This window comes from Kineococcus rhizosphaerae (assembly GCF_003002055.1).
GTDB classification, from domain to species: Bacteria; Actinomycetota; Actinomycetes; order Actinomycetales; family Kineococcaceae; genus Kineococcus; species Kineococcus rhizosphaerae.
This window is the reverse complement of record NZ_PVZF01000006.1, coordinates 113,315-170,683: the sequence shown is the minus strand read 5'-3', so window position 1 is coordinate 170,683 and position 57,369 is coordinate 113,315. Positions and strand designations below refer to the sequence as shown.

The 57,369-nt window shown below is 74.0% G+C and carries 53 protein-coding genes (2 of these 53 only partly in view); 39 read left to right on the top strand and 14 right to left on the bottom strand.

Annotation, left to right across the window (positions count from 1 at the left end):
* The 3 genes from CLV37_RS13310 to CLV37_RS13300 all read left to right on the top strand — a co-directional run.
* Positions 1–1,910 carry the 3' portion of a 2Fe-2S iron-sulfur cluster-binding protein gene (locus CLV37_RS13310; protein ID WP_106211081.1) on the top strand. The gene continues 952 nt to the left of window position 1, outside the view, so 1,910 of the gene's 2,862 nt are visible here — the last part of the coding sequence; its start codon lies off the left edge, out of view; it ends in the stop codon at positions 1,908–1,910.
* Positions 1,903–2,478, top strand: coding sequence for a sarcosine oxidase subunit gamma (locus tag CLV37_RS13305; protein WP_106211079.1), 576 nt, complete (start codon positions 1,903–1,905; stop codon positions 2,476–2,478). Before CLV37_RS13310 ends, CLV37_RS13305 begins: the two co-directional genes overlap by 8 nt.
* 93 nt (positions 2,479–2,571) lie before the next feature.
* Entirely contained in the window at positions 2,572–4,506 is a 1,935-nt protein-coding gene (locus CLV37_RS13300; protein WP_170127247.1) for a chorismate-binding protein, read from the top strand.
* A 162-nt stretch (positions 4,507–4,668) separates the two neighbouring features.
* On the opposite strand, the gene CLV37_RS13295 is transcribed toward CLV37_RS13300, so the two are convergent.
* Positions 4,669–5,703, bottom strand: a complete 1,035-nt coding sequence (locus CLV37_RS13295) for a LacI family DNA-binding transcriptional regulator (RefSeq protein WP_106211077.1) — start codon at positions 5,701–5,703, stop codon at positions 4,669–4,671.
* 230 nt (positions 5,704–5,933) lie between these two features.
* Between CLV37_RS13295 and CLV37_RS13290 the strand changes: the two genes are divergently transcribed.
* The 5 genes from CLV37_RS13290 (at position 5,934) to CLV37_RS13270 (ending at position 11,549) form a co-directional block, all read left to right on the top strand.
* On the top strand, positions 5,934–7,001 hold the full coding sequence (locus CLV37_RS13290; RefSeq protein ID WP_106211075.1) for a Gfo/Idh/MocA family protein: 1,068 nt from the start codon (positions 5,934–5,936) through the stop codon (positions 6,999–7,001).
* Positions 6,998–8,185, top strand: a complete 1,188-nt coding sequence (locus CLV37_RS13285) for a Gfo/Idh/MocA family protein (RefSeq protein ID WP_106211073.1) — start codon at positions 6,998–7,000, stop codon at positions 8,183–8,185. Before CLV37_RS13290 ends, CLV37_RS13285 begins: the two co-directional genes overlap by 4 nt.
* 89 nt (positions 8,186–8,274) lie before the next feature.
* Positions 8,275–9,240 (top strand): carbohydrate ABC transporter permease, encoded by a 966-nt coding sequence (locus CLV37_RS13280; protein WP_106211071.1) that lies wholly within the window; start codon positions 8,275–8,277, stop codon positions 9,238–9,240.
* Positions 9,233–10,138 carry a carbohydrate ABC transporter permease gene (locus tag CLV37_RS13275; RefSeq protein WP_106211069.1) on the top strand — a complete coding sequence of 302 codons (906 nt, stop codon included), beginning with the start codon at positions 9,233–9,235 and terminating at the stop codon, positions 10,136–10,138. The genes CLV37_RS13280 and CLV37_RS13275 overlap by 8 nt, the downstream gene beginning before the upstream one ends.
* Positions 10,139–10,205: 67 nt before the next feature.
* A complete protein-coding gene (locus CLV37_RS13270; protein ID WP_106211067.1) occupies positions 10,206–11,549 on the top strand; it encodes an ABC transporter substrate-binding protein in 1,344 nt (447 codons plus the stop codon).
* 103 nt (positions 11,550–11,652) lie between these two features.
* On the opposite strand, the gene CLV37_RS13265 is transcribed toward CLV37_RS13270, so the two are convergent.
* The gene (locus tag CLV37_RS13265) at positions 11,653–12,615 is read right to left on the bottom strand and encodes a carbohydrate kinase family protein (RefSeq protein WP_170127246.1); all 963 of its coding nucleotides are present in this window, start codon (positions 12,613–12,615) and stop codon (positions 11,653–11,655) included.
* 117 nt (positions 12,616–12,732) lie between these two features.
* On the opposite strand from CLV37_RS13265, the gene CLV37_RS13260 reads away from it, so the two are divergent.
* Genes CLV37_RS13260 through CLV37_RS13245 form a run of 4 tightly spaced genes read left to right on the top strand, consistent with a single transcriptional unit; the run spans position 12,733 to position 21,148 of the window.
* The gene (locus CLV37_RS13260) at positions 12,733–14,094 is read left to right on the top strand and encodes a 6-phospho-beta-glucosidase (protein WP_106211063.1); all 1,362 of its coding nucleotides are present in this window, start codon (positions 12,733–12,735) and stop codon (positions 14,092–14,094) included.
* Between the two features lie 48 nt (positions 14,095–14,142).
* A complete protein-coding gene (locus CLV37_RS13255) occupies positions 14,143–17,229 on the top strand; it encodes an alpha-mannosidase (protein WP_106211061.1) in 3,087 nt (1,028 codons plus the stop codon).
* Complete coding sequence (locus tag CLV37_RS13250) at positions 17,226–20,129, top strand: glycoside hydrolase family 2 TIM barrel-domain containing protein (protein WP_106211059.1); 2,904 nt, start codon at positions 17,226–17,228, stop codon at positions 20,127–20,129. The genes CLV37_RS13255 and CLV37_RS13250 overlap by 4 nt, the downstream gene beginning before the upstream one ends.
* Positions 20,126–21,148, top strand: coding sequence for an alkaline phosphatase family protein (locus CLV37_RS13245; protein WP_106211057.1), 1,023 nt, complete (start codon positions 20,126–20,128; stop codon positions 21,146–21,148). Before CLV37_RS13250 ends, CLV37_RS13245 begins: the two co-directional genes overlap by 4 nt.
* A 43-nt stretch (positions 21,149–21,191) precedes the next feature.
* On the opposite strand, the gene CLV37_RS13240 is transcribed toward CLV37_RS13245, so the two are convergent.
* A complete protein-coding gene (locus CLV37_RS13240; RefSeq protein ID WP_211298620.1) occupies positions 21,192–21,968 on the bottom strand; it encodes a DeoR/GlpR family DNA-binding transcription regulator in 777 nt (258 codons plus the stop codon).
* Positions 21,969–22,089: 121 nt separating this feature from the next.
* Between CLV37_RS13240 and CLV37_RS13235 the strand changes: the two genes are divergently transcribed.
* The 12 genes from CLV37_RS13235 to CLV37_RS13180 all read left to right on the top strand — a co-directional run bounded on the left by CLV37_RS13235 (position 22,090) and on the right by CLV37_RS13180 (position 36,142).
* Positions 22,090–23,367: a type 2 periplasmic-binding domain-containing protein gene (locus tag CLV37_RS13235; RefSeq protein WP_106211053.1), complete on the top strand. Its 1,278-nt coding sequence runs from the start codon at positions 22,090–22,092 to the stop codon at positions 23,365–23,367.
* On the top strand, positions 23,364–24,335 hold the full coding sequence (locus CLV37_RS13230; RefSeq protein ID WP_106211051.1) for a carbohydrate ABC transporter permease: 972 nt from the start codon (positions 23,364–23,366) through the stop codon (positions 24,333–24,335). The genes CLV37_RS13235 and CLV37_RS13230 overlap by 4 nt, the downstream gene beginning before the upstream one ends.
* 5 nt (positions 24,336–24,340) lie before the next feature.
* Positions 24,341–25,228 (top strand): carbohydrate ABC transporter permease, encoded by an 888-nt coding sequence (locus CLV37_RS13225; RefSeq protein WP_106211387.1) that lies wholly within the window; start codon positions 24,341–24,343, stop codon positions 25,226–25,228.
* A complete protein-coding gene (locus tag CLV37_RS13220) occupies positions 25,228–26,394 on the top strand; it encodes a GNAT family N-acetyltransferase (RefSeq protein ID WP_106211049.1) in 1,167 nt (388 codons plus the stop codon). The genes CLV37_RS13225 and CLV37_RS13220 overlap by 1 nt, the downstream gene beginning before the upstream one ends.
* A gap of 25 nt (positions 26,395–26,419) precedes the next feature.
* Positions 26,420–27,493, top strand: coding sequence for a Gfo/Idh/MocA family protein (locus tag CLV37_RS13215; RefSeq protein ID WP_106211047.1), 1,074 nt, complete (start codon positions 26,420–26,422; stop codon positions 27,491–27,493).
* Positions 27,490–28,431, top strand: a complete 942-nt coding sequence (locus CLV37_RS13210) for a TIM barrel protein (RefSeq protein WP_106211045.1) — start codon at positions 27,490–27,492, stop codon at positions 28,429–28,431. The genes CLV37_RS13215 and CLV37_RS13210 overlap by 4 nt, the downstream gene beginning before the upstream one ends.
* 188 nt (positions 28,432–28,619) lie before the next feature.
* The gene (locus tag CLV37_RS13205) at positions 28,620–30,758 is read left to right on the top strand and encodes a PP2C family protein-serine/threonine phosphatase (protein ID WP_106211043.1); all 2,139 of its coding nucleotides are present in this window, start codon (positions 28,620–28,622) and stop codon (positions 30,756–30,758) included.
* Between the two features lie 53 nt (positions 30,759–30,811).
* Positions 30,812–31,201, top strand: a complete 390-nt coding sequence (locus CLV37_RS13200; protein ID WP_106211041.1) for an ATP-binding protein — start codon at positions 30,812–30,814, stop codon at positions 31,199–31,201.
* A gap of 162 nt (positions 31,202–31,363) precedes the next feature.
* Positions 31,364–32,713, top strand: a complete 1,350-nt coding sequence (locus CLV37_RS13195) for an ABC transporter substrate-binding protein (protein WP_106211039.1) — start codon at positions 31,364–31,366, stop codon at positions 32,711–32,713.
* On the top strand, positions 32,710–33,579 hold the full coding sequence (locus tag CLV37_RS13190; protein WP_211298619.1) for a carbohydrate ABC transporter permease: 870 nt from the start codon (positions 32,710–32,712) through the stop codon (positions 33,577–33,579). The genes CLV37_RS13195 and CLV37_RS13190 overlap by 4 nt, the downstream gene beginning before the upstream one ends.
* Entirely contained in the window at positions 33,576–34,466 is an 891-nt protein-coding gene (locus CLV37_RS13185) for a carbohydrate ABC transporter permease (RefSeq protein WP_211298618.1), read from the top strand. Before CLV37_RS13190 ends, CLV37_RS13185 begins: the two co-directional genes overlap by 4 nt.
* A gap of 185 nt (positions 34,467–34,651) precedes the next feature.
* Complete coding sequence (locus CLV37_RS13180; protein ID WP_106211034.1) at positions 34,652–36,142, top strand: GGDEF domain-containing protein; 1,491 nt, start codon at positions 34,652–34,654, stop codon at positions 36,140–36,142.
* A gap of 32 nt (positions 36,143–36,174) precedes the next feature.
* Here the strand turns inward: CLV37_RS13180 and CLV37_RS13175 are convergent, their stop codons facing one another.
* The gene (locus CLV37_RS13175) at positions 36,175–36,723 is read right to left on the bottom strand and encodes a GNAT family N-acetyltransferase (protein WP_106211032.1); all 549 of its coding nucleotides are present in this window, start codon (positions 36,721–36,723) and stop codon (positions 36,175–36,177) included.
* Complete coding sequence (locus CLV37_RS13170) at positions 36,720–37,610, bottom strand: helix-turn-helix transcriptional regulator (RefSeq protein WP_106211030.1); 891 nt, start codon at positions 37,608–37,610, stop codon at positions 36,720–36,722. Before CLV37_RS13170 ends, CLV37_RS13175 begins: the two co-directional genes overlap by 4 nt.
* Positions 37,611–37,759: 149 nt before the next feature.
* Between CLV37_RS13170 and CLV37_RS13165 the strand changes: the two genes are divergently transcribed.
* The gene (locus CLV37_RS13165; protein WP_106211028.1) at positions 37,760–38,443 is read left to right on the top strand and encodes an SDR family NAD(P)-dependent oxidoreductase; all 684 of its coding nucleotides are present in this window, start codon (positions 37,760–37,762) and stop codon (positions 38,441–38,443) included.
* A gap of 18 nt (positions 38,444–38,461) precedes the next feature.
* On the opposite strand, the gene CLV37_RS13160 is transcribed toward CLV37_RS13165, so the two are convergent.
* Complete coding sequence (locus CLV37_RS13160; protein WP_245885392.1) at positions 38,462–39,694, bottom strand: saccharopine dehydrogenase family protein; 1,233 nt, start codon at positions 39,692–39,694, stop codon at positions 38,462–38,464.
* 143 nt (positions 39,695–39,837) lie between these two features.
* Between CLV37_RS13160 and CLV37_RS13155 the strand changes: the two genes are divergently transcribed.
* The gene (locus CLV37_RS13155; protein WP_425433620.1) at positions 39,838–41,781 is read left to right on the top strand and encodes an adenylyl cyclase; all 1,944 of its coding nucleotides are present in this window, start codon (positions 39,838–39,840) and stop codon (positions 41,779–41,781) included.
* A gap of 76 nt (positions 41,782–41,857) precedes the next feature.
* On the opposite strand, the gene CLV37_RS13150 is transcribed toward CLV37_RS13155, so the two are convergent.
* A complete protein-coding gene (locus CLV37_RS13150) occupies positions 41,858–42,826 on the bottom strand; it encodes a LacI family DNA-binding transcriptional regulator (RefSeq protein ID WP_106211026.1) in 969 nt (322 codons plus the stop codon).
* A 106-nt stretch (positions 42,827–42,932) separates the two neighbouring features.
* Here CLV37_RS13150 and CLV37_RS13145 point away from each other — a divergent pair, with 106 nt between their 5' ends.
* Positions 42,933–43,397, top strand: coding sequence for a hypothetical protein (locus CLV37_RS13145; protein WP_106211024.1), 465 nt, complete (start codon positions 42,933–42,935; stop codon positions 43,395–43,397).
* 120 nt (positions 43,398–43,517) lie between these two features.
* On the opposite strand, the gene CLV37_RS13140 is transcribed toward CLV37_RS13145, so the two are convergent.
* Together CLV37_RS13140 and CLV37_RS13135 are read right to left on the bottom strand one after the other, a co-directional pair.
* Positions 43,518–44,243: a tyrosine-protein phosphatase gene (locus CLV37_RS13140; RefSeq protein ID WP_170127245.1), complete on the bottom strand. Its 726-nt coding sequence runs from the start codon at positions 44,241–44,243 to the stop codon at positions 43,518–43,520.
* Between the two features lie 370 nt (positions 44,244–44,613).
* Positions 44,614–45,480 (bottom strand): phytanoyl-CoA dioxygenase family protein, encoded by an 867-nt coding sequence (locus CLV37_RS13135; RefSeq protein WP_106211019.1) that lies wholly within the window; start codon positions 45,478–45,480, stop codon positions 44,614–44,616.
* 318 nt (positions 45,481–45,798) lie between these two features.
* Between CLV37_RS13135 and CLV37_RS13130 the strand changes: the two genes are divergently transcribed.
* The gene (locus CLV37_RS13130) at positions 45,799–46,032 is read left to right on the top strand and encodes a hypothetical protein (RefSeq protein WP_106211017.1); all 234 of its coding nucleotides are present in this window, start codon (positions 45,799–45,801) and stop codon (positions 46,030–46,032) included.
* 148 nt (positions 46,033–46,180) lie between these two features.
* Here CLV37_RS13130 and CLV37_RS13125 read toward each other — a convergent pair whose 3' ends face one another.
* A complete protein-coding gene (locus CLV37_RS13125) occupies positions 46,181–46,582 on the bottom strand; it encodes a hypothetical protein (protein WP_106211015.1) in 402 nt (133 codons plus the stop codon).
* Positions 46,583–46,629: 47 nt separating this feature from the next.
* Positions 46,630–47,427: an MIP/aquaporin family protein gene (locus CLV37_RS13120; protein ID WP_106211013.1), complete on the bottom strand. Its 798-nt coding sequence runs from the start codon at positions 47,425–47,427 to the stop codon at positions 46,630–46,632.
* A gap of 383 nt (positions 47,428–47,810) precedes the next feature.
* Between CLV37_RS13120 and CLV37_RS13115 the strand changes: the two genes are divergently transcribed.
* The 11 genes from CLV37_RS13115 (at position 47,811) to CLV37_RS28105 (ending at position 54,656) form a co-directional block, all read left to right on the top strand.
* A complete protein-coding gene (locus CLV37_RS13115) occupies positions 47,811–48,314 on the top strand; it encodes an Asp23/Gls24 family envelope stress response protein (RefSeq protein WP_106211011.1) in 504 nt (167 codons plus the stop codon).
* Complete coding sequence (locus CLV37_RS13110; protein WP_211298616.1) at positions 48,311–48,727, top strand: hypothetical protein; 417 nt, start codon at positions 48,311–48,313, stop codon at positions 48,725–48,727. The genes CLV37_RS13115 and CLV37_RS13110 overlap by 4 nt, the downstream gene beginning before the upstream one ends.
* 68 nt (positions 48,728–48,795) lie before the next feature.
* Positions 48,796–48,975: a DUF2273 domain-containing protein gene (locus CLV37_RS13105; RefSeq protein WP_106211009.1), complete on the top strand. Its 180-nt coding sequence runs from the start codon at positions 48,796–48,798 to the stop codon at positions 48,973–48,975.
* Complete coding sequence (locus tag CLV37_RS13100) at positions 48,968–49,441, top strand: Asp23/Gls24 family envelope stress response protein (protein ID WP_106211007.1); 474 nt, start codon at positions 48,968–48,970, stop codon at positions 49,439–49,441. The genes CLV37_RS13105 and CLV37_RS13100 overlap by 8 nt, the downstream gene beginning before the upstream one ends.
* Positions 49,438–50,058, top strand: coding sequence for a DUF6286 domain-containing protein (locus CLV37_RS13095; RefSeq protein WP_106211005.1), 621 nt, complete (start codon positions 49,438–49,440; stop codon positions 50,056–50,058). Before CLV37_RS13100 ends, CLV37_RS13095 begins: the two co-directional genes overlap by 4 nt.
* Positions 50,055–50,630: a hypothetical protein gene (locus CLV37_RS13090; protein ID WP_106211003.1), complete on the top strand. Its 576-nt coding sequence runs from the start codon at positions 50,055–50,057 to the stop codon at positions 50,628–50,630. Before CLV37_RS13095 ends, CLV37_RS13090 begins: the two co-directional genes overlap by 4 nt.
* 72 nt (positions 50,631–50,702) lie before the next feature.
* The gene (locus tag CLV37_RS13085; protein WP_106211001.1) at positions 50,703–50,876 is read left to right on the top strand and encodes a CsbD family protein; all 174 of its coding nucleotides are present in this window, start codon (positions 50,703–50,705) and stop codon (positions 50,874–50,876) included.
* A 116-nt stretch (positions 50,877–50,992) separates the two neighbouring features.
* Complete coding sequence (locus tag CLV37_RS13080; protein ID WP_106210999.1) at positions 50,993–51,391, top strand: RidA family protein; 399 nt, start codon at positions 50,993–50,995, stop codon at positions 51,389–51,391.
* A gap of 120 nt (positions 51,392–51,511) precedes the next feature.
* A complete protein-coding gene (locus CLV37_RS28110; protein WP_211298615.1) occupies positions 51,512–52,543 on the top strand; it encodes a helix-turn-helix transcriptional regulator in 1,032 nt (343 codons plus the stop codon).
* Positions 52,544–52,764: 221 nt separating this feature from the next.
* The gene (locus CLV37_RS13070; RefSeq protein ID WP_106210996.1) at positions 52,765–53,706 is read left to right on the top strand and encodes a peptidase inhibitor family I36 protein; all 942 of its coding nucleotides are present in this window, start codon (positions 52,765–52,767) and stop codon (positions 53,704–53,706) included.
* 134 nt (positions 53,707–53,840) lie between these two features.
* On the top strand, positions 53,841–54,656 hold the full coding sequence (locus CLV37_RS28105) for a CHAP domain-containing protein (protein ID WP_211298614.1): 816 nt from the start codon (positions 53,841–53,843) through the stop codon (positions 54,654–54,656).
* A 45-nt stretch (positions 54,657–54,701) separates the two neighbouring features.
* On the opposite strand, the gene CLV37_RS13060 is transcribed toward CLV37_RS28105, so the two are convergent.
* The 3 genes in view from CLV37_RS13060 to CLV37_RS13050 are tightly spaced (at most 9 nt apart) and all read right to left on the bottom strand, a layout consistent with a single transcriptional unit that may run on beyond the window.
* Positions 54,702–55,718: a polysaccharide deacetylase family protein gene (locus CLV37_RS13060; RefSeq protein WP_106210994.1), complete on the bottom strand. Its 1,017-nt coding sequence runs from the start codon at positions 55,716–55,718 to the stop codon at positions 54,702–54,704.
* Between the two features lie 9 nt (positions 55,719–55,727).
* Positions 55,728–57,314, bottom strand: coding sequence for a histidine kinase N-terminal 7TM domain-containing diguanylate cyclase (locus tag CLV37_RS13055; RefSeq protein WP_170127244.1), 1,587 nt, complete (start codon positions 57,312–57,314; stop codon positions 55,728–55,730).
* A protein-coding gene (locus CLV37_RS13050) for a putative bifunctional diguanylate cyclase/phosphodiesterase (RefSeq protein ID WP_106210990.1) crosses the window boundary here: on the bottom strand, positions 57,311–57,369 show its end. Its footprint extends 1,723 nt past the window's final position; 59 of the gene's 1,782 nt are visible here — the last part of the coding sequence; the start codon falls outside the window, past its right edge; it ends in the stop codon at positions 57,311–57,313. Before CLV37_RS13050 ends, CLV37_RS13055 begins: the two co-directional genes overlap by 4 nt.

Here is a 57,369-nt window from a genome sequence, read left to right as displayed (position 1 = left end):
AGTGCGAGCGCCGCGGCGTCGAGGTGCTCGCCGGGGCCATCGTCACCGGGACGCGGGGAACGCCGGGGACGGGGCGCGTCAGCGCGGCGGTCCTGGACGACGAGCGCGTCCTGGCCTGCGACGCGCTGCTCGTGTCCGGGGGCTGGAACCCGGCCGTCCACCTGTTCAGCCAGGCCGGCGGGAAGCTGCGCTTCGACGACGTGCTCGGGGCGTTCGTCCCGGCCGGTCCCGTCGAGGGCCTGACCGTCACGGGGGCCGCGGCCGGGGTCCTGGACCTCGAGGGGTGCCTGGACCACGGTGCGGGCGACGGCCGCGACGTCGTGGAGGAGCTCGGGTTCAGCGCCCCGGAGATCGCGCTGCCCGCGACCGCGCCCGCCGCTGCGGGCACCGACCCGGTCGTCCTGTGGCGGGTCCCGCAGCGCGACGGCAGCGACCCGTCGGTGCAGTTCGTCGACCTGCAGCGCGACGCCACCGTCGCCGACATCGCCCGCGCCGTCGGGGCCGGACTGCGGTCCGCGCAGCACGTCAAGCGGTACACGACGATCGGGACCGCGCACGACCAGGGCAAGACCTCCGGCGTCGTCGCGGCCGGCATTACCGCCGAACTGTCCGGCGTCCCGGTCCGCGACGTCGGGGTCACCACGTTCCGCCCGCCCTACACGCCCGTCGCGTTCGCGGCGCTGGCCGGCCGCGACCGCGGGCGCCGGTTCGACCCCGAACGGTTCACCGCCCTGCACGACTGGCACGAGGCCCACGGCGCGGTCTGGGAGGACGTCGGGCAGTGGAAGCGCCCGCGGTACTACCCGCGACCGGGGGAGGACATGGAGGCGGCCGTGCTGCGCGAGTGCGCAGCCGCACGTTCCCGCGTGGGGGTCCTCGACGGGTCCACCCTGGGCAAGATCGACGTCCAGGGCCCGGACGCGGGGGAGTTCCTCGACCGGCTGTACACCAACGTCATGAGCTCGCTGAAGGTCGGCCGCGTCCGCTACGGGGTGATGTGCTCGCCCGACGGCACGGTCCTCGACGACGGCACCGTCCTGCGGACGGGGGAGCACCGCTTCACCGTCATGACGACGACCGGCGGCGCGGCGAAGGTCCTGGACTGGATGGAGGAGTGGCTGCAGACCGAGTGGCCCGGTCTGCGCGTCCACCTCACCTCCACCACCGAGCAGTGGGCCGCGTTCCCCGTCGTGGGGCCGCGTTCGCGCGACGTCGTCGGTGCGGTGTTCGGCGGCCCCGGTGGTGTCGACGTGAGCAGCGACGCGTTCGGGTTCATGACCTGGCAGGACACCGAACTCGACGGGGTCCCCGTCCGGCTGGCCCGGATCAGCTTCTCGGGCGAACTCGCCTGGGAGGTCCACGTGAACTCCTGGTTCGCCGCCGACGTCTGGCAGCGGCTGATCGCGGCCGGTCGGGAGCACGGGATCACCCCGTACGGCACCGAGACGATGCACGTCCTGCGCGCCGAGAAGGGTTACCCGATCATCGGGCAGGACACCGACGGCACCGTCACCCCGCAGGACCTGGGCATGTCGTGGGTCGTGTCGGGGAAGAAGGCCGACTTCGTCGGCAAGCGATCCTTCGCCCGCGCCGACAACCAGCGCCCCGACCGCAAGCAGCTCGTCGGGTTGCTGCCCGTCGACCGCGCGACGGTGCTGCCGGAGGGCTCGCAGGTCATCGACTTCCGCGCCGACGGTCAGCTGCCCCCGCCGCCGGTGCCGATGCTCGGCCACGTGACGTCCAGCTACCGCAGCGCGTTCCTCGAGCGTCCCTTCGCCCTGGCCCTGGTCCAGGGCGGGGAACAGCGGCACGGCCAGAGGCTGCACGTCCCCGTCGGGGACCGGCTCGTGGCCGTGGAGATCACCGGTCCCGTCCTCGTCGACCCCGAAGGAGCCCGCCGCGATGGCTGACGCACTGGTGAGCGCCCACCCCCTGGAGCGGTGGCGGGCGGCGTTCGCGGAACTGCCCACCGGGGTCGAGCTCGGGTCGGCCCCCCTGCACGCGGCGGCCGACCTGCGCACGGGGCCGGAAGGGTTCGCCGCCGTCGCCGGGTTCCTGGGCGCGCAGCTGCCCCCGGCCGGCCGGTGGGTCCCCGCCCTCGACGGCCGGGTCGTCTGGCTCGGCCCGGACGAGTGGCTCGTCACGAGCCCCTCGCGCACGCCGTGGGGCCTGGAGGCCGAACTGGCCGAGGTCGTGGCCCCGCACGGCGGGGCCGCCGTCGACGTCTCCGCGAACCGGGTCGAGATCCGTGTGGGGGGCGCGCACGCGCGGGAACTGCTGTCCGGCGGGTGCCCGGTGGACCTGCACCCCCGCGCGTTCGGCGCCGGAGCCGCCGTCGCGACGACGCTGGCCCACTGCGGCGTCGTGCTGCTGGGGCTGGGGGAGGACGGGATCGCCGTCCTCGTGCGGTCGTCGTTCGCCCGGCACCTGGCCGACTGGTTGCTGGACGCGGCCCTGGAGTTCGTCCCGGTGCCCTGAGCTCGCGGGCCGGTGGCGACCCCGCCCGCGCCCCCGCCCGCGGCACGGCATCCTGGTGACCCCGGACCCGTCGCCGCGAAGGAGGGAGCCCGCGTGCGCTGGCTCGTCGTGGACAACCACGACTCCTACACCCACAACCTCGTCCAGCTGCTCGCCGTCGCCACGGGCACCGACCCCGAGGTCGTCAGCGACGACGACGTGGCGCCGGGTGAGCTCGACCTGGGCGGGTACGCGGGCATCGTCGTCTCACCCGGTCCCGGCCACCCCGCCGAGGCCCGCGACTTCGCGCTGTCGGCCGACGTGCTGGCCCGCGCGCAGGTCCCCGTCCTCGGCGTCTGCCTCGGCATGCAGGGCATGGCGCTCGCGGCCGGCGCCGTCGTCGACGCCGCCCCCGTCCCCCGGCACGGGTTCGTCGACCGGGTCCGGCACACCGGCACCTCCGTCCTGGCGGGCCTGCCGCAGGGGTTCGCCGCGACGCGCTACCACTCCTTCCGGGTCGCCGAGCCGCTGCCGGACGACCTCGAACCGCTGGCCTGGGCCGGGGACGGCGTCCTCATGGCGCTGCGGCACCGGCACCGCCCCCAGGTGGGGGTGCAGTTCCACCCCGAGTCGATCGCCAGCACGACGGGGGCGCGGATCGTCGAGAACTTCGTCCGGTGGTGCCGCCGGGCCCAGCACCCCCGGCGGTACCGGCTGCACGCCCGCCGGCTGGACGGGGTGCGCGAGGGCGACCGGGTCCTCGCCGCGACGTTCGGGGCGACCTCGGGCCAGGACGTCTTCTGGCTGGACTCCGCCGCGCGCGGCGCCGGGTCGGGCCGGTTCTCCTTCCTCGGTCCGCTCGCGGGGCACCGGGTGTCGTCGCTGGCGGGGTTGGCCGCCGAACTCGCCGCGCTGGGCGTCGACGGGGCCGAGCAGGTGCCCTTCGAGTTCCACGGCGGTTTCGTGGGCTGGGCCGGGTACGAGGCGCGCGACGAGTGCGGTTTCCCGACCGCGCGCGACGACGGCACCCCGGCCGCGCACTGGGTCTTCGTCGACCGCTTCGTCGCCCTCGACCACGGGGAGGGCAGCACCTGGGTCGTGGCCCTGGGCGGGCCGGAAGAACCCGCCTGGGTCGCGCGGACCGTCGCCGCGCTCGCGGACCCGCCCGCGCTCGCCGACCCCCCGCCCCCGGGTGACCTGCCCGTCACGCTCGACACCGCACCGGCGGACTACCGGCGCGACGTCCTCGCCGCGCAGGAGCAGTTGCGGGCGGGGCAGAGCTACGAGATCTGCCTCACGACGCAGGCCCGCGTCCCGGTCGACGACGGTGCGGGCGGCGACGCGTTCACGGTGCACCGGCGGCTGCGCGCGGCGAACCCGGCGCCCTACGCCGCCTTCCTGCGCACGGCCGGGACCGAGGTCGTCAGCAGTTCGCCCGAACGCTTCCTGCACGTGGACGGCGCGGGGGCAGTGGAGACGCGCCCGATCAAGGGGACGGCCCCCGTGGACACCGATCCCGCGGCGCTGCAGGCGGACCCGAAGACGCGCGCGGAGAACCTCATGGTCGTCGACCTGCTGCGCAACGACCTCGGGCGCGTGTGCGTGCCGGGCTCGGTCACCGTCCCGCACCTCATGAGCGTGGAGACCCTGCCGACGGTCCACCAGCTCGTGACGACCGTGCGGGGCCGGCTCCGGCCGGGCACCTCCGCCGTGGACTGCCTGCGCGCGTGCTTCCCGCCGGGGTCGATGACGGGAGCGCCCAAGCTGCGCACCACGGAGATCGTCGACGCGCTGGAGCAGCGGCCCCGCGGGGTCTACTCCGGGACGATCGGCTGGTTCTCCGTCTCCGGCGCCGCGGACCTGTCCGTCGTCATCCGCACCGCGGTGCGCGTCGGGGACGAGTGGCGGGTCGGGGCGGGGGGAGCGGTCGTGCTGGACTCCGACCCCGACGCCGAGGTCGCCGAGGTGCTGCTGAAGCTGCGGGCGCCGCTGGCGGCCCTGACCAGCCGCCGCCTCGACCCTCGACAGGTGTCGACCGGGCGGTGGTAGCGTGCGCGCACGGTCAGCGGTCGCGGTCCGTTCCCCGACGTCGAGGAGACAGGCAGCACCGACCCGCACCACCGTTTCGCACACCCGCCGCGAGGTGAGGTCCCCGCCCGTCCGGACGCAGTCGTCCCGGTCCGTGCGGAGGACAGGTCCCGCGGGGTGGCGTCACCGCGGGGCGGGCAGGGGTTTCAGCCGCGCGCGCCGGGTGGGAGCGGGCCCGATCGACTCCCGGGGCAGGAACGTGTGCAGGGACCGCGCGTCGGGTGCCGGCGGTTCCAGCCCGCGGGCCAGGGCCACGAGCCGCTCCATGGCCTCACGTCCCTGGCGTTCGACGTCGATCACGACGGTCGACAGGGTGGGCGTGCAGAACCGCCCGAAGTCGTGGCCGTCCCAGCCGAAGACGCTCACGTCGCGCGGGACCCGCCAGCCGCGCTGGGTCAGGGCCCGCATGGCTCCGACGGCGACGTGGTCGTTGGCGGCGACGACGGCCGTGACGGGGGTGTCCCGGGGCAGCGCCGCGACGGCGTCGAACCCCGACTGCCCGTGCCAGTCGCCCTCGGCGACGGTGCCCCGCACGCCGAGGTCGGCCGTCGTCTTCAGGAACGTCTCCAGGCGGTTGCGGGCCGAGGCCCACCCCGGCGGGCCGCTGACGTGCAGGAAGTGCTCGTGGCCCAGCTCGGCCAGGGTCCGCACGATCTGCACCCCCGCGGCGCTGTCGGCCAGGGCGCCGGTGCCGCGCAGCTCGTCGTCGTAGTTCGCGATGGTGACGACCGGCGTGGCGGAGGGGGAGACCTCCGGCCCCGGTGCGTGGGTGCCCAGGGAGAGGACGCCTTCGTACTCGCCGCACTCGGCGAGCTCGCGCACGCGCTCGGCGCGTTCGGCCGCGGAGCCTTCCAAGCCGGTGAGGTCGATCGCGTACCCCGCCGCGTGGCCCACGGTCACGGCCTCGGAGACCAGCCGCAGGGGCAGCACGTTCAGCTTCACGGCCGGGACGAGGAACGCGAGCCGTCCGCTGCGGCGGGTGCGCATGGACCGGGCCACGAGGTTGGGCCGGTAGTTCAGCTCCGCGATGGCCGCCTCCACCTTGGCCGTGGTGGCCGGTTTGAGGCCGCCGTTGTGGCGCAGGTAGCGCGACACGGTCTGGTGCGAGACGCCGGCCAGGGTGGCCACCTCGTAGATGGTCGCGCGCTTCTGCGCCATGCGGTGCCCTCCCCGGACTGGTCGGGTCTCATCGTTGACACCCGAAGTGATCGATAACTAAGGTACCCGAGTCAACGAAGATTATCGATCACTTTCCGACCTCCCCCCACCGCTCCCCGTGCCCGTCACCCGCACGAGCGCAAGAGCGTTGACCGTCGGGAAGGGTTGTGCAACAGTTCGGAAAGCGCATTCCAGACAACGACGACGGAGTGGACGATGGAGCGCACGCGATGAGCACCGACCAGGACACCTCGGCCCCGCCCGTGCGGTTCGCCGCCGTGGGTCTCGACCACGCCCACGCGTTCGGGCAGATCGCCGGACTGCTCGGGCAGGGCTGCGAACTGGTCGGGCTGGCCAGCGACGACCGCGACGCCGCGGTGGCCAGGGCCGTCGCGCAGCGCTGGCCCGACGTCGCGTGGGCCGAGCACCCCGACGACCTCCTGACCGACCCGACGATCGACCTGGTCGTCACCGCCGCCGTGCCCGACCGGCGCGGCCCGATCGCCGTCCAGGCCCTGCGCCACGGCAAGGACGTCGTCGCCGACAAGCCCGGGTGCATCAGCCTCGAGCAGCTCGAGGACGTCGAGAAGGCCGTCGCGGAGTCGGGGCGGTTCTGGTCGGTCACCTTCTCCGAGCGCTTCGAGGTCCGCAGCGCCGTCAAGGCCGGGGAGATCGTGCAGTCCGGCCGGATCGGGCGCGTCGTGCAGACCATCGGGCTCGGGCCGCACCGCGAGGGCGACCGGGCCCACCTGGCCGGCGGCGAGGGCCGTCCGGACTGGTTCTACGACCGCGGCCGCACCGGCGGGATCCTCACCGACATCGCCAGCCACCAGATCGACCAGTTCCTCTTCTACACCGGTTCGACGACGGCCGACGTCGTCTCCAGCGCCGTCGCGAACTACACCCACCCCGACTCCCCGCGCATGCAGGACTTCGGTGACCTGACGCTGGTGTCCGACCGCGCCCACGGGTACGTGCGCGTCGACTGGTACACCCCCAAGGGGCTGCCGACCTGGGGCGACGGGCGCACGACGATCCTCGGCACCGAAGGGTTCATCGAGCTGCGCAAGTACGTCGACCTCGCCGGCCGCGAGGGCGGCGACCACCTGTTCGTCGTCGACGACAGCACCACCGAACGCGTCGACTGCTCCGACGTGGAGCTCCCGTACTACCCGGCGCTCGTCCACGACGTGCGCCACCGCACCGAGACCGCCTGCCCGCAGAGCCACACCTTCGAGGTGATGCGCCTGGCGATCACCGCCCAGCAGAACGCCACGAAGAGAGGTTTCGCCGCGTGAGCACCTCCGACAGCACTCCCGGCACGGAACAGGAACTGCGGGTCGGCATCGTCGGCTGCGGGGGCATCGCCCGCTCGCACGGGCGGGCCTACGCCGGCAACCCGCGGGCGCGGATCGTCGCCGCCCACGACGTGGACCCCGCGGCCACGAAGAAGTTCGCCGAGGAGTTCGACACCGCCGCGGCCGACAGCCTCGCCGACCTCGCCGCCCATGGCGTGCAGCTCGCCTCCGTCTGCACGCCCCCGGGCAGCCACACCGCGACCACGGTCGCCCTGCTCGAACTCGGCATCTCGGTGCTGCTGGAGAAGCCGCCGGCCGTCACCCTCGCCGAGCTCGACGTCATCGCCGAGGCCGAGGCCGCCAGCACCGGGTCGGTGTACGTCGTCTTCCAGCACCGGCACGGGTCCGGCGCCAAGCGCGCCCACCGGCTGCTCGCCGAGGGCGCGCTCGGCGCCCCGCAGATCGCGGTCTGCGAAACCCTCTGGTACCGGCCCGAGAGCTACTTCGACCCGGCGTGGCGCGGGAACTGGGCGGGGGAGGGCGGGGGCCCGACCCTCGGCCACGCCATCCACCAGATCGACCTGATGCTGCACCTGCTGGGCAACTGGTCCACCGTCGACGCCAAGGCCTCGCGGATCGCGCGCCCGGTCGAGTTCGAGGACGTCGCCACGGCGTCGGTCGCCCTCGAGAGCGGTGCCGTCGCCTCCGTGGTCACGAGCCTGCTCTCCCCGCGCGAGGTCAGCCGGATCCGCGTCGACACCACCGGCGGGACCCTGGAGGTCAACCACCTCTACGGCTACTCCGACGCCGACTGGTCCTGGTTCCCGCTGCCCGACGCCGGGACGCTGGCGGCCAACGGGGTCGACCCGGGCACCGCCCGGGGGGACTCGACGGCCGCGGGCACTGGCCTCGACGTGTGGCAGGCCTCGGCGGGGACCGACCTGCCGTCCAACCACGCCGCGCAGATCGACGAACTCGTCGACGACCTCCTCGCCGGGCGCCGGCACGCCACGACGCTGACCAGCACCCGGCCGACGATGGAGTTCGTCACCGGGCTCTACGCCTCCGCCCTGGAGGGGACGACGATCGCCCGCGGCGACCTCACCCCGGACAGCGCCTTCTACTGTCGGCTCGACGGCGGTCACCCGGCGGACCGGGTCTCGGCCCGGTTCACGCTCTCCTAGCACCCACCCCGCACCCGCACCCCCGCATCGATGACGAACGGAGAGGTGGATCCGATGATCGACCCGCAGCACGACGGGAGGTCGACGCGATGAGCGCCATCGGCGAACTGTCGTCCCTGCGCGCCGACCGGGCCCGGCGGCCGCTGACGCCGGAGGAGAAGGCCGCCCGGCGCCGGGAGAACAACCGCGACAACAAGACCGCCTACCTGTTCCTCACGCCCTGGTTCCTGGGGCTGGCGGTCATCACCATCGGCCCGATGCTGGCCAGCCTGTACCTGTCGTTCACCCAGTACAGCCTGCTCCAGCCGCCGACGTGGATCGGCGTCCAGAACTACCTGGACATGCTCGGCGACGCCCGCCTGCACCACTCGCTCAAGGTGACCTTCATCTACGTCGTGGTGGGTGTCCCGCTCCAGCTGGGCTTCGCGCTGGCGGTGGCGATCGTCTTGGACCGCGGCATGCGGGGCCTGGCGCTGTACCGCTCGATCTTCTACCTGCCCTCCATGCTCGGCGGGTCGGTCGCCATCGCGCTGCTGTGGCGGCAGATCTTCGGCACGCAGGGGCTGGTGAACCAGCTCCTCGGGCTCGTGGGCATCCACTCCACGACGGGGTGGGTGTCGGACCCGCGGTACGCCCTGTGGACGATCATCGTCCTGCACGTCTGGACGTTCGGGTCGCCGATGGTGATCTTCCTGGCCGGGCTGCGTCAGATCCCGGCGATGTACCACGAGGCCGCCGCCGTCGACGGCGCCTCCCGGTGGACGCGGTTCTCGAAGATCACGTTGCCGCTGCTGTCGCCGATCATCTTCTTCAACCTCGTGCTGCAGCTCATCAACGCCTTCCAGTCCTTCACCCAGGCCTTCGTGGTCTCCGGGGGGACCGGCGGGCCCGCGGACTCGACGATGTTCTACTCGCTCTACCTGTACCAGAAGGGTTTCGGGCAGCTGGAGATGGGCTACGCGGCCGCGATGGCGTGGCTGCTCGTGCTCATCGTCGGTGTCCTGACCGCTCTCAACTTCCTCCTGTCGAAGTACTGGGTGTTCTACGATGACTGATCTCCAGGAAAGTGCCCCGGTCACCACCACGCGCGCGTCGGCGAGGTCCGCGGTCGGCGGCCGCTCGGCGTCCTCCAGGGCCCGCTCGGTGGTCAAGCACGCGGTGCTGATCGTCGTCAGCATCGTCATGGTCTACCCGCTGCTGTGGCTGCTGGTCTCCTCGTTCCGGCCCACCAACGTCATCTTCCGCACCCCCGGGCTGTGGATCAACGACCTGGTGACCTCGAACTACACGGGCGGCTGGACGGCGCTGGCCCAACCGTTCGGGCACTACATCGTGAACTCCGCGATCGTCGTCGTCGGTGCGGTGGCGGGGAACCTGTTCGCCTGCTCGCTGGCGGCGTACGCCTTCGCCCGCTGCCGGTTCCGGTTCCGCAACATGTGGTTCGCGATCATGCTCATCACGGTCATGGTCCCGATCCACGTGGTCCTGGTGCCGCAGTACATCCTGTTCAACCACCTGGGGTGGGTGAACACGTTCGTCCCGCTGATCCTGCCCAAGTTCCTGGCGACGGACTCGTTCTTCATCTTCCTCATGGTGCAGTTCATCCGCGGCATCCCGCGTGAACTGGACGAGGCGGCCCGCATCGACGGCTGCGGCCACGGCCGGATCTTCCTGCGGGTGATGCTGCCGCTCATGGGGCCGGCGCTGGCCACCACGGCGATCTTCACCTTCATCTGGACCTGGTCGGACTTCTTCACCCCGCTGATCTACCTCACCGACCCCAACGCCTACACCGTCCCGGTGGCCCTGAAGAGCTTCCTCGACGCGACCAGCGGCAGCAACTGGGGAGCGATGTTCGCGATGTCCATCGTCACGCTCGTCCCGTTGTTCCTGGTCTTCCTCTTCGGCCAGCGCTTCCTCGTCAAGGGGATCGCGACCACCGGCGGCAAGTGACCACCCGCACCACCGCACCGCACCACCACTCCACCCGCGCCCCCTCGACGAGAACGGCCTCGCTGACATGACTGACGCGCCCCGCACCCACCGCTCCTCCTTCCCGCACGGCCTGTCCCGGCGGTCCGTCGTGGCGGCCTTCGCCGCGACCGGTTCCGTCGCGGCCCTCGCCGCCTGCGCCCCCGGCAGCTCGGGGGGCTCGAAGGCCTCCGGCGACAGCGGGGGCACCCTGCGCGTGTCCACCTGGGGCAACGACTCGCGCCTGAAGCTGACCCAGCAGGCGGCGGCCGAGTTCGAGAAGGCCAACCCCGGCATCAAGGTCACGGTCGAGAACTCCGAGTGGACCAACTACTGGGACAAGCTGGCCACCAGCACCGCCGCCAACGACTCGCCCGACGTGATCCAGATGGACGAGGCGTACATCGCGGCCTACGGCACCCGGGGCGCGCTCCTGGACCTGGACACGGTCAAGAGCCAGCTCGACCTGTCCGAGATGGACTCCAAGGTCCTGGACACCGGCAAGGTCGAGGACAAGCTCGTCGGCGCCCCCATCGGCGTCGGCAACTTCTCCGTCGGGGTGAACCCGACGGTCCTGCAGCAGGCCGGCGTCGAGATGCCCGACGACACGAAGTGGACGTGGGAGGAGTTCGCCGCCCTGGCCACCCAGGTCTCCGCCAAGCTCGGCGCCCAGGGCGTCGTCGGGTTCGACGGCTACGGGACGGGCACCGCTGAGGTCGGGGCGTGGGTGCGCCAGTTCAAGCAGGAGATCTTTCCGACGAAGGAGCAGACCGCGGCCGACGAGGCCACGGTGACCAGCTACTTCGAGTACGCCGACGCGCTCGTGGCCTCCGGGGCGACCCCCCAGGCCTCGGTGCAGAGCGAGAACTCCACGGCCGCGCTCGACGCGTCGCTGTTCGCGACGAACAAGGCGGCCTTCCACCTGCAGTTCCACACCCAGATCTCGGCCTTCGCCGCCGCCAGCGGCAACGAGCTGAAGCTGCTGCGCCTGCCCGCGCAGAAGACGGGCGAGTCGCCGCGGATGGTGAACAAGGCCTCCATGTACTGGTCCATCTCGGCCCGGACGAAGCAGAGCGAGAACGCGGCGAAGTTCGTCGACTTCATGCTCACCGACCCCGCCGCCACGAAGATCCTCACGACCGAGCGCGGTGTCCCGGCGATCCCGTCGGTGCAGAAGGACATCGAGCCGGTGCTGAGCCCCCAGTCGAAGATCGTGCTGGCGTTCTCGCAGGCGATCGCGTCCGAGGTCGTCGACCCGCCGCAGGTGACGCCCTCGGGTGCCTCGGCGTGGAACACCGAGTTCACCACGATCGGCACCGACCAGCTGTTCGGCCGGACCAAGCCCGCCGACGCGGCCAAGAACGCTCTGACGACGGCCAAGGGCATGGTGTGACGGCTGCCTGAGCCCAGGGGCCGCCCCACCGCTGGTGGGGCGGCCCCTCGACGTCGGGACGGGGGGCGGTCGGAGGAACCGGCCCGCGCGGCCGGCCCGCCGCTCAGGCGGACAGGTGGTCCTGCACCAGGTGCCAGTCCGCGGCCGGCAGGCTGTCGTGCTCGCGGTGCCACGCCAGGGCCGTGAGGAGTTCGGCGCGGCTGGGTGCCGCCGAGGCGCCGCCGAGGCGCTGCACGGACACCGAGGCCGCGAGCACGGCGAAGGAGACCGCCGTCCGCAACGACCACCCCGCCGTGCGTCCTGCGCAGAACGCCGCGACGAAGCAGTCCCCGGCGCCGGTCGGGTCGACGGCCCGCACCCGCGGTGCCGGCACGTCGCACCGCTCACCCGTGCCTGCGTCGAGCGCGACCGCGCCGTCCGCGCCCCGGGTGACCACGACCACGCCCGTCCGCCGCGCCAGGGCGTCCAGGGCGTGCACGGCGTCCGGGGTGCGCGTGTACGCCCGCGCCTCGTCCTCGTTGGGGACGAAGGCGTCGACGCCGGCGAGCCGGTCCAGCACGGCCGGGTCCCAGGCCCCGGTCTCGTCCCACCCCACGCCCCCGACGACGAACGTCCCCCGGCTGCGCAGGCCCGCCACCCACGGCGGCACCCCCTCGGCGAGCCCCACGTGGCACGCGCCGACCGCCGGCAGCGGCCGGGGCAGCGCGTCGGGCAGCCACGTGGCGCGCTCCTCGTAGGTGACGAAGCTGCGTTCGTCGGCGCTGGTCAGCGCGACGGTCACCGCGGTGCGGGCCCCGGGCACCTCGGCGAGCCAGGTCAGGTCGAGCCCGTCCTCGCGGGCGAGCGCGGAGCGGACCACCGCGCCGAGCTCGTCGGCTCCCGTGGCGCCCACGAGGGCGGTGCGGAACCCCAGCCGGGCCCCGGCGACGGCGCGCGTGGCCGTCCCGCCGGGGGTGAGGGTGAAGCCGTCGGCGAACACCTCGGCCCCCGGGACGGGTGCGCGGACGCCGGACAGGACGAGGTCGCAGAACACGCGCCCGCCGAAGACGAGGTCGAGGTCGGACACGGGCGGACTCCTCGGAGAACAGGTGATCGATCGCGCAGGGGTTCGGGCAACACTCTAGTCAAGGATGCGCGTTCGGTCATAGTCTGCCTGCGTGAACGAGCAGCGAGGGGTGGGCGCGTGAAGCTGGCGATCCTCGGGGGTGGCGGTTTCCGCACCCCCTTCGTGTGGCAGGCGCTGTTGCGCGACCAGGGCGAGCCGCGGATCACCGCGGTGACCCTCCAGGACGCCGACGCGTCCCGCCTCGCCGGCATGCGGGCCGTGCTCGAGCAGCTCGCCGAGGGGTTCCCCGAACCCCCTGCCCTGCAGACCACCACGAACCTCGACGTCGCGCTCGAGGGCAGCGACTTCGTGTTCTCGGCCGTCCGCGTCGGCGGCCTCGCCGGCCGCTGCGCCGACGAGCGCGTCGCCCTCGACCTGGGCGTCCTCGGCCAGGAGACGACCGGCCCCGGCGGGCTCGCGTACGCGCTGCGCACCGTGCCGTTCATGGTCGACGTCGCCGAGCGGGTCGCGCGCCTGGCTCCCGACGCGTACGTCCTGAACTTCACCAACCCCGCGGGCATCATCACCGAGGCCATGCAGGGCGTGCTGGGCGACAAGGTCCTCGGCATCTGCGACACCCCCTCCGGGCTCGGGCGCCGCGTCGCGACGCTGCTCGGGCACGACCCCGACCACGCCCGTCTCGACTACGTCGGGCTCAACCACCTCGGCTGGCTGCGCCGCGTCGAGGTCCACGGCCGCGACGTCCTGCCCGACCTGCTCGGTGACGACGGGCTGCTGGCCCACCTCGAGGAGCAGCACGTCTTCGGCGCCCCCTGGCTCAAGGCGCTCGGCGCGATCCCCAACGAGTACCTCTACTACTGGTACCGCAACGCCGAAGCCGTCGCCCGCATCCGCGAGTCCTCCCTGACCCGCGGGGAGTTCCTGCTCAAGACGCAGGGCGACTTCTTCGACCAGCTGCCCCGGGCCGGCTCGCGCGCCGCGCAGCTGTGGCGCGAGACGGTCCTGGACCGCAGCGCCAGCTACATGGCCGAGGCCAAGGGCGGCGAACAGGGTGCGCCGGAGAACCCCGAGCCGCCGGAGACCGACCCCTCCCAGCAGGGCTACGCCGGGGTGGCGCTCGCCGTCATGGCCGCCATCAGCCGCGACGAGCCGTCGACGGCGATCCTCAACGTCCGCAACGGCGCGACGATCGCCGGGCTGCCCTCCGACGCGGTCGTCGAGGTCCCCGTGGCCGTCGACGGGTCCGGGGTCCGCCCGTTCGCGACGCCCGCACCGGACCTGCACCAGCTCGGGCTCATGCAGCAGGTGAAGGCCGTCGAGCGGCACGTCATCGCCGCGGCCCTGCACGGCGACGAGACCGAGGCGCTCCTGGCCTTCGCGACGCACCCGCTGGTGCGTTCCGTCGACGTCGCCGAGAAGCTGCTCGCCGGGTACGTCGAGAAGATCCCCGAGGTCGCCGCCGTCTTCGGCCGGTCCTGACCCCAGCCCGCCCCCCCGAACGCAGAACCCCCTCGACGAGGAGTCCCCGTGCACGACGACCGTTCCCTGGTCGAAGGTCGCGTCCAGCGCGTCCTGAACCACCGCATCCGCCCCGCGGTCCACCCGCAGCGCGTCCCCATGACCCTGTCGGCGTGGCTCGTCCCGGACGAACCGGTCCCCGCGCGCGACGCCGTCGCCGCGCTGGCGGAGGGCCGGTTCGGCGAGTTCTCCGTCGGCACCACGTGGGGCCGGCCCTGGTCCACGACGTGGGTGCGCGCCCGGGCGCAGGTCCCGGCCGAGTGGGCGGGCAAGCGCGTCGAGGCGCAGTTCGACCTCGGGTTCGTCGGCGACTGGCCGGGCAACCAGGCCGAGGCCCTCGTGCACACCCTCGACGGGGTACCGGTCAAGGGTGTCGCACCGGACAACAAGATCGTGCCCGTCGTCCGCGACGCGCAGGGCGGGGAGACCGTCGACTGGCTGCTGGAGATGGCGGCCAACCCCGACGTCATGGCCGACGACATGCGGCCGACCCCGTTGGGCGACAAGTCGACCGCAGGTGAAGCGCACCTCTACACCATGAAGGTCGCCGACCTCGTGGTCCTCGACGAGGAGGTGTGGATGCTGGCGGTGGACGTGGAGTGCCTCGACGACCTCATGCGGCACCTGCCCGAGTCCGAACCCCGCCGGTACGAGATCGCCCGCGCCCTCGACCGCGCCCTGGACGCCCTCGACCTCGACGACGTCTCCGGCACGGCCACCGCCGCGCGCGCCGAACTCGCCGGCGTCCTCGCCTCCCCGGCCGTCGGCAGCGCGCACACCCTGTCCTCCGTCGGGCACGCCCACATCGACTCGGCGTGGCTGTGGCCGCTGCGCGAGACGCAGCGCAAGACCTCGCGCACCTTCGCCAACGTCACGGCGCTCGCGCAGGAGTACCCCGAGTTCGTCTTCGCCTGCTCCCAGGCGCAGCAGTACGCGTGGGTCAAGGAACGCTCGCCCGAGGTCTACGCCCGCATGCAGGCCGCCGCGAAGGCCGGCCAGTGGGTGCCCGTCGGCGGCATGTGGGTCGAGGCCGACGGCAACCTGCCCGGCGGGGAGGCGCTCGTCCGGCAGTTCGTCACGGGCAAGGCGTTCTTCCGCGAGGAGTTCGGCGTCGACTGCCAGGGTGTCTGGCTGCCGGACTCCTTCGGCTACTCCGGCGCCTACCCGCAGATCGCGCGGCTGGCCGGGATGGACTGGTTCCTCACCCAGAAGATCTCCTGGAACCAGACCAACAAGTTCCCGCACCACACGTTCCGCTGGGAGGGCATCGACGGGTCGCAGATCTTCACGCACTTCCCGCCCGTCGACACCTACAACGCGATCTTCTCCGCTGAGGAGCTGACGCACGCCGTCGCGAACTACTCCGAGAAGGGCCGCGGCACCCGCTCGCTCGCCCCGTTCGGGCACGGCGACGGCGGGGGCGGACCCACCCGCGAGATGCTCGAGCGGGCCCGCCGGTTCGCCGACCTGGAGGGGGCGCCGAAGGTCGTCGTCCAGGACCCGAACCGGTTCTTCGCCGACGCCCGGGCGGAGTACCCCGCCCCGCCGGTGTGGGCCGGTGAGCTGTACCTGGAACTGCACCGCGCGACGTACACGAGCCAGGCGCGCACCAAGGCCGGCAACCGCCGCAGCGAGCACCTGCTGCGCGAGGCCGAGCTGTGGGCGACGACCGCCGCCTTGAACGTCCCGTCGTACGCCTACCCGCACGCCGAGCTCGACCGGCTGTGGAAGGTCGTGCTGCTGCACCAGTTCCACGACATCCTGCCCGGCTCCTCGATCGCGTGGGTGCACCGCGAGGCCGAGCAGACGTACGGCCGGGTCCGCGCCGACCTCGAGGCGCTCGTCACCGAGGCCGTGCACGCGCTCGGCAGCGGGTCGCGCGTCCTGCTCAACACCGCCCCGCACGAGCGCACCGAGGTCGTGGGCGACCAGCTCGTCCGCGTGCCGGCGTCCGGTGCCGTCGTCCTGGCCGACGCGGCGCGGGAGGACCCGACGCCCGTGACGCTCACCCGCGCCGACGGGATGCTCGTCCTCGCCAACGGCGTGCTCACGGTCGTCGTCGACGCCGACGGGCTGCTGGCCTCCGTCGTCGACGAGGTGAACGACCGCGAGGTCCTCGCCCCCGGCGCCCGCGGCAACCTGCTGCAGCTGCACAGCGACTTCCCGAACTCCTGGGACGCCTGGGACGTCGACCTGCACTACCGCAACCGCGTCGTGGACCTCGTGGCGGCCGACGAGGTCACCGCGGTCGAGGAGGGGCCGCTGCGGGCCCGCGTCCGCGTCGTGCGCTCGTTCCGGGCGTCCCGGATCGTCCAGGAGTACGTGCTCGCCGCCGGGTCGGACCGCCTCGACGTGCGCACCGAGATCGACTGGCACGAGCAGGAGAAGTTCCTCAAGGCCGCGTTCGGCCTCGACCTGCACGCCGCCGTCAGCTCCTCGGAGATCCAGTTCGGCCACGTGCAGCGCGCGACGCACACGAACACGAGCTGGGACCACGCCCGCTTCGAGACGGCGATGCACCGCTGGGTGCACGTCGCCGAACCCGGCTACGGCGTCGCGGTGGCCAACGACTCCACCTACGGCCACGACACGACCCGCGCCGCGCGCGAGGACGGCGGGTCGACCACGACCGTGCGCCTGTCGCTGGTCCGGGGCCCGAGGATGCCCGACCCGCAGGCCGACCAGGGCCGGCACGTCCTGTCGTACTCCCTCGTGCCCGGCGCGCGGATCGCCGACGCCGTCCGCACCGGCTACGACGTGAACCTGCCGCTGCGCGAGGTCGACGGCCCGGCCGAGCTGCCGCAGGCGCCGGTGACCGTGACCGGTTCCGGCGCGACGCTGGAGGCGGTGAAGCTCGCCCAGGACGGCTCGGGCGACGTCGTCGTCCGGGTCTACGAGGCGTGGGGCGCCCGGGCGAAGGGCGTCCTGCGGACGTCGTTCCCCGTCGCCGAGGCCACCGTCGTCGACCTCCTCGAGGACCCGGCGCGGGAGGGCACCGCGGCGGCGCGGGGCGTCGCCTCGCTGCTCGACGACGGTTCCGTGGGTTTCGCGCTGCGCCCGTTCGAGGTGCTCAGCCTGCGGTTGGCCCGCGCGTGAGGGAGTGGGCGGAACCCGAGCACGTCGGACGGCGCCGCGAACCCGTCGGCACGCTCCGGCGGGCCGTCCCCGACGACGGGGCCACCTGCCTCGACCTGGACGGGGACTGGGAGTTCCAGCTCCGGCCGCACCCCGAGGCCGCGGAGCTGCCGGCCTGGCGGACCGCGCAGGTCCCCGGCTGCTGGACGACCGAACCCTCCCTGTGGGGGGAGGTCGCCGACCCGCCCTGGTACACGAACGACCGGATGCCCTGGCCGGACCTGCCGCCGACGCCGCCCACCGCGCACAACCCCACGGGCGTCCACCGCCGCGACGTCACCGTCCCGGCGGACTGGTCGGGCCGGCGCGTGCTGCTGCACGTGGGCGCCGCCGAGTCCCTGCTGCTCGTGCGCGTCGACGGGCAGCCCGTCGGTTCCAGCACCGACTCCCACCTCGCGGCCGAGTTCGACATCACCCCCTGGGCCCCGCCCGGGTCGACCGTGCGGGTCGAGCTGACCGTCGTGAAGTGGTCCGCGGCCACGTTCGTCGAGGACCAGGACCAGTGGTGGCACGGCGGGATCACCCGCTCGGTCCGCCTGTTCACCCGGCCGGTGCTGCACCTGTCCGACGTGCGGACCGTCGCCGACGCCGGCGGTCGACTGTCCGTCGACGTCCGCGTCGGCTGCGACGCGGGGGAGGGCGCTCAGCGCGGCTACCTGCCGGCGGGCTGGCGCGTCGACGTCCGCCTCGGGCGGACCGCGTTGGCGTTCGACGCCGAGGCGCACGCCCGCGACCTCGCCGACGAGCGCCTCTCGCTGTACCGCGGACGGGTGCGGTTCGGCGGGTGGTTCCCGGGGATCGCGACGTGGACGGCCGAGACGCCCGTGCTCCACGACGTCACCGTCGACCTGCGCGACGCGGACGGCGCGCTGGTGGACTCGCAGGTCCAGCGCGTCGGCTTCCGCACCGTCGAGGTCGTCGGGCCCGACCTGCTCGTCAACGGCCGGCGCATCTTCGTCCGCGGGGTGAACCGGCACGACCGCGACCCCCTGACCGGCCGGGTCGTGACGACCGAGCAGGTGCGGCAGGAACTCCTGACGTTCAAGCGGTTCGGCTTCAACGCCGTGCGCACCTCGCACTACCCGAACGACCCCTCGTTCTACGACCTCACCGACGAGCTGGGGTTCTACGTCGTCGACGAGGCGAACATCGAGTCGCACGCCTGGGCGCACGAGCTGTGCGACGACCCCGCCTACCTGCCCGCGTTCACCCAGCGCGTGGCCCGGATGGTCCGCCGCGACCGCAACCACCCGAGCGTGATCATCTGGTCGCTGGGCAACGAGAGCGACTACGGCGCGAACCACGACGCCGTCGCGGCCTGGGTCCGCCGAGACGACCCCACCCGGCCGGTGCAGTACGAGGGGGCGATCAAGGACGACTGGAACTCCGGGTTCGCGGCCAGCGACATCGTCTGCCCCATGTACGCCTCCCTCGACCAGGTGGTCGAGCACGTCACGCGGAACCCGCCGATCCGGCCCGTCATCCAGTGCGAGTACTCCCACGCCATGGGCAACTCCAACGGGTCGCTGTCGGACTACTGGGCGGCGATCGAGTCGCTGCCCGGCCTGCAGGGCGGGTTCATCTGGGAGTTCGCCGACCACGGCCTCCTGCAGCGGACGGCGGACGGGCTGCCCGCCGGCCGGGCCGGTACCGGCCGGTTCACCGACGGCGTGCCGGACGAGGGGTTCCGCTGGGCCCACGGCGGCGACTTCGGCGACACGCCGCACGACGGCGCCTTCTGCCTCGACGGCGTCGTGCTGCCCGACGGCACCCCGAAACCCGTGATGTTCGAGCACCGCGAACTCGCCTCACCCGTGCGGCTGTCCTTCACCGACGGGGTCCTGCGCGTGCGCAACGCCTACGACTTCTCCGGGTGGGGGCACCTGCGCGGTCGGTGGGTGCTCGAGGCCAGCGACGGCACGTCGTGCTCCGTGCCCGCCCGGCTGCCCGACCTGGGGCCGGGGTGCACCGCGACCGTCGAGGTCCCCGCAGAGCTCGCCGAGGCCGGGGCCGGTGAACGGTGGCTGCAGCTCGTCGTGACCCAGGCCGAGGGCACGGCGTGGAACCCCGCCGGCGCCGAGGTCAGCCGGCCGTGCGTCCGGCTGCCCGACCGCGCGCGGGACGAGGGAACCGGCGGGGAACCGGGCGGGGAACCGGGTGCGGAGTTCCCGGTGGTGCTCACCGGGGACGGCGCCCTCGACCTCCCGGGGCTGGTGCGCCCGGAGCTGACGCTGTGGCGAGACCCCACCGACAACGACGACATCGCCGGCGACGCGGACCGCTGGGTCGCCGCCGGCCTGCGGGACGCCCACCCCGTCGTCGTGCGCGTGGAGGGTTCCACCGTGGTGTCGGTCCTGGGGACCAGCGCCGGGCAGGTCCGGCACACCCAGCGGTTCCGCCGGGACGCCCGCGGGCTGCACTGCGAGGAGACCGTCGAGCTGCCCGAGGGGCTGGACGACCTCCCGCGGATCGGCGTCCGGGTGCCGCTGACGGCCACCGCCGTGAACGCGACGTGGTTCGGGACGGGCCCGTGGGAGACGTACCCGGACCGCTGCACGGCCCCCGTCGGCTGGCACGACCTCCCCGTGCGCGCCCTGGCCGTGCCGTACGTCCGCCCGCAGGAGAACGGCGCCCGGACCCGTGTGCGCGAGCTGAGGGTCAGGACGTCCGAGGGGGAGTCGCGGTTCTCCTTCGACCGGCCGGTGACCGTCACCGTCCACGAGGACGCCGTGGTGCTCGACGTGCGGCACCGCGGCCTGGGGACGGCCTCCTGCGGACCGAACGCGTTGCCGCAGCACCGCACCGGTGCCGGGACCCACACCTGGTCCTGGTCGCTCGCCCCCGGGGTCCGGGTGTCGTGAAGCTCCTGCTCATCGGGCTCGACGGGGTCCGCGTGGACCTGGCGCTGCCGGAGGTCGTGGCCGCCGACGAGGGTTTCGCGGTGCCCGACCACCCGGCGGACCCCCGCTTCGCCGCCGCACCACGGGACGTGCCCCGGGACGCGCCCCGGGAACGCGGGGAGGGGACCACCGGGCGCCTCGCGCCGACGCTGAGCCGGCTGGCCGCCGGGGGACGGGTGGTCCCCGTGTGGATGACGCCCCCGACGGACTCCGGACCCGGCTGGGCGTCGCTGCTGACGGGGACGACCCACGAGGAGAACAACGTCTGGTGGAACGAGTTCGTCGGCCACCGGCTCGCGCGCTGCCCGGACCTGCTGTCCCGTGTGTTCTTCGCCGACCCGCGCGCCCGGACGTTCGCGGCCACGACGTGGCCGGCGCTGGTCGCGGCGACCGGGCCCGGCCCGGTCGTCCACTCCCGTCCCGACCAGCAGGTCGGCGGCCAGCACCAGCTCTTCGCGGCGACCGACTTCAGCGACGGGTGCCGCTCGGCGGACCGCCAGGTGCGGACCCGGGCGGCGTGGGTGCTCAACCACGAGGGGCCCGACGCGGCGTTCGTGCACCTGGAGGGGCCCGACGAGGCGGCGCACCGGCACGGGTCGCAGGGCCCGGAGTACCGGGCCGCGCTGACGGCGGCCGACGAGGACGTGCGGCACCTCGTCAAGGCGGTCGCGGAGCGCTTCGAGCGGCTGGGGGAGGACTGGCTCGTGGCCGTCACGACCGACCACGGCCACAAGCCGGAGGGTGGTCACGGGGAGGACGAGGTGGTCGTCCGGCGGTCCTTCCTCCTGGTGCACCGGATCGGCGGCCCGCTGCCGGCCGGGTTGCGGGAACCGGCGACGCTGCGCAGCCACGAGGTGAGCCCGCTGCTGCTGGCGGCCGTCGGGGTCCGGCCCGGTTCCCTCGTGGCCGACCACCCCGTCGGGCAGGTGCGCGACGTGCCGTCCGCGGGCCCGACCCGGGACCTGCGCCACGAGTGGTGACCAGGAGGGCGACCGTCCGGCGGTGCCCCGGTCCGGCGGTGCCTCAGGGCGCGGGGTGCGCCCCCGTGCGGGCGAGTTCCACCCCGACCCCGGCGTGCTCCAGGACCGAGCTCGTCTCGGCGTCGGGGTGCACGTCGGTGATGAGGTGCCGGTAGGCGCCGACGTCGCACACGGTCGCCGTGCCGCTGCCGGGGAACTTGGAGGCGTCGGCGAGCAGGACGACCTCGTCGGCGGCCGAGATCATGGCCCGCTTCACGGGCACCTCGTCGGCCACGGTGTCCACCGAGTGCCCGCTGCGGCGGATGCCGCTGGTGCCCAGCAGCAGCACGTCGGCGCGCAGCTGGCGCAGGCTCTCCTCGGTCAGGTAGCCCACGAGGGACCGGTGGGCGGGGCGGACCTGGCCGCCGAGCAGCACCAGGTCGACGACCGGGTCCTCGCACAGCTCGGTGTAGACGGCCAGGTTGCGGGTGATGACCGTCAGGGGGCGGCCGTGCAGGTACCGGGCGACCCGGCCGACGGTCGTGCCGATGTCCAGCAGCACCGACTGGCCGTCGCGCAACCGCCCCGCGGCGGCGCGCGCGATCTCCTCCTTGGGGGCGGCCTGGCGGTCGACGAGGTCGGCGTACACGTCGTCGCGCACGTCGACGGGGCGGGCGCCGCCGTGGACGCGTTTGAGCAGACCGGCGTCGTCGAGCTTGACGAGGTCCCGGCGGATCGTGGCCTCGGACAGCCCGAGCCGTTCGACCAGCTCGGAGACCGTCGCCGGCCCCTGGAGGCGGACGACCTCGACGATGGCGTCGCGACGTTCTTTGGCGTGCACGTTCGACAGAATACCTTGCGCGTTCGCGCAGAAAGCAAGTAGCGTTCGCGCAACATCGCCACTCAGAACGGCTCGTTGTGAGCGTTCGGTCACGGCGTCGGATGTCGAGAAGGGTCTCGCCATGAACCTGTCCCGTCGCAACCTCCTCCTCGGCTCGGGGCTGGCCGCTCTGGGGGCCGGCGCGCTGTCCGCCTGCTCCACCAGTGCCGGCGGCTCGGGCGCCGGCGGTTCCTCCAGCGGCCTCGCCCTCTGGTACTGGAACGGCGGCCTGAGCGACAAGGTCGTCGAGGCGTCCAAGACGCAGTTCCCGAAGGACGACATCAAGCCCAACAAGGTGGGGGGCGACTTCAAGCAGAAGCTGCAGACCACCCTCGCCGGCGGGTCGTTCATCCCGCAGGTCACGGGCGTCAAGGGCGAGGACATGCCCTACTTCCGCTCCGTGGCCGACAAGTTCACCGACCTGAACCAGTTCGGGGCCAAGGACGTCGCCTCGAAGCAGCTGGCCTGGAAGTGGGCCGAGGCGCAGACCCAGGACGGCAAGCAGCTCGGGTTCCCCATCGACATCGGCCCGACGGCCATGTTCTACCGCGCCGACATCCTGGCCCAGGCCGGCCTGCCGACGGACCCGGCCGCGGTCGCCGCGGCCACCTCGACGTGGGACGACTTCTACGCCTTCGGCCAGGAGCTGCACGGCAAGGTCCCGGCCAGCTTCCCGGTCCCGCAGCTGGCGAACGTCTTCCAGATCGTCGTCGGCCAGTTGTCCCAGCGCTTCGTGAGCGAGGAGAACGCCTTCGTCGGCGACTCCGACGAGATGAAGCAGGCCTGGGACACCACGGTCAAGGCGCAGACGCTGGGCCTCAACGCCAACGTCGCGCAGAGCCTGGAGGCGTCCACCGCCTCGGGCGTCGTGGCCGTGGACCTCGGCGCCGCCTGGCACGCCCTGGACATCAAGCTCGCCGCCCCGGACACCAGCGGCAAGTGGATGGTGGCGAACAACCCCGTCAAGCCCACGAACTTCGGCGGGTCGTTCCTCACGATCCCGGCGGCGACCGAGGACAAGCAGGCCGCCTACGACGTCATCACGTGGATCCTGGGCACCGACAACCAGGGCCAGGCCTTCACCGACGCGAGCATCTTCCCCGCCGACCCGGCCGCCTGGGAGCTGCCCGCCCTCACCGGCGGCGACGCCTTCTTCGGTGGCCAGAAGACCATCGACGTCTTCGGCCCGGCGGGCAAGCAGGTCCCCTCCCAGTACGTGGCGGCGTCCGACTCGGCCATCCAGGCCGCCTACCTGAACGAGCTGACCAACGTCGAGGCCAACGGCAAGGACCCGGCCCAGGCCTGGGCCGACGCCGTCTCGGCGGCGAAGGACATCGCCGCGCGGCAGGGCGTGAAGTGAGTTCCGCCAGCCTCGACCGGGGGTTCCGGCGCAGCAGGTCCCGTCCGCCGGGCACGACGCCGGCGGCCGGGAACCGGCGCAGCCCCCTGCGCTTCTGGCCGCAGTACGTCGCGGTGAGCCCGTTCTTCCTGATCTTCGCGGCGTTCGGGCTCTTCCCGCTGGGGTTCTCGGCGTGGCTGGCGTTCCACCGCTGGGACGGGGTCAACCCGGTCACCTTCGCCGGTCTGGACCAGTTCCGGTTCCTGCTGGAGGACGCGACGTTCCGCAAGGCCGTCGTCAACACGATCATCATCTGGATCATGGCGACGGTGCCCATGCTCGCGATGAGCCTGGCCATCGCGGCCATGCTGAACGCGGTCAGGCGGTTCCGGACCTTCTACCAGGTCGTCCTCTTCCTGCCCTCCGTGACCTCGATCGTCGCCATCGCCATCTTCTTCAAGGCGATCTTCAACAACCAGGTCGGCGTCGTGAACCAGGTGCTCGAGGGCATCGGCCTGCCGGGCGTCGAGTGGCTCAACGGCTACTGGACGATCAAGATCGTCCTGGCCACCCTCATGACCTGGCAGTGGGTCGGGTACAACGCCATCATCTACTTCGCCGGCCTGCAGGCCATCTCCACCGAGGTCTACGAGGCGGCCAAGCTCGACGGGGCCGGGGCGTTGCGCACCTTCGTGTCGATCACCGTCCCGCTGCTGCGCCCGATCATCCTGTTCACCGTGGTCGTCTCGACGATCGGGGGGATGCAGACCTTCGCCGAGCCGCAGGTCCTCTTCGGCTCCAACGCCTCCATCAACCCGAACAGCGGTGGTCCCGGCCAGGCCGGTCTGACGATGGTCCTGTACTTCTACCAGCAGGCCTTCAACAACAACAACTACGGCTACGGCGCCGCCATCGCCTACGGGGTGTTCGCCGTCATCGCCGTCTTCGCCCTGCTCAACTGGCGCCTCACCGCCCGTTCGGAGAAGTGATCGAGATGGCTGCGCAGAACACCCTCACGGTCCGCGGTCAGGCCGCCGGCGGTACCCCCGCCCGCCGGAACAAGGGGGTCAGGAACTCGGCCAAGTGGGCCCACCTGCCGCTGGTCCTGACGACGCTGCTGCTGATCTTCCCGTTCTACTGGACCGTGGTCATGGCCACGAACACCAACGCCGACTACTACCTCACCCCGCCCAAGGTGGTCCCCGGCACGCACCTGCTGGAGAACATCTCCTCGGTCCTGACGAGCATCAACTTCTTCGGTTCGATGGCCAACACCGCCATCGTCGCCGTCTCGGTCACGGTGCTGGTGCTGTTCCTGGACTCGATGGCGGCGTTCGCCTTCGCGAAGTACGACTTCCCGGCCAAGAAGTTCCTGTTCGGCCTGATGCTGGCGTTCTTCATGGTTCCCGCCCAGCTCTCGACGGTGCCGCAGTACATCACCATGACCCACATCGGGTGGGTCGGGACCCTGCAGGCGCTCATCGTGCCCGCCGCGGCCAACGCCTTCGGCATCTTCTGGATGCGTCAGTACATCTCCACGGCCATCCCGGACGAGATCCTGGACGCCGCCGTCGTCGACGGGTGCGGCTTCTTCCGCCAGTACGTCCTCATCGTCCTGCCGGTCATCCGGCCCGGTCTGGCGTTCCTCGGGATCTACACCTTCGTCGCGGCGTGGAACGACTACGTGTGGCCTCTCATCGTCCTCATCAACCCGGACATGCTGACGCTGCAGGTGGCGCTGTCGCAGCTCAACGCGACCCGGAACACCGACTACGCCGTGGTCATGGCCGGGGCCCTGCTCGCGATCGTGCCGCTCATCGTCGTCTTCCTGCTCTTCTCCAAGCAGTTCGTCGCCGACTCCGTCAAGGGCGCGGTGCGCTGATGACCACGGTCTTGCGGTCCGCCCGCGACGACGAGTCCGACGCCGTCGCGGCGCTCGTCGGGGCGGCGTTCTCCGCCGAACCCCTGCACCGGCCGCAGGTGACCTCCCCCGACCGCGAGGCGGTGGTGCGCCGCGTCGTCGAGGACGGCGCCTCGGGCCGGCTGCTCGCCACGGCCTCGGCGCGCCTGTGCGGGCAGTGGTGGGGCGGGCGCCGGGTGCCCGCCGCGGCGCTGGCCGGGGTGGCCGTCGACCTGACCGCCCGCGGCCGCGGGGTGGGGCTGGCGCTGGTCGCCGGCACCTTCGCCGCGGCCCGCGAGTCCGGGGCCCTGCTCGTCGCGCTCGTCCCCTCGACCCACGCCTTCTACCGGAAGGGGGGGTGCGGGATCGCCGGGCGCCGGTCGGTCTACGCCGTCGGCACGCACGACTTGCGCACGCTGCCCCGCGACCCCTCCCTGACCTACCGGCCGGCGGGGCCCGGCGACGCCGACGCCGTCGCGGGGCTCGTCGCCGCCCGCGGCGCCCGCACCGACGGCGTCCTCGACCACGACGAGCGGACCGGGTCCGCGGTGCCCTACGTCGCCCTGCGCGCGGGGGCCGTCGTCGGCTGGTGCGCCCTGGGCCGGCGCCCCGCGCGGCCCGGGGCCGGCGGGAACTACGCCGTCGTCGTGCACGACCTCGTCGGCGCGGACCCGGCCGCCGAGCTCGGGTTGTGGCGCGACCTGGCCGCCGACGAACCCAGCGCCCGGGAGGTGCACGCCCTCGTGTCCCCGGGTGGCCTGCTGGAGCACCACCTGCCCCGTCAGACCGAGGTCGTCGAGGACGCGACGTGGATGCTGGGGCTGCTCGACGTCCCCGGCGCGCTCGGCGCCCGCGGGTACCCGGCGGGGGTCCGCGGCACCCTGGCGCTGGCCGTGCAGGGCAGCGGGCGCACCGACGTCCTGACCCTCGACGTGGCCGGCGGACGGGCGACGGTCGGCTCCGGGACCGCCCCGGCCGGCGCCGGGACCGTCCGGCTCGGCGCCGCCGACCTGGCCTCCGTCTACGCCGGGCACCTCGACCCGGTCACCGCCCACCACCTGGGGTTCCTCGAGGGGGACGCCGACGCGATCGCGTTGCTGCGCAGCCTGTTCGCCGGACCACCGGCCGTCCTCGACCGTCCCTTCTGACCTGCTCCCTGAGGAGAGAACGACCGTGACCCTGCGCTGGGGAGTCCTCGGGCTCGGCACCATCAGCCGCGCCGTCCACCTGCCGCTCATCGCCCGGCTGCCCGGGCACGCCGTCGCGGCGGTGGCCGACCTCGACCCCGTCCGCAGCGCCGAACTCGCCGCCGCCTACGGGGCCCGGGCGCTCGGACCGGCCGAGCTGCTCGCCGCCGCCGACGTCGACGCCGTCCTGGTCGCCACCCCGGGCCGGCACGCCGCCCACGCCGTGTCGGCCCTGCGCGCCGGCAAGCACGTCCTGGCGGAGAAACCGTTCGCCCTGTCCGCGGCGGAGGTGCAGGAGGCGGCCGCGGTGGCGCGGGAGACGGGGCTGCACCTGCAGGTCGGGTACATGAAGGTGCACGACCGCGCCGTGGAGGCCGTGCGGTCGGCACTGCCCTCGATCGGGCAGGTGCGGCTCGTGCAGATCAGCGTGCGGCACCCCCTCGACGCCCCGCAGGTCGACCACCTGCGCCTGGCCGCGCCCGGGCCGCTGCCCGCTGCGGCCGCGCCGGCGGTCGCCGCCGACGACGCCGCGGAGGAACGCGCCCTGGACGCCTCCCTCGGGGCGCAGACCCCACCGGCGCTGCGGCGCCTGTTCCGGTCCGTGCTGTGCGGGTCGGTCGTCCACGAGCTCGCACTGCTGCGCGGCCTGGGGTTCGGGTCCCCGGAGTTCGACCACGCCGACCTCGTCGCCGCCGGCGACGACGCGCCGCCGACCGTCTTCGCCACCGGGCGCCTGGCCGGCGGCGCCCGGTTCGTCCTGGACTGGGCGTGGACGCCGCAGCGGCCCGACTACACCGAGACCGTCCGCATCACGGGCGCGGCCGGCGAGGTCGTCGTCGACGTCGCCCCGCCGTACCGGCTCGACGCGGTGAGCGCGGTGACGGTCACGAACCCGGACGGCACCCACCGCCCGCCGTCGCCGGCCGACGGCGCCTTCCAGCGCCAGCTCGAGGCGTTCGCGGCGGTGCTCGCGGGCGCTGCACCGCACCCGGAGTCCGGGCCGGCCGGGGCCGAGGCCGACCTGCTGGCCCTGCGCCGGGTCGTGGAGCTGGTCCGATGAGGTGGATCGCGGGGGCACCCGTCAGCTTCGGCGTGTGGGGGCCGCACTCCGGGGCGCCCGACGGCGACGGGAACTCCGTCCTCGGGGCGCTGGCGGGTGCCGGGTACCGGGGCAGCGAACTGGGGGACCCCGGGTTCCTGGGCGACCCGAGCCGCACCGCGGACCTGTTCGCGGCCCACGCGCTGGCCCCGGCCGGGGTCTACGTGGGTCTGCCGCTGGCCCGGGGTCGCCGCGAGGCCCGGGACCGGGAGGGTTTCGAGCTGACCTGCCGGACGCTGCGCGCCGTCGTCGACCGGTGCGCCCTGGAGGCGAGCGCACCCGGGGCCCCGCCGGCGCGCGTCGTGCTGGCCGACGACGGGGCCCCGGGTCTCGACGCCCCGCGCGACCCGGCGGACGTCACCTCCGGTCTGGACCACGCGGCCTGGCTGGAGGCGGTGGACGTGCTCGCTGAGGCCGTCGCGGTCGCCGCCGGGTACGGGCTGCCGACGACGTTCCACCCCCACCTCGGCACCTACGTGGAGTCCGCCTGGGAGGTCGACCGGCTGCTCGACAGCACGCCGCTGACCCTCACCCTCGACACCGGCCACGCGATGCTCGCCGGGACCGACCCGGTGCGGGCCGCGGGCCGGTGGGCCGGGCGCATCGACCACGTCCACCTCAAGGACGTCCGGACCTCGGTGTGCCGCCGGGCCCGCCGGGGGGGCCCGGTGCCGTTGCGGCAGTGGTGGTCCGAGGCGAACGTCCGGTTGGGGGAGGGCGACGTGGACCTCGCCGGCGTCCTGGACGTCCTGCGGCGCGACGGCTACGCGGGCTGGCTGGTGGTGGAGCAGGACGTCGCCCCGCACGGCGGACCGCAGCTGGCCGACTTCACCACCGACCAGGTGCACAACCTGGGGGTCCTGCACGGCCTGCTGGACCGCCGGCCGTCCCCGTCCTGAGGTGGCGACGCTGCGCGGTCTGCGCGGTTGCGACGGCGGGGAGCGCGGCCGTCACGGCCGCGCTGACCGTCTGAACGCCGTTCGAACACCATCTCCCCCGATCACCTAGGCTGCCGGTGGTGTCGAGTCCACGGCGCTGCCGGGCCGAACCCTGTCCGGAGGGGCAGGGCCGGCGGACCGGAGGCACCGTGTCGACGCACTCGGCGATGGACGACGTCAGCTCGATCACGGGTGAGGCCCCCGCGGCCGTCCTGCTCGTGCACCTGTCCGAACGCGCCGTCGTCCACGTCAACCCCGTCGCGCGCCAGCTCGCCCCCGACGCGGTGCTGCCGATGACCGTCGACGAGTGGTCCGACGCGGCCCAGCTGCGCGACCTCGAGGGCGCCGAGCTGTCCGAGACCGAGCACCCGCTGTCCAAGGTCGCCCGCTCCGAACCCGTCGTGGGCCAGGCCGTCTCGGCCGCGCAGGTCAGCGACCTCGGCCGGCAGCGCGAACCGCTGTGGGTGGTGGCGCTGCCGATGGCCGGGGCCCCCATGCTCGACGACCACGCCCTCGTCGTCTTCCTGCCGCTGCGCGACGCCCGCGCCGCCCGCGCCGCGATGGACGCCGCCACCGAGCAAGCCGACCTGCGCGACCGGGCCGTGCTGGCCACCGGGCTGTCCTTCACCGTCGCCGACGCCCGCGACGAGGAGTTCCCCCTCGTGTGGGTGAACCCCGCCTTCACGGCCACCACCGGCTACACGCTGGAGGAGTCCGTCGGGCGCAACTGCCGGTTCCTGCAGGGCCCGGCCAGCGACCCGGCGGTCCGCGAGCGCATGCGCGCGGCCCTGACGGCCGGCGAAGCCCTCACCGTCACGGTGCTGAACTACCGCAAGGACGGGCTCGCGTTCTGGAACCAGGTCTCCATGAGCCCCGTGTTCGGGCCCGAGGGGGACGTCACCCACTACGTCGGGATCCAGACCGACGTCACCGGGCGAGTGGCGGCGGACCGGGCCCGCGACGAGGCCCTGGCCGCCGAGCAGGCCGCCCGCCGGGAGGCCGAGGAGGCCCGGCACCGCGCCGAGGAGCACCGGGCCCGGCTGGACCTGCTCGCCGACGCCACCCACCGCCTGTCGGGGACCCTCGACTCCACCGAGTGCCGCCGGCGCCTCCTCGAGCTCGTCGTCCCGCGGCTGGCCGACTGGGCCGTCGTCCTGACCCCCGGCCCCCGCAGGCAGGTCGCCGCGGCCTCCGCCCTGCACCGCGACCCGGCCCGCGCCCCCCTGCTGGAGGAGTACCTCGACGGCGTGCGCCGCACGACCCTGACCGGCCCGTTGCAGGAGCTGCTGCTCGGCGGCCGGCCGGCCCGCCGGATCGCCGACTACCAGTCGGAGGCGGTGCGGGCCGAACGGAGCAGCTGGACCGCCGAGGACGAGGTCCTCACCCTGTCCGACGACCTCGGCGCCGCGTCGGTGCTCATCGTGCCGCTGCCGGGACGCCACCGCGACAACGACGTCATGGTCCTGGTGCGCGAGCCGGGGTCCACCGGGCACACCGACGACGACCTGGGGATCGCCGTCGACCTGGGCCGCCGGGCCGGGCTGCTGCTCGACAACGCCCGCCTCTACGAGGAGCAGCACCTCATCGCCTCGGCGCTGCAGCGCAGCCTGCTGCCCGACCTCCCGCAGGTCGCGGGCCTGACCGTCGCCGCCCGCTACCACGCCGGGGCGGACGGCAGCGACGTCGGCGGGGACTTCTACGAGCTCATCGACGGCCCCGGGGACGGCGTCGCGCTCGCCATCGGCGACGTCATGGGGCACGACGTCTACGCGGCCGCCGCCATGGGCCACCTCAAGGGGCTGCTGCGGGCGTGCGCGTGGGACGCGACGCTCGACACCCCCGCGGCGGTCCTCAGCCGCGTCGACGAGCTCACCGCGGCCCTGGGGATGTCCACCATGGCGACCGTCGGGTACGCACGGCTCACCCGGGAGGAGACGGGGGACTGGGCGCTGACGCACAGCTCCGCCGGCCACCCGCCGCTGCTGGTGCGCCACCCCGACGGCACGGTGCGGTACCTGGACGACACGGGCGGGATCCCGCTGGGGGTCGCCCCCGAGCTGTCCCGGCGGGACCGTTCCGAACGGCTGCCGGCCGGCAGCACCGTGCTCGCCTACACCGACGGGCTCGTCGAACGCCGGGGCGAGGTCCTCACCACGGGGCTGCAGCGGCTGGCGGACGTCGTGGCCGCCGCCCCCCGCGACGTGCACGCCCTGTGCGACCACCTGCTGGCCGAGCTCGGCGACAGCCAGGACGACATCGCGCTGCTCGCCGTCCACCTCGGCCCGTGAGGGAAGCGCTTCCGGTCGCGGAGCGGGCGGTTCCGGGAGACGGTTCCACCACGATGTGCTCCCAGACCCCGCCCGCCGCGCTCGACGTGGTCATGGACGCCACCGCCAGCCGGCGGGCGCGGCGCTTCCTGGACGCGCACTGGTGCACGGTCCACGCCGCCGGGGTCCGTCCACGGGCCGATCTCGTCGTCACCGAGCTCGTGACGAACGCCGTCCGGCACGGTGCACCGCCCGCACGGCTGTCCCTGGACTGCGCCGCGGACGCGGGGGTGACCATCGAGGTCTCCGACGCCGACCCGCACGCCCCGACGCTGCGGCACGCCGACCCCGACGCCGTGGGCGGGCGGGGCATCGCCCTCGTCGACGTCGTCAGCGCGGACTGGGGCGTCGACGTGCGCGCCGACGGCAAGACGGTCTGGAGCCGGCTCGTCGACGACGCCTGAGCCGTCCCGCGCGCCGCCCTGGCGCAACGTCCCGCCGGACGTTCCGGCGCGCTGCGCCCGGCGAACGTGGCTACGTTGGGCGCACCTTTCCCAGAGGTGCCCGTCCCGCGCGACCTCCAGCAGGTGAAGCCAACGCCTGCACGGACAAACGGAGCTTTCCCCATGGTCCACCCTGACCGGAGCAGTGCCCAGAACACTCACACCACCGTCACGGGGCAGCGGACGTCCCGCCGCCGGTTCCTCGGCGCCGGCGCCGCGGTCGCGACCACCGGGGCCCTCAGCGCCTGCGGCGGCTTCTCCACCGGGGGGTCGAAGGAGGACGGCGGCTCCTCCGACGACGGCTCCCTGACGATGATCACGTGGGCCTCCGACGCCGAGGCCGCGGCGTTCAAGGCCCTGGCCGACGGGTTCAAGGAGCAGACCGGGACGACCGTGAAGCTGCAGGTCGTGCCCTACTCGGAGGTCCTGACGGCCGTCGACACCGGCCTGCGCACCGACACCCCGCCGGACCTGTTCCGCGTCAGCTACACCGACGTCGCGGCCTACCGCGGGCAGAACGTCCTGGCCTCCCTGCCCGACGCCGACACCCTGAAGGCCTCGTTCCTGCCGGCGTTCTGGTCGGCTGTGACCGACGAGCAGGGGACCTTCGGGATCCCGCACCACACCGACACGTCCATGGTCGTCCTGAACACCGCGGCGGTCGCCTCGGCCGGGCTCGGCACCCTGCCGGCCACGCTGGACGCCGCCTGGAGCTGGGAGGACTTCGCCGCCGCCCTCGGCCGGATCAAGCCCTCGCGCGCCGACAGCTACGCCTTCGCGGCCAACTGGCAGAACGCCGGCGCCTACCGCTGGCTGAACTTCGTCGACCAGGCCGGGGGGAGGCTGCTCAGCGACGACCTCACCTCGGTCGCCGCCGACGACCCCGGGGCGCTGAAGGCGCTGACCTACACGCGCGACCTGTTCCGCAAGCAGCTCACCCCGCAGAACGCCTCCGCGCGCGGGCAGGCCGCGAGCGACCTGTTCCTCAACCAGACGGTGGCGACGGCCTTCGCGGGTGACTTCCTGCTCGCCGAGATCGACGGCGGCGGGTTCGAGTACTCCGCCACGTTCCTGCCGCGCGACGTCAACGCCTCCGCGGACCTCGGCGGCAACGCCCTCGTGGCGGTCGAGGCGAGCGAGAAGAAGGAGCAGGCGCTGAAGTTCCTGACCTTCTGCGCGCAGGCCGAGCAGATGGGCACCTTCTGCGCCGCGGCCAGCGTCCTGCCCACCCGCAGCGACGTGGACCCCGCGACGCTGAAGTACCCCGTGCGCCCGGACCTCATGGAGCTGTACGTCGAGCAGGCCAAGGCGATCCGCGAACCCCTCGTCCAGCAGGTCGTCGTGCCGAGCTTCAGCGCCATCAACGCCCAGTTGCGCGACCGGCTCGACGAGGTGTTCCTCGGTGGCGACGACGACGCCGCGGCGCTGAAGCGGATCACCGACGGCGTCGCCTCGGTGCTGAAGCAGTCGTGAGGGTCAGGCGGTGGGCCACCTCCTACGCGATGCTGGCCCCGGCGCTCGCGCTGTTCGGCGTCTTCGTGCTCTACCCCCTCGTCGGCGCCGTGCGGATCTCCCTGACGAACTCCACGGGCATCGGGCAGGCGAAGTTCGTGGGACTGGCGAACTACACCGCGATGGCCTCGGACCCGACCTTCTGGCAGGCCGCCGGGAACACCGCGCTGCTGGCCGTCGTCTCCGTCCCGGTCAGCCTCGGCCTCGGGCTGGGCATCGCCCTGCTGCTGCGCGACCGCATCCCGGGGGGCGGGTTGTTCCGTGCCGTGTTCCTCGCGCCCTACGTGATCTCCGGGGTCGTCGTGGCCATGGCGGGACGGTGGATCTTCGACCAGAACGTCGGGATCGTCGACCGGGTCCTGGCCGGGACGGGCCTGCCGCAACCGGACTGGCAGTCCGACGGGACCGCGGCCGCGGTCTCCGTCGTCCTGGTCCTGCTGTGGGCGCGCACGGGCCTGGCGGTGATCCTCTACCTGTCGGCGCTGCAGGGGATCGACGGTGACGTCCTGGAGGCCGCCGAACTGGACGGCGCCTCGGCGTGGCAGCGCCTGAAGGGCGTCGTCTGGCCGCTGCTGCGGCCCACGACCTTCTTCCTCACGGTGATGCTCGTCATCGAGACCTTCCAGGTGTTCGACATCGTCTGGGTCATGACCAAGGGCGGCCCCGCGGGGTCGACCGAGCTCCTGGTCACCTACGCCTACAACCAGGGCTTCGCCGCCCGGCGCGAGGGGTACGGCTCGGCGATCGGGGTCGTCGTGTTCGTCGTGGTGCTGGCGGCCACCGCCGTGTGGTGGCGGGTCCAGCGGGCCAGCGAGGACGAGCTGTGAGCCGCGTCGAGGGGGCGACCCGCCCGCGGGACCGGCTCGCCGTGCAGCACTCCCGCCGCTCCGCCCGGGGGAGCTCTCGGGGCACCCGCCGGGGGCGGTACGTCGTCCTGGTCGTGCTCAGCCTGCTCTGGTTGTTCCCGCTCTACTGGATGGTCGTCACGGCCGTCTCCCCGCGCGACGACCTGGCCTCCGGGCGCATCGGCCTGCTCCCGACCACGCTGCACGCCGGCGGTTTCACCCGGGCCCTGACGCAGTTCCCGGTGCTGCAGTGGGCGCAGAACTCCTTCGCGATCGCCGTGGTCGCGGTGGCCCTGACGGTCGTGGTGGACGTGACGGCCGGCTACGTGCTGGCCAAGCACCGCTTCCCCGGGCGGTCGGTCGTCTTCCTGCTCATCGTCGCGACCCTCATGATCCCCGTGCAGGTCCTGCTGGTGCCGCAGTTCGACCTCGTGAACTCCCTGGGCTGGATCAACTCCTACTGGGCGGTCATCGTCCCCCGCTCGGCCGAGGCGTTCGGGGTGTTCCTGGCCCGGCAGTACTTCCTCTCGCTGCCCGACGAACTGCTCGAAGCCGCCCAGCTCGACGGGGCCGGGCAGCTGCGCACGCTGTGGTCGGTCGTGCTGCCGTTGTCGCGGCCGTTGATCGCGGTCCTGCTGGTGATGACGTTCATGTACCGCTGGAACGAGTTCGCGTGGCCGCTGGTGGCCCTGCGCGACCCGGCCCTCTACACCCTGCCCGTCGGGTTGTCGTTCCTGCAGAGCCAGTACACGACGGACTACCCGGCGCTCATGGCCGGCGCGCTGGTGTCCGTGCTGCCGGTGCTCGTGCTGTTCGGGATCGCGCAGCGGCAGTTCGTCGCCGGCATCGCCCGCAGCGGGCTGAAGTGAACCCCGCCCGCGCCGAGACGCTGGGCGCGGGGGAACCCCCGGGGTCCGACCTCACCGGTGTCACCCGGACGGGTGTCCGCGTCACGAGGACCGTCTAGAGGACCGTCTGACGGCCGGCGGCCGCGGCGGCCGCCGTTCGGGTGAACCGGGCGACAGTCCGGGGCCGGACGTGGCGATGGGAGAGGATGCCCAGTCCTGGAACGGGGGTCCTCGTCCGCGCGCACCTTACCGTCGGTGTCGCGTTGTCCGTGCTGTGCGTGTGCCTGCCCGCGGGTCCCGTCCACGACGCGCTGTACAGCGTCATCAGCTGCGGGTGCGTGGCGCTCATGGTCGTGGGCGTCCGCCGGCACCGTCCGCGCGCGGTGGCCGGGTGGTGGCTGACGACGTGCGGGGTGGCGGCCTGGGCCGCGGCCGACCTGCTGTGGGCCGTGTACACGTGGGTCCTGCACGTCTCGCCGTTCCCGTCCCCGGCCGACGCGCTGTACCTGACGAGCTACGCGCTCATCGCGTGCGGGTTCTGGCGGTTCGTGCGGGCCCGCCGCGGGCAGGGCGACCCCGAGGGGTTCGTCGACTCGCTGATCTTCACCGTGGGTTTCGTCCTGCTGAGCTGGGTGCTGCTCATGCGGCCGGGGCTGGAGTCGGCGGGGGAGTCGTCGGTCGCGCGGGTGCTGGCGGCCGCCTACCCGCTGGGCGACGTGCTGCTGCTCGCGTTCCTGGTGCGGTTGCTGACTACGAGCGGGGCGCGCACCGCGTCGTTCCGGTGGCTGGTCGCGGGGAACACGCTGCTGCTGGTGGCCGACTGCGCCTACCAGTACGTCGAGATGACGACCGGGTACTCCGGTGGCCTCATCACCCTGCCCTGGTTGCTGGGCTACGTCTGCTTCGCCACCGCGGCGCTGCACCCGTCGATGCGGGCGCTGACCGACGGCGACGGGCGGCAGGCCGGGACCCGGTTCACGCGCCGCAGGCTGGCGGCGCTGACCCTGGCGAGCCTCGTCGCCCCCGGGACGCTGCTGGTCGAACTGGCGCTGGGCCTGCGGCTGGAGGGGTGGGCCGTGGGCGTCTCCTCGGTGGTGCTGTTCGCCCTGGTGGTCCAGCGCATGTCGGGGTTGTTGCGCCGGCTGGACCAGCAGGCGGCGAAGCTGTCGGAACTGGCGCGCACCGATGCGCTGACCGGTCTGCCGAACCGCCGCACGGGCGACGCCGAACTGGCCCGGATGCAGGTCCGGGCGCTCGAGGAGGGGCTGCCGCTGTGCGTGGCGGTCCTGGACCTCGACCGCTTCAAGGCGTTCAACGACACCTACGGCCACCAGGCGGGTGACCAGCTGCTGGTGCAGGCCTCCGCGGCCTGGCGCGAACGTCTCGTCGTGGACCGCGTCGGTGCCGGGGCCGGCCGCTCGGCCATGCTCGGCCGCTGGGGCGGGGAGGAGTTCCTGCTGCTCGTCCTGGGCCGTGACCTGGCGTCGGCGGTCGCGGTGGTGGACTCCCTGCGCGCGGTCACCCCGGCGGGCCAGACGTTCTCGGCCGGCGTGGCCCAGTGGGACGGGACGTCGAGCGCGGCGGAACTGTTCGCCGCCGCCGACACCGCGCTGTACGCGGCGAAGTGCGGCGGGCGGGACGCGGTGGTCGCGGCGCCGGCTCCCGTGCAGGTGCAGCTGCAGGCGCCGACCCGCTGAACCCGGCTCAGGCGGTCACCGCACGTCTGCGGTCACGGGTGTGCGTCGTCCCCCGGCAGCCGACCGCAGACGCAGACGTCGTGCCGGCCCCCCGCCGCGGGCAGCACCGAGCGCAGGGTGCCCTCCAGCGTGAACCCCAGCCGCTCGGCCACGGCCCGGCTGGGCCGGTTCTGCGCCGCGCACCGGATCTCGACCCGCTGCACCCCGCGGTCGCGGACGAGGTGCTCGCGCAGGGTTGCGGCGGCGCGGGTGACGATGCCCCGGCCCTGGTGACCGGCGTCGATCCAGTACCCGAGTCCCGCCCGGGAGAGTTCGGGGTCCAGGCTGGCCCCCAGCGCCCCGACGACCTCGCCGCGCCAGCGCAGCGTGCACGGCAGGGCCTTGCCGTCGACCCACGCCAGCCGGGTGGTGCGCAGCCGTGCGGCGAACTCCTCCAGCGTCAGGTCCGGGCGCGCCAGCTCCTCCCACGGCTGCAGGTGCTCGAGGTCGGCCAGCAGCAGGGCGTGCACCGAGGGCACCAGCCAGGGTTCGGTGAGGACGAGTTCCACGTCCTCGTCGACGGCCAGGACGAAACCCGTCACCGCCGGACCCCGTCCGCCTCCCGCTGGCCCCCGGCGTCCTCGCGCCCACCGGGACGACGTGGGACGGGGGGCAGGCTCGTGGCGGCGAGCAGGCCGAGGGTCTCCTCGTCGCGCGACCCCGCGTCCGGGTGGTGGACCACCAGCATCAGGTCGTCGCTGCCGTTGATGGTCAGGCGTTCCCGGTTGAGGGTCAGGTCGCCGACCTGGGGGTGGTGGAAGCGCACCGGACCCCCGCTCTGCCCGCGCACCTCGTGCCGGGCCCACAGCGTCCGGAACCGGGGGCTGGCCAGCGTCAGCTCACCGGTCAGCTCGATGAACCGGGGGTCGTCGACGTCGGTCCCGACGGCCTGGCGCAGGTTCGCGACGAAGCACTCCGTCACGTCCTCCCAGTCCGGGTACAGCGCCTGCGTCGCGGCGTCCAGGAACAGGTCCCGCAGCTGGTTGCCCCCCACGACGGTGCCCGGTGAGAGCGCCGTCGCCAGGCGGTTCGCGGCGAGGACGTCGAAGTACCGGTCCTCGATGTACGCGGGCTGCACGAGGGAACCCAGGAGCTTCAGCGCCCCCGCCGGAGGGGTCTGCCGCCGCGCCCGGCGCCTGCGCCTGCGCGGCACCTGCGCGACCATTCCCAGCAGGTGCGCGACGTGCTCGTCGTCGAGCTGCAGCACGGCGGCGATCGACTCCAGGACCTGCGGTGAGGGGTGGCGGTCGCGGCCGCGCTCCAGCCGCAGGTAGTAGTCCGCGCTGATGCCGGCGAGCATCGCGACCTCCTCCCGGCGCAGGCCCGGCACGCGCCGCACCCCGGCGTTCGGCAGGCCCACCTGCTCCGTCGTCACCAGCTCGCGCCGGGCCCGCAGGAAGGCCCCGAGGGGGTTCGTCGACTCGCTCACGGGCTCGAGCGTAGGACGCCCGCGCCGGCGCAGGCAGGGTCCTGCGAGACCCCCGTCCGGGCGGGGCTCTGGCTGGTCCGGCGCGCCCTCCCTAGCGTTGCGCAGCGGTCCGACCGGACCGGTGAGAACCAGGGAGAACGAGGAGAGGCATGACCGTCACGCTGATCACCGGGGGCAACAAGGGCCTCGGCCACGAGACCGCCCGGCAGCTGCTGGACCTCGGGCACGACGTGTGGATCGGCGCCCGCGACGCCGGGCGCGGGCAGGAGGCCGCCGCGCGGATCGGGGCGCGCTCCGTGCAGCTCGACGTCACGGACGAGGCCTCGGTGCGCCGGGCCCTGGCGACGATCGACGCCGCCGAGGGCCGTCTCGACGTCCTGGTGCACAACGCGGGCGTCCTGGAGACCGGGCTCGACGGCCCCGCCGCCACCAGGTCGTTCGCCACGAACGCCGTCGGCGTCGTGCTCGTCACGGAAGCCGCGCTGCCGCTGCTGCGCCGGTCCGCGAACCCCACCGTGGTCACCGTCTCCAGCAGCATGGGATCGTTCTGGGCCGTCACCAACCCCGACCGCCCCGAGGCCGGGTTCCCGCTGGCCCTGTACGCCGCGTCGAAGGCCGCGGCGACCATGCTGACCCTGCAGTACGCCAAGGCGAACCCCGGCATCCGGTTCAACGCCGTCGAACCCGGCGCGACCGCCACCGACATGACCGCCGCGTTCGGCATCGGACGGCCGGTGCAGGAGAGCGCACGGGTGGTCGTGCGGTGGGCCACCCCCGACCCGTCCGGCCCGACCGGGACCTTCCAGGACGAGGCGGGGACCCTGCCCTGGTGAGGCTCGCGCCCGGGCGGTTCAGTCGGTGACGTCGAGCGTGAACCCCCTGCGGCGCAGACGGTCCACGAGCGGGGTCCCGATGCCCGTGGCGGGGGTCAGGACACCGGCGCCGGCGGGCAGGCGGTCCTCGTCGAGGGCGAGCGCCAGGGCGCTCTCACCGAGCATCACCGCGGTCGCGGCGTACCCGGGGTCGCCGTGGGCGGCCACGGTCACGCCGGTCCGGCGGCCGGACTCCGTGCGCGCGTCCAGGCGCAGCCGGAAACGGCCCGTGCGGCGGGTCCGCTCGCCCGGGCCCGTCCCGGGCGAGGGCAGCAGGCGGTCCAGCAGCGGGCGCAGGGGTTCGACCGCGAGCAGACCGGTGAGCCCGGCCAGGACCCCCGTGACCGCGCCCGCCCGCAGGGCCGCGGTGCGCCCGGAGAACGCCATCACCTCGGTGTAGCGCAGCCGCGGCCCGTAGGCGTGGCCCTGCAGGGCGTTGCTGCGCCGCACCACCCGGGTGTTGTACGAGGCCATCACGAAGGGCGCCACCCAGTCGCCCGTCGCGGCGCGCCGGTGGGGGGCGAACGCGTCCGGCTGGCGGCCCAGGTCCGGTTCGCCCGCGCGGTCGGGGCTCAGGGCGTACGGGTCGGCCACCAGCGCCCGCGCCCGTTCGTCGCGGCGGGCGGTGTCCAGCTGCAGGCGCAATGAGTCCACGGTGCCGCCGCTGAAGCCGCCGCGCACCGACATGACCTCCAGCGTGGCGCTCGCGAGCGGACCGGCGCCCTGCGCCCGCGCCCACTCGTGCGCGAGCAGCACGGCCAGGTCCGAGGGCACCGAGTCGAAACCGCACGAGTGCACGATCCGGGCCCCGCTCGCGCGGGCCGTCTCCTCGGCGGTGTCGATGCTGCGGCGCACGAACAGGACCTCGCCGGTCAGGTCGGCGTAGTGGGTTCCGGCGCGCGCGCACGCCTGCACCAGCGGCAGCCCGTGGCGCAGGTAGGGGCCGACGGTCGAGACGACGACGTGCGTGGACTCCGCGAGCGTGCGCAGGGACGCCTCGTCGGCGGCGTCGGCCACCACGAGCGGCCAGTCCGCCGCGACCGGCCCCAGGTCGCGGGCCACCGCCGCCAGCCGTTCGCGCGAGCGGCCGGCCAGGGCGATCCGCGTCCCGGCGGGGGCGTGCGCGGCCAGGTGCGCCGCGGTCAGCCGCCCGACGAAACCCGAGGCGCCGAACAGCACGACGTCCACTGCGCGGTCCAGTTCGCGAGCCACGCCGTCACGCTAACCCGCCGGTCCCGATCCCACCCGCGCTCACCGTGCGCGGCCCGTCGCGTGGTGGGAGGAGAGGGTCTTGACGCCGCACGCTCCACGCCGATTACTGTGGGCGGGCGCTGGTGACACGAGTCACCACCGTGATGACCTCGATGAGGAGGCTGACCGTGCCCGCACTCCCCACCCCCCGTCCCACCCCCCGTCCCCGGTGGCGGCTGCGTCGTGCGGCGCAGGTCGCCGCGGCGGGCGCCGCCCTGGTCACCGTCGTCGGCGGTGGCGTGGCCGTCGCCGCACCCCCGCGCCCGGCACCCCCGCCTCCCGCGGCCGGGAACCTCGGCACCACGACCACGGTGTTCACCCCGCAGACCCCGCTCGCCGAGATCCAGGCGAAGGTCGACGAGGTCTACGCCCGGCAGGTGAACAACCAGTTCGGCACCCAGCGGTACGCGTTGCTGTTCGCACCCGGCACCTACGGCACCGACGCGCACCCGTTGCAGATCAAGGTCGGGTACTACACCGAGGTCGCGGGACTGGGTGCCTCGCCGGACGACGTCACGATCAACGGCAAGGTCGAGGTCTACAACCGCTGCCTCGCCGACGGCGGCACCGCGAACTGCATCGCGCTGGACAACTTCTGGCGTTCGGTGTCGAACTTCCACCTCGCCGTCAACGGCACGGGCCAGGACGGGTGCCGCGCCGGGGCGAACTTCTTCGCCGTCTCGCAGGCCTCCCCGATGCGCCGGGTCCACGTCACCGGGGGAACCCTGTCGCTGATGGACTACTGCACCGCGGGCCCGCAGTACGCCAGCGGGGGTTTCATCGCCGACTCCCAGGCCGGCGCGGTCGTCAACGGGTCCCAGCAGCAGTGGCTGATCCGCAACAGCACCGTCGGCAGCTGGAGCAACGGCGTGTGGAACCAGGTCTTCTCCGGCGTCGAGGGCGCCCCGAGCGGAGCCACCTTCCCGGACCCGCCGTACACCACGCTGGACACCACCCCGGTCAGCCGCGAGAAGCCGTACCTGTTCACCGACGCCTCCGGCGCCTACCAGGTGCAGGTGCCCGCCGCGCACACCGCGACCCGCGGAACCTCCTGGGTCCAGGACCGCACGCAGGGCCGGACCATCCCGCTGCGCGACTTCTTCACCGCCACCCCCGCCACGCCGGTGCAGCAGATCAACAACGCGCTGGCCCGCGGGGAGAACCTCCTGCTGACCCCGGGCGTCTACGACGTCGACAAGGCCGTCGCGGTCAAGCGTGCCGGCACCGTGGTCCTCGGCCTGGGCATGGCCACGCTCACCGCCACCGCCGGGAACGCGGCGATGACCGTCGCCGACGTCCCCGGGGTCGTGGTCGCCGGGATCACGATCGACGCGGGCACCCGGACGTCCCCGGTGCTGCTGCAGGTCGGCACGAAGAACGGCAACCACGGCAGGGGCACGGTCGACCCGGCGAACCCGACGACCCTGTCCGACGTGTTCTTCCGCGTCGGGGGCCCGCACGTCGGCAAGGCCGACACCGCCCTGGAGATCAACACCGACCGCGTCCTCGTCGACCACGCCTGGGTCTGGCGCGCGGACCACGGCGAGGAGGGTTTCACCGCCGGCGTCGAGGGCGACACCGACCGCTGGAGGACCAACACCGGGCGCGACGGGGTCGTCGTGAACGGCGACGACGTGACGGCGACCGGCCTGTTCGTCGAGCACTTCCAGCGCTACAACACCACCTGGAACGGCGAGCGCGGGACCACCGTGCTGTACCAGAACGAACTGCCGTACGACCCGCCCACGCAGGCCGACTGGACCCGCCCGGACGGCACCCTCGGCTACCCCGGGTACGCGGTGGCCCGCGGGGTGAAGACCCACCACCTCTACGGCGGCGGTTCCTACGTCTACAACCGCAACAACCCCTCGATCGTCACCGAGAACGGTTTCGAGGCACCCACCACGCCGGGCGTGCAGCTGCAGCACCTGCTGACCGTCAACCTCGGCGCCGGCACCACCCGGCACGTCGTGAACGGCGTCGGGGGGCAGGTGGACGACAGCAACACCGGGACGCCGCAGTACGTGGTCGCCTACCCGGCGGGCTGACGGCCGGGTACCCGGCGCGGCCCGGGAGGGTTCCCCGCCCTCCCGGGCCGCGCGTGCGCCGGTACCCCGCGGCGCATCAGGCCGAGGCGCGCCGCACCAGGTGCACGACCTGCTCCGGGCGCGGGGGCGGCGCCTGCCCGTCCAGCGCGGCGATCACCTGGGCGGCGAGGTGGTGGGCCTGGACCTCGACGGACTGCGAGACCGTGGTCAGCGGGGGGTCGGCGAGGCGGCCCAGCGCGGTGTCGTCGACCCCGACGACCGCGACGTCGTCGGGCACGCGCAGACCGTGGGCGCGCAACCCGGCCAGGACGGCGAGCGCGACGTCGTCGTTGTAGGCCGCCACGGCGCTGACCGCGCCTGCGGCGTCCGGGTGCCAGGTGCGCACGGCGCGTGCGGCGGCGGCGGCGTCCAGGGGGACCTCCAGCGCCACCGGTTCCGGCAGGCCCAGTTCGGCGCACGCGGCCCGGGCCCCGGCGAGGCGCTGGGCGGCGAAGCCGGCGACGCGGTCGTCGTCCGGTGCGGCGTAACCGATTCGCCGGTGACCGGTGGCGGCGAGGTGGTGCACCTGCAGCGCGCCGGTGCGTTCCTGCAGGGCCACGAGCCCGCTGTGCTCGCCCGTGGTGAGCACCTGGACCTCCGCGCGGGCCATCGCCCGCTCGTCCTCGGCCGAGAACGGCGTGAGCCCGACCACGACCCGCGGCTGGACGCTGCGCCACAGGTCGGCCAGCGGCCGGGGGTCGCGGCCGTGGTGCAGCAGCAGGAGCAGTCCCCGTGCGCACAGCTCCTCGGTGAGGTGCTCGATGAGGGCGTCGAGGACCGCGCCGATCGGCCAGTCCGGCAGGACGCACAGGACGAGGTCGCTGCGCCCGGACCGCAACGCCCGCGCGGCCGCCGACGGGGCGTAGCCCAGGTCCCGGGCCGCGGCGAGGACGCGCTCGCGGGTGGTGGCGGAGATCGGTTTGGCGGCACCGTTGAGCACGTAGCTGACGGTGGTGCGCGACACACCGCTGGCGCGGGCCACGTCCGCGCTGGTCACCCGGGGCACGGCCCCATCCTGGCGTGCGGGGCGGTGCGGTGGGGCGGCATCCCCGTCCCACGCCGTGATCGGGGCCGATCCCCGGCGCGGGCGCGGCACGTGCCATCGTGCGGAGGTGGACGACGCTGCGCAGGTGCTCCGGCAGGACCCGGCGACCGGTGTGCTGAGGCGCGGGGTGGCGTGGGGCGCCGGGTGCGGCGCGGTGCTGGGTGGGCTGTACTTCCCCGTCGCCGCCGTGCTGGCCGCGCTCAACGGTGCCTCGGGCGAGGTGGGCACGGTGGTGCTGGGCCTGCTGCCGGCGGCCGCGGCCGGGGCGCTGGTGGGGGTGCTGGCCGCAATGGCCGCCTCCGGCCTGGTGGCACTGGTCCCGCGCCGCCGGCGACGCGGGTGGGGCCTCACCCTCGGCGCGGCGGTGCTGGCGGCGGTCGTCAGCGGCGCGGCCCCGGGTGCCGTGGCGTACGTCTCGGACGGCGACTTCCCGAGCGGCTGGGCGGCGGTCGTCGCCGCGGTCGCCCTGCTCCCGGCGGTGTGGGTGCTGCGGCGTCTCGTCCGGGAACCGGCCGAGCCCACGCCGCGGTGACGGGGTCGTGAGCGCCACCTCGGGGGCCGGGGAGCCGGTCGGCCGTGATCGACCGGTGGGACGCCCCCCCGGGTGACGAGGCCTCCCGGCGGCCCGCCCCGCGTCTCGAGCGCGGACGTATCAGACCAGCAACCTGGCGCGGAGCCTCTCGACGAGGTCCGGGTCGGCGCCGTGGGCCAGGGCCCAGCCCGACGTCCCGCCCTCGTGCGCGTCCCACACGTCGAGGATCGCCTCCAGCGCCTCCACCGGAGCCGTGAAGTACTCCTTCGGCAGCGTCGAGAGGTCGGCCCCCTCGGGCAGGGGGGAACTGGCCAGCAACCGCCGCATCACCTCGGGCATGGCCTCGGTGGTGAGGGCGAAGTCGGCCAGCACGGCCTCGCGGGGGACGTCGAGCAACCGCAGCACCAGCGCGACCACCAGCCCGGTGCGGTCCTTGCCCGCGGCGCAGTGCACGAGGACCGGCCCCGGCTCGGAGGCCACGAGGCTCGCGGCCCGCAGCAGGCCCGTGCCCGGTTCCAGCATCGAGAGGTACACCTCGACCAGGGGGCGTCGGCGCTGGGCGTTCGCACCGGGGTCCCCCGCGTGGTCGAGCAGGGCGACGTGGTGGACGTTCGACCCCGGCAGCGGGTGCGGGCCGGCGGGGATCTCGGCCGCCGAGCGCAGGTCGACGACGGTGGCCGGCGGCCAGGTCGTCACCTCACGCGGGGCTCCGTCCCCCGCGAGGGGCTGGGCGCTGCGCCACAGCACGTCCGGGCGCAGCCGCTCGTCGGCGTGGGCGAGGTCGCGCAGGTTGGCGATCTGCTCGCTCACCGGGCTGTCCCGGCGGCGTTCAGGGGTCTCACTCACGACCCGATGGTAGGCAACGACCTGTGGCCGGTCCCGGGCCGTCGCCCCCGCCGCTGATCGCGGGGACGACCGCGGTGCACCACCAGCGGGCGGTGTGCAGGGCGCGGACGAGCTCCTCGTCCACGAACCCGTCAACACCTCAGGCCCCCGGCTCGCGGCCGCCGCCGGAACGCTCCACCCCGCCGAACGGCGGTTCCGGGCTGTCGGCCGGCACCAGGACGACCACGTGGACGTCTCGCGATCTCGACGAGCGATCGCTGCTCCCGGTGTGCCCAGCTGAGTTTCGCCCGCCCCGTGGGGCGGGGTGCATCGTGGTCCTGGACACCAGCCGCCGTGCGACGGACCACGCCACCTCGCCTCGTGCCCCCGCTCAGCCCGCCTGCTGCGCGCGCAGCCGCGGGGGCACCACGTCCTCGCGGGGGGCGGTCGGGGCGAACGCGAAGCGCTCCACGCCGAGCCCGCGCAGGACGGCCTGCTCGACCGGCGAGGACTGCGCGGGGTCGGGGCGGTCGAAGTCCAGGGGCTCCTTGAGGCTGAGCGGCGGGTTGGTGATGAGCCGCTGCGCGAGCAGGACGTTCTGCGACGTCGCGTGCAGCACGAACGGGTGCATGAGGACCACGTCGCCCGCCTCGCCCGTCAGCTCGACGAACTCGTGGCACTGCTCGATCAGCCGGGTCTGCTGCAGCACGTCGGGCAGGACGCCCTCGGGGTGCTCGGCCAGGAAGCGGGCCACCACGCCGACGGAGTCGGTCGCCACGAACGTCCCCCCGCCCCGGGACACCACGTCGGTCCACAGCACGATGGTCAGGAGCCCCTGCTCGGGGGAGTCCAGGAAGTGGCGGAAGAAGTCGCCGTCCTTGTGCCAGCCACCCACCGCGGACGAGGGTTCCTCGAAGGGGCGGTCGGCCCCGACGCCGAGGTTGGCGATGATCCCGTCGCTCCAGCGCCAGGGGGTCTCGACGCGGTCGCGGCCGCCGAGCAGCTGGCAGGCGGCGGTGAAGGCCGTGGGGGCGAACGTCTCGGCGTCGACGTGCTCGACCGAGGGCAGGTGCACGCGCGGGCGGTCCCACGTCGAGGGGTCGTCGCGGTCCACGCCGAGGCGCTCCCAGGCGCGGTCCACGATCGGGGCCGCCTGCTCGGCGTCGAAGCAGTGCTCCAGGACGACGTAGCCCTTGTCGAGGAAGTGCTCGACCTGCGCGTCGCTGAGCGGCGCGGTGGAGCTGGTGCTGGTGCTCACGGGTGTCCTCCGGGTGACGAGTGGTGCGACGAGAGTCTCAGCCCTCGACGGCGCCGTCCACGATCCCCCGAGACCACCTGCTCGCCGGAGCGGATGTCCGTCGTCGAGCCGTTCGGCGTCAGCGGGTGGCCCGTGACCTCACCGCGCGCACCTCAGGGCCCCGTCCCTGCACCAGCGTCTCCCGCAACCAGGGCACTCCGTTCCGTGCACGCCCCGCGGGGCGTGAGGGGCTCTCGTTCGAACCGTGCTGCGGTAGTGGGTGCACGTCGCGACACGGTTCCGAGGGGCGGTGGACGTCATCGGAGGCAGACTGGTCACGTGGACGATCTCGCCGCCTGGAAGCGGCTGGCACCGGCGGGGTTGCTGCTCGTGGGGGCCGGTCTGAGCACCGCCGTCGACGCCGCCCAGCGCCGGACGACGGGTGCCGCGACGTCGCGGTGGACAGGGCAGGGGACCGTGGGCCTGGTGCTGGTGAACGCCGGTCTGTGCCTGTTCGGCGAGTCGGTCAGGCGCCGGACCCGCTACGAACTCGCGCCGCGCGGGGCGCGCTGATCCCGCACCGGCTCGCGCCGTCCCGACGCTGCTCCACGTCGAGCACGCCTGCACCGCAGGCAGGACGACGATGGCGGGGGAGGCGTTCGGGGCGTGGCGGGGCCGGGTCCAGGCGCAGGAACCGGTGCCCCGGCGCTCGCCCCGGTGCTCAGGTGACGTCGCGCAGGAGCCGGGAGATCCAGGGCCAGACGTCCCTGGCGCTGTCGACGGCTGCGTCGGCCGTGGCCAGGAGCGGCCAGAGCGAGGCCAGCAGGGCGAGCAGCACCCCGACCGCGACGAGGGTCCAGCCGAGCCAGCCGACGCGGGTGCGGTACGCCCCGACCACGCAGGCGACCGAGAGGAGCAGGGCCAGGCCGACGACGACGGTGATGCCCGCGTACGGGACCTGCAGGACCGGGCCCACGGCGGCCGCCGTGCCCACGAGGCCGAGGACGGGACCCAGGACCAGCAGGAGGGTCAGGTCGACGAGGGCGGCGCCCACCGACGCGCGCACGACGCGCGGCCTGCGGGAGACGGGGAAGCGGGTCGCGGACGCTCGGGAGCGGTGCACGGTGGGTTCCTCCTCGTGGACCGGGGACGGGCAGGGCGGTGGTCGGATCAGTCCGCCTCGGCGGGCGGTGCGGCGGGCCGCAGCAGCCGGTCGTAGAGGACCGCCGCCACGAGGCCCCCGACGACGGGGGCGACGAGGTACAGCCACAACGAGGTCGTGGTGCCCGAGACCACCGCGGGACCGAACGCGCGGGCGGGGTTCACGGCGCCGCCGGTGACCGGTCCGGCGATGAAGATGGCCGTGGCGAGGGCCGCGCCGACGGCGAGGGGCGCCAGGCCACCGGGGACACGCTCGTCGGTGGCGACGGAGATGACGACGAGCACGAGGACGAACGTCACGACGGCCTCGACGAAGAACGCCCGACCGGTGCCGACGCCGTCGGCGGGGACGGTCGCGGACAGGGCGACGACGTCGCGACCGCTGCCGGAGTACGCACCCCAGGCGGCCAGGGACCCCAGCACCCCTCCGAGCAGTTGGGCCACGACGTAGGCCGGGACGGCGCGCCACGGGAACCTCCGGGTGGTGGCGAGGGCCAGCGTCACCGCGGGGTTGAGGTGGCACCCGGAGACGTGGCCGAGCGTGGCGGCCATGGCCGCCAGCGCGATGCCGAAGGCCAGGACCACGGCCACCAGTTGGTAGACGGGTTGCGCCTGGCCGGCGCCGATGGCGGTGGCCGTCCCCGCGAGGACGAGGACGAAGGTCCCGACGACCTCGGCGGTCGCCGACCGCAGCAGCCGGGTTCCGGGACTGCTGCCGAACAGGCCCGAACCCCCTGCGGTGCTGCGCGGCCTGGACGGGCCGGACCTGCGGACCTCGACGGGATCGGACGAAGCGCGGGTGTTCACGGGGACTCCTCCTCGGGGTTTCTCGGGTTCTGGCCTGCGCGGTGCGGCGGTGTCCCGTACGTCCCCCGCGCCCGGGTTTCGGGAACGGGGTCCGGTGAGTCGTCCGGAACGGGGTCTGCGGGACGGGGTTCCGGAGAACCCGCGTCCGCGCCGGGACCGTTCCGCGGGCGGTGGACGACACCGGGTGAGAGCGCGCAGACCCGGGAAACTCACGGGAACCACTGTGTGACCTGCATCACGTCATCAGGGGCGAGGAGATGTGACACAGCTCACACGATGAACACCGTGACGAAACCGGGTTCCGGCGCTCCAACCCGTCGTGAGCGCAACCGACCGGCCGCACCGAGACGACCGGCACCTCACCACAGCAGCAGGAGGAACCCATGGCTGACACCACCGCCACCACGACCCGCCCCACCGCCGCCGGCACCGGGACGCCCGGCCTCGGCAACGGCCTCGGGAACGCCTCCCGCACCGGTACCGGGAACGGCCTCGGCAGCGACCACGGAAGCACCACCATCGCCGACACCGTCGTGTCCAAGATCGCCGGGATCGCCGCGGGTGACGTCTCCGGCGTGCACGCCCTCGGCGGTGGCGCCGCCCGCGCCGTCGGCGCCCTGCGCGAGCGCATCCCCGGCGGCCGCGTCAACCGCGCCCAGGGGGTTTCGGTGGAGGTCGGCGAGCGCCAGGCTGCCATCGACATCGAACTCATCGCCGAGTACGGCGTCCCCATCGCCGACCTCACCGCTGCGGTGCGCCGCAACGTCATCGCCTCCGTGGAACGCATGACCGGCCTGGAGGTCACCGAGGTCAACCTCGAGGTCTCCGACATCCACCTGCCCGAGGACGACGAGGACACCGAGAAGCCCACCGCGCGGGTCCAGTGACGACCCCCGGATCCCCGGGAACCCCCGTCCGCACCGTGCACCCCGGAACTCCCGGAACTCCCGGAACTCCCGCGGAACCAGTTCTGCTCGAACGGCTGGCCGACGAACTCGCCGAGGTCGTCCGTGCCGTCCCGGGGGTCAGCGCCCTGCACCCCGGGGTCCTGGGGGAGGTCGGGACCTACCTGCCCGGTCGCCGCGTGCCCGGTGTCCGGGTGCGCGAGGAGGTGCTCACCGGGCCGGCGGGCGGTGCGGGGGTGACGCCCGTGGAGGTCCACGTGGTGGTCACCGCCGCCGCCCCGGTCCGCGAGACCGCCGCTGCGGTGCACGCCGCGGTGAGCGCGACCTTCACCGCCCGGGGCGTCCGCGCCCCCGTCCTGGTCCACGTCGCCGACGTGGTGGACCCGCGGACCTGAGCCGGCCGGACCCGTCCTCCGCGACGGGCCCAGCCGGTCGAAACCCACCCACGACCTGAGGAGAACTGATGTCGTCGTCGACCACCGGCCTGCTGGCCGGTCTGCTGCTGGCCCTCATCGCCGGAACCGCCGGCGGTGGCTGGTTCCTGCTCGCCCTGCTCTTCGCCGCCATCGGCTACGGCATCGGCGCCCACCTCGAGGGCCGCATCGACCTCGGCTCCCTCCTCCCGGGACGCAGCCGTGGCTGACGTCGGCACCCTCGGCGCCCTGGACACCGCCACCACCCGGGGCGCGACGGACCCCGGCCGCCCCGACGCCGCCGAGCGGGGCCGCACCGACGTCGCCGACCGCGTCGCCGAGCGCATCGCCACCCGCGCCGCCGCCGACGTCCCCGGCTCGGTCCGCACCGGCGGCGGGACCGGGGGCGGGTCCGGCACCACCGACCAGGTCCGCAAGGCCGTGGGAGGGGCCGTGGACGACGTGCTCGGCCGTTCCCTGCCGAGCGTCGACTGCACCCGCGCCGGGGACCGCGTCCGCGTCCACGTCCACGTCGCCGCCGTCTGGCCCGTCCCGGCGGCGGAACTCGCGGCCGCCGTCCGCGACCACGTCCGCGACCGGCTGGCCCACCTCGGCGGGTACACCGTCGACGCCTGCGACGTGACCGTCGACCGGTACGTCCTGTCCGAGCGCGACACCCGACGGAGGGTCCAGTGACCAGTCCCAGCTCCACCCCGAACCTCACGGCGGTGCCCGGCGCGGGCACCGCCCACGAGGACCGTCCCCTGACCCCGGCCTCGGCCCCCACCGGCGCCGGCCGCATCGGCGCCGTCGGCCCCGTCCTGGCCGTCCTGCTCCTGGCCGTCGCCGTCGTCCTGGGCCGCGAAGCCCTCCTGGCGTGGGGCGCGTTGTCCGGCAGCCGCTGGCTGGCTCCGGCCGCCGACGGCCTCGACGGCCTGCGCCGCAGTGCACCGGTGGTCCTGGCCGCCGGGATCGTCGCCGTCGTCGTGGGTCTGTGGCTGCTCGTCAGCGCCTTCGCCCGCCGGTCCCGGCGCGCCCTGACCCTGCGCGGCGCCGGTGCGGGCGTCACCACCAGCACCCGCGACCTCGCCCGGCTGGCCACCGCCACCGCCACCGGCACCGGCGGCGTGCTCAAGGCCTCCAGCACGGCGTCCCGCCGGTCCCTGGAGGTTCACGCCCACGCGACCTCCGCCGACGTCCGGGGGTGGCTCGAGCAGTCCCTCGACGACCTGGTCGGCGGGCTGGAACCCCGGCCCCGCGTCAAGCTCCACCTCCACACGCCCCGCGTGGGCGGGAAGGACGGCACCCGATGAGCCGCAAGGTCCTGGGTCTCGACCGCTTCGCGTCCTTCGTGCTCGGCCTGGTCCTGCTCGTGGGCGGGGCCGCCGCCGTCGCCTGGTGGGGCGGGTGGCTGGCCCGTCTCGTCCCCGGCACGGGGGACCGCCTCTTCTCCGGCGCCGGTGACGCCGTGCGCGCCGGGTGGTTCGCCCCGGCCGCCGCCGCGGCCGCGCTCGTCCTGGCCGTGCTGGCGGTGTGGTGGCTGATCGCCCACCTGCCCCGCCGCGACGCCGGTGACCTGACCCTGGGCGGCAGCGACGCCACCGGCCGGCTGCAGCTGGACGCCGACGCCCCGGCCCGCACCGCCGCCGACGTGCTCGCCACCCACCCCGGGGTCCGCAGCGCGAAGGGCCGCACCGTCACCGACCGCGGCGAGACCGTCCTGGAACTGCGGGCCACCTGCGAACCCACCGCGGACCTGCACGAGGTCGCCGCGGCCGCGAACCGGATCAGCGCCCAGACCCGGCAGGTCCTCGGCCGCGACGACGTCCACGGCCGCGTGGTCCTGTCCGTCGCCCGCACCGACCGCAGCCGCCGCGTGCGCTGAGACCACCACCGGCGACCGCCGGTGGAGCCAGGAGAAACCGAGAAACCGAGAAACCGAGAAGGGGAGAGTTCCATGGGCATCGCCGACAAGGCCGAGAACGCCGCCGAGAAGCTCGCCGGGCAGGCCGAGGAGGCCGTGGGGAAGGCCACGGACGACGAGAAGCTGCAGGCCGAGGGTCGGAAGGACCAGGCGTCCGCCTCGACCAAGCAGTTCGGTGAGGACGTCAAGGACGCCTTCAAGCGCTGACGACCAGCTGCACGCAGGGGCCGGACGGGGACGTCCGGCCCTGCCTGCGTCCAGCGGTCCGCACCGGCCCCCGACCCCCTGCCGGCGCCCGGGCAGCGGCTGGCACCCTCGGGACCGTGACCAGCCGCAAGGAGACCTTCGTCTTCGACCCCGCCGACGGCGTACCGCCCCAGGTCGGCCCGTTCGCGCACGCCACCCGCCTGGGCGACCTGGTGTTCGTCACCGGGCAGATGCCCACCGATCCCGCCACCGGCCGCCTCGTCGAGGGCGGGATCGTCGAGCAGGCCGAGCAGGTGCGCGCCAACCTCGTCGCCGTCCTGCGGCAGGTGGGCCTCACCTTCGACGACGCCCTGCAGGTCCGCGTCTACCTGCGGAACTTCGACGAGCACTTCGAACCGTTCAACGAGCGCTACCGGACGTGGTTCGCGGGTCCGCTGCCCGCCCGGACGACCGTGGGCGTGACGGGTCTGGCCGTCGGCGCCCTCGTCGAGATCGATCTGATCGCCGGCCGGTGACCGGTAACGGCCGCACCCGCGTCCGGGGCCGTCCGCGCGACGACGGGTAGCCGCCGGTGGAGCGCGGGCGGTCGTCACGCTGCGGGTGCAGGAGATCACCGGTCGTGCTACGCCGTTCGCATGCTCACCGAGGCCCGACTCACGCTGGTCCGCGACCTCGGACTGGAGCTGCTCGACGCCGAAGCCCCCCAGCAGGTGGGGCTCGGCCTGCAGTTCCTGCAGCGCCTGGTCCCCGGGGACGTCGCCGCCGACGTCTTCGTCGACGGCGCCGGACGCGCGCACATCACCGAAGTGCCGGAGCTGCTGGTGCCACCGACGGCGACCGACCCCCCGGACGTCGTCCTGACCAGTCCCGCCATCCCGTACCTGCTGGCCCACGGCCGGCTGCCCGCGAGCCGCGTCGAGGACCTGTGCAGTCCACGGGAGTGGGCCCTCAACCCGATGCGCCGCGAACTCCTCGTGCCCCACGGCGTCCCGCACGCGCTGCTCACCGCGCACCTGACCACCGTCCCCGGTGGGTCGCCCAGCATCCGGTGCTGGGGCGTCAACCGCAGCCGTCCCTTCCGCGACGAGGACGTCGACGCCCTGGCCGCCTTCGAGCCCTTCCTGCGCCGTGCCGCCCGCGACCGGGCCCGCGAGGCCCTGCTGCTCGACCTCGACCACGCAGTGGCTTCGGGATCCGGCCTGCTCCTGTTCCGCGCCGGGACGCTCAGCTACTGCAACGACGAGGCGGCCGAGCTGCTGGAGTCCCACCGGGTACCGGTGGAGACCGTGGCGCACCTGAGCCGCGACGTCCTCAGCGCCACCCAGCCGAACGGGACGCTGCCCACCGCCCGCGGCGGTCTGCGACTGCGGTGGCGTCCGGCCCTGCCCGGGCACAGCGCCCTCGTGGTCTCCGAGGCCCCGGCGGCGTCGGCGGAGCTGCCACCACTGACTCCTCGCCAGTACTCCGTCCTGGCCCACCTCTCCCACGGCAGGACGGCGGTGGCCATCGCGCACCGGTTGAGCGTCAGCGAGCGCACGGTGCACAAGCACCTCCAGAACCTGTACCGCACCCTCGGGGTCAACGACCGGCTCAACGCCGTCCTGGTCGCCCGCTCCCTGGGACTGCTGCCGGTCCTAGCGCCGTCCCCGCCGTCGGAGCGCCGCTAGCAGCACGCCCGGGCGTCGGGCGCGGGGACCCGTGGACAGGCGCCCGGACACCGCCGGCCGGTCGCCCCGGGAGGTGCCGTAGCCGAGGTGGCCGTCGAGCGCAGCCGAACACCGGTGAGTACGCAGTAGTGCGTACGCGTGCTGTCCGTGGACCCCGGTGAGGACCTACAACGTCTGTGGCCCGCTCGAGCGGGGCCCCGCCGCGTCCGAGGAGATCGACGATGAGAACCCGTACCGTCCGAACCCTGGCCACGCTCACCGGCCTGGTGGCGCTGACCGCCCTGACCGCGGTGGGCACCGCCGCCCCCGCCGGGGCCGCGGTCCGCGACGGGACCTGCGAGTCCGGGGAGTTCTGCTACTACTACAACAGCAACCAGTCCGGGGCGGTCTCGGACTTCCGCGACTCCCTCGACGACTACGGAACGTCCCAGCCGACCTGCTTCGAGTTCCGGGGAACGGGGGCGGGGCGGGGGCTGTGCGTGAAGAACAACGCCGCCTCGGTGTGGAACCGCACGTCGAAGACGGTGCGGGTCTACTACAACAGCAACTTCGCCGGCGCCCACCAGGACTTCGCCGCCGGTACCAGGGGAAACCTCAACGCCACGCTGAAGAACAACGACGCGTCCCACGAGTTCCTCACCGCCCCGCCCGTCTCGGGCTGCGCGACCGACGGCACCGACGAACGGCCCCCGACGTCCATCCTGGTCTACCGGGTCGCCCTGAACCGGGTGGACCGCGTCCCCTTCCAGACCTACGTGAAGAACGTGCTGCCGAACGAGTGGATCGCCAGCTGGCCGAACGCATCGCTGGACGCCGGTGCCGTCGCGGTGAAGAACTACGCCTGGCACAAGGCCCTGCACTCGACCAGCAGGACACCCGCGGGTCAGTGCTTCGACGTCCGCGACACCACCGCCGACCAGCGGTACGTGCCCTCCTCGGCGCGCGCCTCCACCAGTGCCGCCGTCGAGCGCACGTGGAACACCCGGCTCCTGCGCAGCGGCAGGATCCTGCTGGCGCACTACTGCAAGTCGCCCACCGCGTGTTCCGGCTGGGTCCAAGGGGACTGGATGTCCCAGGAGGGTTCCCGGGACCAGGCTGCCGCGGGCAGGTCGTCCGCGACGATCCTCAGGTCGTGGTACCGGGACGTCGTCGTCGCACCCTGACGAGGCTGCGCGGGCCACGTCCGGCACCCGGGCCGGCGAACCGCTCCGGCCTCCTGCACCGACACTGCAACTCGTCGGCACCCCCACTCGATCGGTTCTCCCCGAGAGCCGGTCACCCCTGCAGAGGAGAGACCGTGACCCAGCGCAAGACCCGCCTCCTGATCGCCACCGCCCTGGTGGCCGTCGTCCCCTCGCTCACGTCCGCTGCCTCGGCGCAGGCGGCCTCGCGGGACGGCACGTGCGACAGCGGGGAGTTCTGCTACTACTACAACAGCGGCCAGGCGGGTTCGCTGTCCGACTTCACCACCTCGGTCAGCGACTACGGGAGCACCCAACCGCAGTGCTACGACTTCAAGAGTGCCGGCAGTGGTCAGGGGATCTGCGTCAAGAACCACGCCGCGTCGGTGTGGAACCGCACGGGCAAGACCGTCCGCGTCTACTACAACAGCGGTTTCGGCGGGACCCACCAGGACATCGGTACCGGCGTCAGGGCCGACCTCAGCGCCACCTTGAAGAACGACAACGCTTCCCACCAGCTCCTCACGACCGTCGTCGCGGGGCAGACCCCCCGCAACGACTACGACGGCAAGGCACGCGGGTTCGCGCAGGACAACTGCACCGCCTTCGCGGCGTACCGCATCGCCACCCGCCTCGGGGTGCCGGCGTTCTCCAACTCCTGGAAGACGCACTGGGGCGATGCGGGCCACTGGGACGACGCGGCCCGGGCGGTGGGGGTCAGGGTCGACAAGACCCCGACCGTGGGCGCCGTCGCCGTCAACGACGTCCACAAGGTCGGGCACGTCGCGTACGTCAACAGGGTCTACAGCGACGGTTCCTTCGACGTGGAGGAGTACAACTGGAACTTGGACGACCCCCGGAGCTACGGGACCCGATCCCACGTCCACGTCAGCGGGGCCCAGCGGGACTTCCAGTGGATGCTGCACTTCTGACCCTCCCGGGGGGAGGGGGAGGGAGACCGGTGCCCGCCGGCCGGTTCACCCCACGCGGCGCAACGTCGTGTTCGAGGTCCACAGCCGCACGCCGGCGTCGAGGACGGCGCGGTCACCGGGCGCGTCCGGGTCGGGGTCGGTCCCGCCGAGCCAGGCCCACGCCGCGGGCGGGCGGCCGATCACCTCGGTGAGGCGGCGCAGGGGGCCGGTGACCTCGGCCCGCACGGCGTCCGCGTCGCGGACGTCGGCCGAGGCCGCGTGGGTGGCGGTGTGCCCGCACACCTCGTGCCGGGTGGACAGGTCGGCGAGCTCGTCCCACGTCATCGCCAGCGGCCCGTCGGGCACGTCGAGCACCCCGTACTCGTGGGCCCGGGCGAACTCGCGCTGCCGGGCGGCGGGGACGTCGAGGAACGCGGTGGGCGGGTAGAACCAGCCCACGAGGCCGAGGTCGTCGAGCGCGGGCAGGGCGACCTGGACGGCGCTGGCGAAACCGTCGTAGAACGCGGGGACGATCCCGGGGCGCGGATCGGGCCAGCGGCCGGTGTCGAGGAACGCGTGCACGTCGGCGGCGGTGACGGGGGCGAAGCGCTCGGCGTACCAGGCGAGGTCGGCGTGGATCTCGGCGGCGCGCACCAGCGGGGTGTCGTGGTGGTTGACGACCCGCAGCAGCCGGCCGCCCACGAACGCGTCGCGGACGGCGGTGGTCTCGGCGTCGCGGGCGGCGCGCGCCGGCAGGGGCGTGCCGGTAGGACGCCACGCCGCGAGCCGGGTGGGGCCGGCGTCGGCGTCCGGCGCGCGGGCGGGGGTGGGACGCAGGTCGAGGTCGCCGAGGACGGCGAGCACGTCCTGGACGGTCACGTCGGGGTCGGCGGCGAGCAGGACGTCCCAGGTGGTCCGGACGCGGTCGGCGAGCAGTTCCCCCTCGGGGGAGCGGGCGTCCCCGGCCCCGGGTTCCAGGCGCAGGTAGGTGGCGACGGCGGCGCGCTCGGCGTCCTCGGCCGCGACGGCCCGGGCGGCCCGCAGGACATCGGCGGCGGTCTCGGGGGGTGGAGGGTTGGGCACGGGGCCGTTCTAACCCCGATCGGCCGGCTGCGCGTCCCGGGAGTGCACCACGCGGTCGCGCCCGCTCTCCTTCGCCTCGTACAGGGCCGCGTCGGCGCGGGCCAGGACGTCGGCCAGGCCGGTGCCGGGGTCGGTCACGGACGCGGTGCCGACGGACACGGTGCGGCGCACGGTGTCCGCCGGGGTTCGCACCCGGACGGCGGCGCAGGCGGCGCGGACGTCCTCGGCCCGACGGGCCAGGGTGCCGGGGCGGGCGCCGGGCAGGACGAGGACGAACTCCTCCCCGCCGGTGCGGGCCACCAGGTCGCCCTCGCGCGCGGCGGCCCGCAGGGCGTGGGCGACGGCGACGAGGACCTCGTCCCCGACGGCGTGGCCGTACCGGTCGTTGACGGACTTGAAGTGGTCGACGTCGACGACGAGCACCCCGACGGGTCCGTCGGGCGAGGCCAGGCGCAGCAGCTGCGCGGCGGCGGGGTCGAGGTGGCGGCGGTTGTGCAGCCCGGTCAGCGGGTCGCGCACGGCCTCCTCGGACAGCCGGGCCTGCAGCTCCTCGAGCCGACGGCGGGTCTCGACGAGGTCGGTGATGTCGCGGGCCACCAGGACGCGCCCCAGGGCCCGGCCCCGCCGGTCGGTCAGCGCGGTGACCTTCACGCTCACGTGGTAGCCGGGGGTGTACTCCAGGACGTAGTCGAGCGGCCCGCGGGTCAGGTCGGCCAGGGCGCGGTGGGTGAGGAACTGCGAGGCGGCGACGCCGACGGGGTCGGCCGGCAGGTCGGGACGGCGGGCCGCGAGGAAGGCGCGGCCGGAGGCGTTCACGTCGACGACGGTGCCCTCGGCGTCGATGACGACGACGTGGTCGTCGATGGTCTCCAGGACGGCGGCGCGGGCGACGGGGACGGTCCGCAGCAGGCCCAGGCGCAGCACGACCCACGCGTCGAGCAGCCCGGTGAGGGTGAAGAACAGCGGGGTGAGGTCCTGCCCGGACAGCACGTGCGCCCCGCACAGGACGGCGACGTTGCCGGCCAGCGGGAACGTGCTGGCCAGCAGCAGCCCCCCGGCCTGCGGGCGCAGGACGGCCGAACCCGTGAGCCACGCGCGGGCCAGGCGGACGGCGGCGTCGGTCAGCAGCAGGTAGCACCACGCGGTGTGGACCCAGAACAGCGGCCCGAACCGGTCGTCGTACCAGGGGGCGTGCCCGAGCGGGACGATGCGCGTGAACACCAGGTGGTGCAGCGGGTCGGTGGCCACGGCGAGCAGGACCGCCGCCGGGACCGCGACCAGGTGCGCGACGTGCGCGCGCGACAGCCGCAGGTGCGGGTCGACGACGAACCGGGCCAGCAGGTGCAGGCTCACGACGGCACCCAGGATCGTCGCGAACGAGGCGTAGGTCAGGCCGTCGTGCAGCCCCTGCGGCAGCGGCAGGTTCTGCGGCGCGCAGACCGCGGCCCACACCGCCAGGCTGGCGGCGGCGGCGGACAGGGCCCGCGCGGCGGGCGTGCGGGTGCGGTGCCGCCAGGCCAGGACGGCGGTGGCGGCGTTCAGCAGGGCCCCGGCGACGAAGACCACGGTCAGGACGTGGGGCACGGTGAGGTTCACGCGGTGACTGCCTCGACGACGGTCCCGACGGTGGTCCGGGCGACTTGGCGGGCGG

Bases quoted from the DNA above. Each gene is read 5' to 3' on its own strand.
- CLV37_RS13195 (WP_106211039.1), top strand. From the start codon at position 31,364: ATGGTCCACCCTGACCGGAGCAGTGCCCAGAACACTCACACCACCGTC.
- CLV37_RS13295 (WP_106211077.1), bottom strand. From the start codon at position 5,703: ATGGCGCAGAAGCGCGCGACCATCTACGAGGTGGCCACCCTGGCCGGC.
- CLV37_RS28110 (WP_211298615.1), top strand. From the start codon at position 51,512: ATGCTCACCGAGGCCCGACTCACGCTGGTCCGCGACCTCGGACTGGAG.
- CLV37_RS13290 (WP_106211075.1), top strand. From the start codon at position 5,934: ATGAGCACCGACCAGGACACCTCGGCCCCGCCCGTGCGGTTCGCCGCC.
- CLV37_RS13070 (WP_106210996.1), top strand. From the start codon at position 52,765: ATGAGAACCCGTACCGTCCGAACCCTGGCCACGCTCACCGGCCTGGTG.
- CLV37_RS13275 (WP_106211069.1), top strand. From the start codon at position 9,233: ATGACTGATCTCCAGGAAAGTGCCCCGGTCACCACCACGCGCGCGTCG.
- CLV37_RS13220 (WP_106211049.1), top strand. From the start codon at position 25,228: ATGACCACGGTCTTGCGGTCCGCCCGCGACGACGAGTCCGACGCCGTC.
- CLV37_RS13105 (WP_106211009.1), top strand. From the start codon at position 48,796: ATGTCGTCGTCGACCACCGGCCTGCTGGCCGGTCTGCTGCTGGCCCTC.
- CLV37_RS13155 (WP_425433620.1), top strand. From the start codon at position 39,838: ATGACCTCGATGAGGAGGCTGACCGTGCCCGCACTCCCCACCCCCCGT.
- CLV37_RS13280 (WP_106211071.1), top strand. From the start codon at position 8,275: ATGAGCGCCATCGGCGAACTGTCGTCCCTGCGCGCCGACCGGGCCCGG.
- CLV37_RS13210 (WP_106211045.1), top strand. From the start codon at position 27,490: ATGAGGTGGATCGCGGGGGCACCCGTCAGCTTCGGCGTGTGGGGGCCG.
- CLV37_RS13235 (WP_106211053.1), top strand. From the start codon at position 22,090: ATGAACCTGTCCCGTCGCAACCTCCTCCTCGGCTCGGGGCTGGCCGCT.
- CLV37_RS13165 (WP_106211028.1), top strand. From the start codon at position 37,760: ATGACCGTCACGCTGATCACCGGGGGCAACAAGGGCCTCGGCCACGAG.
- CLV37_RS13180 (WP_106211034.1), top strand. From the start codon at position 34,652: ATGCCCAGTCCTGGAACGGGGGTCCTCGTCCGCGCGCACCTTACCGTC.
- CLV37_RS13200 (WP_106211041.1), top strand. From the start codon at position 30,812: ATGTGCTCCCAGACCCCGCCCGCCGCGCTCGACGTGGTCATGGACGCC.
- CLV37_RS13305 (WP_106211079.1), top strand. From the start codon at position 1,903: ATGGCTGACGCACTGGTGAGCGCCCACCCCCTGGAGCGGTGGCGGGCG.
- CLV37_RS13115 (WP_106211011.1), top strand. From the start codon at position 47,811: ATGGCTGACACCACCGCCACCACGACCCGCCCCACCGCCGCCGGCACC.
- CLV37_RS13225 (WP_106211387.1), top strand. From the start codon at position 24,341: ATGGCTGCGCAGAACACCCTCACGGTCCGCGGTCAGGCCGCCGGCGGT.
- CLV37_RS13085 (WP_106211001.1), top strand. From the start codon at position 50,703: ATGGGCATCGCCGACAAGGCCGAGAACGCCGCCGAGAAGCTCGCCGGG.
- CLV37_RS13090 (WP_106211003.1), top strand. From the start codon at position 50,055: ATGAGCCGCAAGGTCCTGGGTCTCGACCGCTTCGCGTCCTTCGTGCTC.
- CLV37_RS13270 (WP_106211067.1), top strand. From the start codon at position 10,206: ATGACTGACGCGCCCCGCACCCACCGCTCCTCCTTCCCGCACGGCCTG.